Consider the following 56,194-nt stretch of genomic DNA (forward strand, 5'->3'; position numbering starts at 1 on the left):
TCCATGCCGAGATCCCGGCGGAACCGGGAAGCTCCATCCGGGTCTCGGGCGAGACCCGGATAATGAGCGAAGGTTAGCTATTCAGGACCGCCATTCCGGGGGCTGTACCCTCCAGGCTTGGATCGGGTGTAACGACGAACAGCGTCACGTCGATATTGTTTCGGGTCGCGTTGGAGTAGGGGCAGACCAGGTGAGCCTCGCCGACGAGGTCCTCCAGCGCTTCCTTGTCGGCACCCGGCATCGAGATTGCCAGCGAAACCTCGAGACCGAACCCGCCTTCGGCGCGCGGACCGATGCCGACTTCTGCGCAGACGGTCGTGTCCTCGCCGATCTTCAGGCCTGTCTGCTTTTGGGCGGAGACGAACTTCATCGCTCCTAGGAAGCATGCCGCATAACCGGCCGCGAAAAGCTGCTCCGGATTATTGCCGGTTCCGCCGGCCCCGCCGAGTTCCCTCGGTGTCGAAAGTGTCACTTCGAAAGCGCCGTCGTGGGTTTTGGCCTTGCCGTCACGACCACCGTTCGCGAAGGCGATGGTCCTGTAGAGAACATCAACGGACATTGTTAAACTCCTTAATAAGCGATTAAATCGTGCACGATATAAATAACAATCAAACCTCATGAGTCAAGGCTTGCGATTTAATCGTGCGCGCTTAAATTTGGGGGGGAGATCAGAAATGGAGAGAATCATGTCCGCAATATCCGCCGACCAGGCTGCTTGTCCGGCCCTGAAGGACATGCTCTGCTTCGCCCTCTACAAGGCGCATCATGCGATGAACCGGGTCTACAAGCCGCTTCTCGGCGAGTTGGGGCTTACCTATCCGCAATATCTCGTGCTGATCGCGCTCTGGGAGCGGGACGGACAAAAAGTGGGTCAGCTCGGCGAGACCCTGCATCTGGAATCGAACACGCTGACCCCGCTCTTGAAGCGGCTGGAAGGGGCGGGGCTTGTCGTACGGCGGCGGGCGGCCAATGACGAACGTCAGGTGATGGTATCCCTGACCCCGGCCGGCAAGGACATGCGAAAGAAGTCGGAGGGCGTGGCCCAGTGCATCTTCGACGCGCTGCACATGGCGCCGGAAGAGTTCCGGCCGCTGGTCTCCGGCGTGAACGCGGTTGCCGACACGCTTGTCGCCGGCCGTGAAGATTGAACGGCGCCGCCTTTTTCTTGGCCCAATCCTCGGTATCATGAGGCGTCCTGACGAAGGAGCCGACCCATGATGAAGACGAAGCCGATCATCCTGCTACTTGCTCTGGGAATTGCCGTCGCCGCAGTCCCCGTACGCGCCGCTTCCGACGAGGCGCCCGCCGATACGATCGAGCGTGGCGCGCAACTGGTCATCGACGGTCTCCGCGCCTTCTTCTCTTCCATTCCACAGTACGAAGCACCGGAAGTGCTGCCGAACGGCGATATCATCATTCGCCGGGTGCAGCCGAAGGCGGACGACGGGGAACCGGAGGAGAAGGAAGATGACGGTCCGGGGCTGAAACTCTGAAACACCTTCTCCCGGAACGATGCCCGGCAAACCGCGGGGCTCGGACGGACGGGGAAAAACGGCCTGCTGACGACCGGGCCGGTAGCCAAAAATGTTCCGGATACAAGGCTTAAGCATTCGCTTACGCACGCTCCCGTAAGCGGAAGGCGCATTCGGAAGGGATGAGGACATCTCCATCTCTAGCTCACCGGCGCAGATCGGCGTCCGGGCGAATGCAACAAATGGAGCCTCTCATGAAAAAGACGATCCTCGGCCTCGCGGCCGCCGCACTGATTGCTCTTCCGCTGGCCGGACAGAGCCTCGCCAGTTCCCATTCGACATCAAAGGCCAAGATGCTAAGTGAGGAGCAGATCGGCGAGATGCTCGCGAAGAATGGCTACAAGGTGATCCGCATAGAACGTGAGCGTGACGAAGTTGAAGTCTACGCCACCCAAGGCGGCGAGAAATGGGAACTCAAGCTCGATCCGAAGACCGGGAATGTCCTGCGCAAGGAGCGTGAGGACTGATGACCGCGACAGGCCGGACGGACCGGCGGGTCTGGGATCCGCTGGTCCGGGTTACGCATTGGGTCATCGCGCTCGCGGTGCTTCTCAACTATGCGATCGTGGACGAGGAATCGGTTGTCCACGTCTGGGTTGGCTACACGGCGTTGGCGATGCTCGGCCTGCGTGTGATCTGGGGCTTTGTCGGCACCGAGCCGGCACGTTTCAGCTCTTTCCCGCCCGACCCGTCGGCCGCGCTCGCCCATTTGCGCGAGATGTTTTCGCGCCCGCGCCAGGCACACAGTTCGCACAACCCGCTCGGGGCGCTGATGGTCTACGCACTATGGGCCACGTTGTTCACGGTCGGGGGCACGGGTATGGTGCTCGACGTTGTCGGCGAACACGGCTTGCTCGGCGAGGCTGCGGAAGAAATTCATGAAGTCGCGGCGACGCTGCTCGTCGTTCTGGCGGCTTTCCATGTCGGCGGGGTGGTTCTCGAGTCGCGCCTCACCGGGACAAATCTGGTACGCCGAATGACGTGGCATCCTCGCGGCAGGCCGGGGGATGGCTGAAAGGGGAGCTTGTGAAAGATCGGGAAAAGGGCGGCGGCCCGCTCGGCGGGACATACGGCCTGGCAGCGCTTATCGTCATGCAGTCGCTTTGCGCGGTTTTTTTCATTGCCGACGCGGTCGAGGATATCCGCACGGAGCCGCTCAATTGGCATGACGGGTTCGAGGCGGTCGTCGCATTGGCGCTGATCATTGGCGTGGTGTTCGGAGCCAGGGAAATGCGCCGGGTTCTCGATCGAGCGGGCCGGGCCGAGGCTGCCGTGTCGGCCGCGTCCGGGGCGCTCGGCGAGATGATTGCCGGCCATTTCGATCGGTGGCAGCTGACGGACGCGGAGCGGGATGTGGCTCTGTTGGCGATCAAGGGTTTCGAGATATCCGAGATTGCGGGCCTCCGGAACACTGCGCCGAGCACCGTGCGAGCGCAATTGACCCGGGTCTATGCCAAGGCCGGGGTCGCAGGACGCTCCCAGCTGGTCAGCCTTTTCATCGACGATCTGCTCGGCGGGCCGCTCGCCGGTCTGGACATGCCGGAAGCGGAACGGTTGGACAGAAATGCTAGCTGAGGTCGGCGACGGTTGCCCCGGCAGCATCCCGCAAGGCCAGGGGCTCCGTTTCGAACACCGCGTTCGGCGCCCCCGCCGCGGCCCAGACGGTTTCGAAACCGAGCAGGGCTTCGTCCATCCAGGTCTCGACCGGAACCAGGTGGCCGATCGGTGCGACGCCGCCGATGGCGAAGCCTGTGACCTCGCGGACTTCCTTCGGGTCTGCCCGCTCCAACGGTTCGCCGGCTAGCGCGGTGGCCTTTGCGAGATCGACCTGATTGCTGCCGGAGACCAGGAGCAGTTTCAGTGCGCCGCTTTCCGCGCCTTTGAATATCAGCGATTTCACGATCTGTGCGACCTCGCAGCCACAGGCCGCGGCCGCTTCCTCGGCGGTGCGGGTCGAGTCAGGCATGCGCAGGATTTCAGTGGCCAAGCCGGCCGCTTCAGCGGCCGCCTTCACCCGGTTAACGCTCTTGCTCATATGGTTTCGTCTCTCAGAATAGACTTGCGGAGCCAGTGGAGCGCAGGTGTGGCCGGACCGTCAATCGTGGCAATGGACGCGGTCGGCAGCAGCGCACCGTACCCGGCGTGTTCGCCTGTCAGACGACAGCTTCTTTTTCCGGTTCGGTTCGGGTGGGATGGAAAACAAAAAAAGCGTCCCGCAATGTCCGTTGCGGGACGCTTTCTCTTGAGGCTGAAGTCAGATGATCGCGAAATCCGATGCGCTCAATTCGCTCGGAGCGACCCCGATAAGCGTTACGGTATTGTCCCCTCCGAGAGAGATGACCGCGTCGCCATTCTCGGTCGCGCTGATACGCGACAACAGCTCCTGAACGCTTTCCGGGCCGTCGTCCGCATCGCCTTCGACATCGATCGGGTCCCACGCGATCACGTCACCGCCGTCAGGGTCGAAATCGATGATCGTGTCCCGCCCAGACTGACCGGCAAAGACGAATGTATCGGCTCCGGCGCCACCGGTTAGCTGATCGTCGTGACGGCCACCGTTCAGGACGTCGTTCCCGTCACCGCCGTTGATCGTATCGCTGTCTTTTCCGCCGTGGATCCAGTCGTTGCCGGCGCCGCCGTCGAGACTGTCGTCGCCGAGATTGCCATAGATGCGGTCGTCGCCATTACCGCCGAGGGCGACATCGTCGTTCTGTCCTCCGTAGAGAATATCAAGGCCGTCATCCCCGTGGAGATGGTCCGCGCCGATATTTCCGTAGAGGATGTCGTCGTCGTCCTCGCCGTACAGATCGTCATCGCCATCGCGCCCATAGAGCAGGTCCGACCCGATTCCGCCGTACAAATCGTCGTCGCTGTCATGACCCTCCAGAAGGTCATCGTCGAGATCGCCGTAATCGTCGTCGTCGTGATCGCTGTCGTGATCATCGTCGTCGTCGTCGTCATCCTCGAGGTCGAGGTCTCCGAACAACTTTTCGACCCAATCGTCGTCAAGTTCGTCGAAGTCAGCCATTGGATTCTCCTCGGCTCAATTTGCGGCATTGGCCGCCCTATCGCGCCGATATTGGCATCCGAACCTGACGTGAACCTGACAGCTTGAAGTTTTAGGTGAAACGGATGATCGCCTCGAACCCGTCTTCCCGGCCGGTGGCCGGAGACCTGAGTTCGAGCTCGCCTCCGGCCTGGGCAACGATAGTCTTCACGATCGCGAGACCTAGGCCGCTACCTTCGGCACGAGAGGATCCGCGAGAGAACCTCTCGGCAAGGCGATGCAGTTTTTCCGGCGGTACGATCGCGCTTTCGTTGATGACGCGTACCGAGCGGTCCCGTCCGATCGATATCGTGACGATCCCCTCCTTCGCACCGTGTACCAGCGCATTTTCGATCAGATTCCTCAAGGCGATCGCAAGCGTATCGAGATCGGTCTCGACAACATCCAGGTTTTCGTCGGCGGTATCGTCGACAAGTTCGACCCGGTCCGCATACGAAGGTTTTCGATTGAACTCGTCTACGAGATAACGTGCTACGTAGCTGAGTTTCATCGGCTCGCGCTTCAGTGCCACCCCTGCCTCTGCCCGCGAGAGCTGCAGCAGTTTCTCGACCAGGCCGCCCAGTTCCTTAAGAATTTCTTCTATCCGGTTCGCCCGTTCGACGGCCGGCGCGTGCTGCAGGTCTGCTTTCAGACGTGAGACTTGCGCCAGCGCGGACGCGACCGGCGTCCGCAGTTCATGAGCGCTGTTGGCGGCGAACGCGCGTTCTGCCTCCAGAGACTTCTGGAGACGCTCCAGCAACCGGTTTACATCCCCCACGATCGGGCTCAGTTCCTGCGGGAGAGGTCCGTCGTCGATAGGCGCCATGTTGCCGCCTCCGCGAGACGCTATGTCCGCGCGGACGCTCGCGATCGGAAACAGGGTTCCCGAGACGAAGCAACGAACGATGAAGGCCGAGAGCGGCAGCAATACGAACAGCGGGACGGTCAGCGTCAGCACCAGATTGAAGAGCGCCTCGTTCCGGTGACCCGAGGATTCCGCGACCTGGATGAAGATATCCCCGTCGGCATTCACCTCGGTATAGACGCGCCAGCCATTTCGGTCGGCATAACCTGGGATCAGGGGAGCGAGGAAGCCCTGACGGGGGGCGTCGTGCGAGCGGATGAGCACCCGGCCGTCCGAAGCCCGGATCTGGTATATGAGATATTCTTCATGCTCGGCGACAACGACGCCCTCGCGGATCTCGCGCGACCAGTCCGTGGGAGCTCCCCGCTGCCTCAGATCGTCGGCGGCAAGCGGTAGCAAACGTTGTGCGGTTTCCTGAAGGGCGCTGTCGAACACTTCGTTGAATTCGTGTCGAACGACGAACGTGGAAACGACCGTCGCAGCGATCCAGAGGGCTGCGATGGCTGCGCTCAAGCGGACGGTCAGGCGTTGTGTCAGGCTCCAACTCGCCATGCTCAGATCACCAGCTTGTAGCCGACGCCACGTTGTGTGCCGATCGCCTCAGCGCCCAGCTTTTTCCTCAGGCGGCTGATATGCACCTCCACCGCATTGCTTTCGACCTCCTCGCCGAACTCGTAGAGCGCTTCTTCGAATTTCTCCTTCGATACGATGGCACCGGGGCGCCAGGAGAGGAGGTCGAGTATTGCCCATTCACGACGTGTGAGAGTGATCTCCTCGCCGGATCTCCAAACCAGTTTTGCCGTCAGGTCGATCGAAATGTCACCGATATCGGTTACGGGCTTCAGGTTTCCGGAATAGCGTCTGATCACCGCTTGTATGCGCGCTGACAGCTCTTCCAGGTCGAAAGGCTTTACGAGGTAATCGTCCGCGCCGGCATTGAGCCCCGCGATCCGATCGCTGATCTGGTCCTGCGCGGTAAGGATGAGGACCGGACAGTCATTGCCTCGTTCCCGGATGGACTTGAGCAGACTGACGCCTTCTCCGTCCGGCAAATTCAGATCCAGGAGCAAAAGCTCGTAATCTGTTGCCGCCGCCGCGGCGTCCCCGTCCGCGAGAGTTTGCGCCCAATCGACAGCATGGCTCTCGCTTCTAAGGTGTTCCTGGACAGCCGCTCCGAGATGTTGTTCGTCCTCAATCAGCAGTATGCGCACGCGTGATCTCTTTCAGTTGCTTGCAATAACAAGCCGATCCGCCCATGCGGCACACCTTCCGGCAATACCCTCTGAAATGCAAATATTCAAAAATCGAGATATGTCCCGGCACCGCACAGCGGTCTTCTTGGTCGGCCGCTGAAGAGATGACAGTGCCGAGACAGTTGCTCCTGGCCCTGTTACTCGGCCGCGTCCTGATAGGCCTCCACCGGCGGGCAGGAGCAGATCAGGTTCTTGTCGCCGTAGGCCTGGTCGATCCTGGCGACCGGCGGCCAGTATTTCCCCTCGCGCAGGGACTTTATCGGGAAGGCGCCGCGCTCGCGGGAATATTTCCGCTCCCAATTGTCCGCCATCAGGTCGCCGGCGGTATGCGGTGCATGGGCAAGCGGGCTGTCCTCATAAGCGTAAGTCCCGCCTTCAATTTCCGCTATCTCCGCGCGGATCGCGATCATCGCCTCGCAGAACCGGTCGAGCTCGGAGAGCGGCTCGCTCTCGGTCGGCTCGATCATCAGCGTGCCGGCGACCGGGAAGGACATCGTCGGGGCGTGGAACCCATAATCCATCAGCCGCTTGGCGACATCGTCGACGGTGACCCCGGTGGCGTCCTTCAGCGGGCGGAGATCGATGATGCATTCATGCGCCACCAGCCCGTTCTTGCCCTTGTAGAGCACCGGGAAATGCGCCTCGAGACGTTGCGCGATGTAGTTGGCCGAAAGGATCGCCACCTCGGTTGCCTTGCGGAGTCCGTTGGCGCCCATCAGCTCGATGTAGCTCCAGGAGATCGGCAGGATGCCGGCGCTGCCGTAGGGCGCCGCGCTGACGGGTCCGATCGCGCTTTCCGGCGCGCCGAGATTGCGGTGGCCGGGCAGGAAGGGGGCGAGATGTTCGCCGACGCCGATCGGGCCGACGCCGGGGCCGCCGCCGCCATGCGGGATGCAGAAGGTCTTGTGCAGATTCAGGTGGCTGACGTCGGAGCCGAACTGGCCCGGCTTGCAGATCCCGACCATGGCGTTGAGGTTCGCGCCGTCCATATAGACCTGTCCGCCATGTTCGTGGATCAGGTCGCAGATCTCGGTGATGGTTTCCTCGAAGACGCCGTGGGTCGAGGGATAAGTGACCATAAGCGCGGCGAGGCTGGAACTGTGCTGTTCCACTTTCGCCTTCAGGTCTTCCATGTCGACGTTGCCGTTCTGGTCGCATTTGACGACCACGACCTTCATGCCGGCCATTGCCGCCGATGCCGGATTGGTGCCGTGCGCCGAGCTCGGGATCAGGCAGATATCGCGGCCGCCCTCGCCGCGGCTCTCGTGATAGGCGCGGATCGCCAGCAGGCCGGCATATTCGCCCTGGGAGCCTGCGTTCGGCTGCAGCGAAACCGCGGCGTAGCCGGTGATTTCCGCCAGCATGCGCTCCAGTTCGGCGATCATCTGGTGATAACCCTCGACCTGGTCGCGCGGGGCGAAGGGATGGATGTCGGAAAAGGCGGCCCAGGTGACCGGGATCATCTCGGTGGTCGCATTGAGCTTCATGGTGCAGGAGCCGAGCGGGATCATCGAGCGGTCGAGCGCCACGTCCTTGTCCGCGAGACGGCGCAGGTAGCGCAGCATCTCGGTCTCGGAATGGTAGGTATTGAAGGCCGGATGGGTAAGGAAATCGCTTTTGCGCACGAGGCTTTCCGGCAGCGCGTCCGGCGTGCGGGCGGAGACGCCCTCGTAGGTCAGCTCCTTCATCGAGTCGAAGGCCATCATGGCCCAGAGCCGCTCGACCAGTTCCTTGGTGCAGGTCTCGTCGAGCGAGATGCCGACCCGGTCGTCGAAGATCCGCAGATTGACGCCTTCGATGCGGGCCGCCTCGATGACGGAACCGGTCCAGTCGTCGGTTTTGACGATGATGGTGTCGAAGAAATTGTCATGCGCGATGGTGTAGCCGAGTTCGCGCAGGCCCTGGGCGAGGATCGCGGTGCGGCGATGCACCCGGCGGCCGATTTTCCGTAGGCCGTCGGGCCCGTGATAGCAGGCATAGGCGGCGGACATGACGGCGAGCAGGACCTGGGCGGTGCAGATATTGCTGGTCGCCTTCTCGCGTCGGATGTGCTGTTCGCGGGTCTGCAGGGCAAGCCGATAGGCCTTGTCGCCGTTGCGATCGACCGAGACGCCGACGATGCGTCCCGGGATGGAGCGCTTGTACTCGTCCCTGGTTGCGAAATAGGCGGCGTGCGGCCCGCCGAAGCCAAGCGGCACTCCGAAGCGCTGGCTGGTGCCGATGGCGACATCGGCGCCGAACTCTCCGGGAGGGGTGAGCTGGGTCAGCGCGAGAAGGTCGGCCGCGACCACGGCAAGGGCTCCCTGCGCATGGGCTTTTTTGACGATGGCGGCATAGTCCCCGACCGCGCCGTTCGTGTCCGGATATTGCAGCAGGATGGCGAAGGCGTCTTCCGGCAGCACGTCGGTCTCGTCGCCGACGGTGACCGTCACGCCGATCGGTTCGGCGCGGGTCTTCAGCACGTCGATGGTCTGCGGATGGCAATTCTGTGAGACGAAGAAGACGTCGCCCTTGTTCTTCGCCGCCTTCTTGGCGAAGGCCATGGCTTCGGCCGCGGCGGTCGCCTCGTCGAGCAGGGAAGCGTTGGCGATCTCCAGGCCGGTCAGGTCGCCGATCATGGTCTGGAAGTTCAGCAGCATTTCCAGGCGGCCCTGGCTGATCTCCGGCTGGTAAGGTGTGTAGGCGGTATACCAGGCCGGATTCTCCAGAATGTTTCGCAGGATGACGGCCGGCACGCGGGTGCCGTAATAGCCCATCCCGATCAGCGTCCGGTTCACCGTGTTGTTGTTGGCATATTGCCGGAGCTTCTGCAGCACCGCGCTTTCCGTCTGGGCGGGCGGCAGGTCGAGCGGGTCCTTCGAGCGGATCTTCGCCGGCACCGCGGCATCGATCAGGGCGTCGAGGCTCTCGTAGCCGAGCGCGTCGAGCATCTCCGCCTGTTCCTCCGGGCTCGGCCCGATATGGCGGCGAATGAACTCTTCGCTTTCTTCCTGCTCGGCGAAAGCCAGCCTGTTATCCGTCATCGCGTTCATCGCGTCAGCTCCTTCCGGCCGCTCGGCCGTGCATCATTCTTCACTTTGTTGGGGTACGGCCTCATCCGTCGGACAAGGCCGTACCCGTAGGTCAGGCCTCGGTGTGGGCCTTGTAGGCGTCCGCATCCATCAGGGCGTCGAATTCGGCCTTGTCGGAGATCTTGATCTTGTAGAACCAGGCAGCGCCCTCGGGATCGCTGTTCACCATGTCGGGTGTGTCGGCGAGCGCGTCGTTGGCCTCGATCACCTCGCCGCCGACGGGTGCGTAGAGCTCGCTCGCGGCCTTCACGGATTCGACGACCGCGGTCTCGTCGCCCTTGGCGACCTGCTTGCCGACATCGGGCACTTCCACGAAGACCACCTCGCCGAGCTGTTCCTGGGCGAAGTCGGTAATGCCGACGGTGCCGATCTCGCCGTCGAGATCGATCCATTCATGGTCTTCGGTAAAGCGGCGTTCGCTCATATGTCTGATCCCCTCAGGTGCTTTGTTTTCAACGTTTGTAGCCATTCGGGACGAACGGCATCTTGGCAGTACGTGCGGGAAGCGCTTTCCCGCGAACGACAACATTTACGGCGCTTCCGGCGGCGGCATGCTCCGATGCCACGTATCCCATCGCGACCGGCGCCTCGAGGCTGGGCCCGAAACCGCCGCTGGTGATGGCGCCGATGGTGGTGCCGTCCGGCGCCTGGATCTCGGTGCCCTCGCGGGCCGGTGCGCGGCCTTCCGGCAGGATGCCGACGCGCCTGCGGCTCGTGCCCTCGGCGATCTGTTTCTGGATCACGTCGGCGCCGGGGAAGCCCCCTTCCTCGCGCCGGCGCTTGCCGATCGACCAGGTGAGCGCGGCCTCGACCGGGGTCGTGGTCTCGTCGATATCGTGCCCATAGAGGCAGAGCCCGGCCTCGAGCCGGAGCGAATCGCGCGCGCCGAGGCCGATTGCCTCGACATCGTCCTGCGCCAGCAGCTTGCGGGCGAGGGCTTCGGCCTGATCGGCGGGTGCCGAGATTTCATAGCCGTCCTCGCCGGTATAGCCGGAGCGGGTGACAAGGCATTTCGCTCCGTCCACGTCGATCCATTTGCCGGTCAAAAACTGGAGTGTTGCAACTTCTGGAGCTAGAGCGGAAAGGGCAAACTCAGCGCTAGGGCCCTGCAAAGCGAGCAATGCTCGGTCATCATGGGAGATAACAGGGCCTGTGAGGCTCTCGCTCATGTGCTTGATGTCGAGATTCTTGCAGGCGGCGTTCACGACAACCATCAAACCTCTTTCGAGGCGAAAAACCATTAGGTCGTCAAGAATGCCGCCGTTCTCGTTGGTGAACATCGTGTAGCGCATTTGGCCGACTTCAAGTGACTGAAGATCGCCAGGTACCAACTGTTCAAGATCGCGAGCGGCATTTGGATCAGGCAGTTCGACCTGTCCCATATGCGAGACGTCGAAGAGGCCCGCCTTGGCGCGGGTATGCAGGTGCTCGGCCTTTACGCCCATGGGGTACTGCACCGGCATCTCGTAGCCGGCGAACGGCACCATCTTGGCGCCGAGTTCCGCATGCAGATCGTGAAGGGGAGTCTTCAGAAGGTCGGTGTCGGCCATAAATCTCTCCGGTCAGCGTAAAGGCGCCCCGGCCAAAGACCGGAACCAACCCCCTCTGTCGCTAACCTGAGAGATTCACCCGGGGAACTCTGTCCCGGGCTTTCACCGTGGGTGAGGCGGTTTCCCGCCTGCTTTCCAGATTGTCCTCGCCTCGAAGTCCTTTTGCCTGAGAGTTTCCGGGGGCGGTTGCTCCTTCGGCGCCGGCCCAGTCGCAGATAGCGGGCCGGTCTCTCCCTCGAGGGTCGTCGGTATTTCCGCGGAGGATAATCGTGCACGCTGGAAAAGGAAAGGGCGATGCGAGCGTCGTTTATACCAACCCGCTGGACGCCAAGTTTTCCCTGGGCAACGGTCGCCCCAGGCGGCGTCAAGTATCGCCGTCAGCTGGCGGAGAGGGTGGAGAATGAACGGAGAATTCGTGGTTCGTCCGGCCGAGGAGGCAGACTCGAATGACATCAGCGATGTCATCGCCGCGACGGTCCGCGAGTCGAATGCGATGGATTATTCTCGCGAAACGATCGAGACGGTGGTCGCGAGCAGCGGCCCCGTGCGCATGAGGGAACTGATCCTCGAGGGCGCGTTTTTCGTCGCTGAGCAAGGCGGTCGAATCGTCGGCGTCGCGGGGCTGGTCGACGATACGGTGCGCCGCTTGTTCGTTCTTCCCGAGTTCCAAGGCTCCGGCATCGGCCGCGATCTTCTTACCGCCCTGGAGAATGCGGCCGTTCACAGGGGCGTCCGGGTTCTACGCGTGAATTCCTCGCTGACCGCGGTCCGCTTCTATCGAAAGCTCGGATTCGCTGACGGGGGAGAGGAGTGCCTTAACGGCACGCGCTTCGTCAGAATGAGCAAGGCTCTGGCGGGTGAGTGAGCGCTCTCGGTTGCACGGGCGGCGATTGACGACGCAACTCTGCCAGTTGGTGGTGATGCTGCCCCAGAACCATCGGTTCAGCCGTTATTGGAGTGATGCCGGCTCCACCAGTCGCGCATCGCATAGAAAACGTCCCTGAGGTCGAGAGCGAGCGGCGTCGCGGTGTATTCGACCCGCGGGGGAACTTCCGGATAGATCTTTCTGCTGACCAGTCCGTCCGCCTCGAGCGCGCGCAGCTGGTTCGTCAGCATGGTTTGCGTGATGCCGCTGACGGAGCGCTTCAGCTCTCCGAACCGCTGGGTCCCGTCGAAGATCAGAATCTGCAGGATGGTGAGCTTCCACTTGCCGCCGATCAGCTTGGCGATGTTCGGCATCGGACAGGGCAGACCTGGCGCGCAGGCACCTGGGTCGCTTGGGGCCGGGGCAGTCGTCAGGTCGAGGGAACCGGTCATTAGGCCAAGAAATCCGCATTAGTATGGTTTTCATGAGTATATAAAAAAATACTGCCTACTTGCATAGAAATACTGATCTCCGCAGCCTGCGCGCATCGAAACCTTGAGACGGAGGCAAGCGATGAGCGAAGACAATTACCAGCGCGAAATAAGGGTGAAAGCGACGCCCGGCGATGTCTATGAGGCCCTCACCACCGGCTACGCGGCCTGGTGGACGGAGCCGGACGGTGCTTTCGAGAAAGAAGGGGACGTGGTCCGGTTCGGTTTCTCGGAGCGGCACGGATACTGGACGTTCAAGGCCGTTACGCTTTCGGAGGATCGCATCGAGCTCCAATGCGTCGAGGCAAAGCATATCCATCCGGGCGGTCCGGCGGAGTTCGAACGGGAATGGCTCGGCACGCATGTGCGCTGGGAGTTCCAGGATGGTGCCGACGGAAAGACCGTCATCCGCTTCGAACACGACGGCCTCACACCTGAACTCCACTGCTACGAGGTTTGTTCCGAGGGGTGGGACATGTTTTTCGTCGACAGCCTGAAGAGCTATCTCGACACCGGCGACGGAAAGCCGTTCCGAGCCTAGCGCCGCTGGCTGCCGTTCCGGGCGAGCTTTTCCTGGGGCATCTGGAAGCCGAGCGATTTGTCGCTTGATGGAGCTCTTAGGCGCTCGCATATGGGTAAGTTGGAGCCTTCCCACACGAACGTGCCAATCGATATTCCGTAAACCTGTTTCTTCTTCCAGCCAGAGAGATGAGCCGCATGCCCCTTCGTCGCCTCTCGATTGTCGCCGCCGCGTTGCTGGTGCCGGCTCTTATCCTCGGATATCTGGTCGCTACGGGAGAAAGGGGGCTGTCTTCGAGACGTGCGTCGTCGCCCTTCCCGCCTCGGGACGTTCCGACCAACCGCATGGATCCCCAGGGAGCCCGGGAACTCGGCTGGTCCTCGGATGGGCTGGATCGTGTCCTGGATTACCTGGCCCGGCTTAGCGCCGACTCATTCGTCCTTATGACCGATGGACAGACCGTTGCGTCGCTCGGCGATCTCGCGGTTCCGTATAGCATCCACTCCGCTCGCAAAGCGCTCCTCAGCGCCGTCGTCGGACAGCATGTGGGCGACGGGCCGAACGAGATTCCTCTGGATGCGACCCTCGCGGAACTCGGGATTGACGACGATCCACCGCCGCTTACGCCGCTGCAACGGCAGGCGACAGTGCTGCATCTTCTGAAAAGCATGTCCGGGATCAATCATCCCGCCGCCGCCGAAGGCGGGTTGACTGCGGACAAGGAGCGCCGGCTCGGAGATGGGGAAAACCAGCCAGGTACGATCTGGGCGTACAACAATTGGGACTACAACGCTCTGACGACCATCTTCGAGCGACGGACAGGCGTTTCCGTCTCCGAGGGGTTCCGCGCGGGCATCGCCGAGCCAGTAGGCATGCAGGATTTTACTCCGGAGTCGGCCTCATACATCGTGGAGCCCGCCCGGTCCCGGCACCGGGCGGCCATGTTCCGGATGTCAGCGCGCGACCTTGCCCGATTTGGGCAGCTTTTTCTCGATCGGGGCGTTGTGGACGACCGCTCCATCATGCCGGTTTCTTGGGTGGATCGCATCGCAGCGGATTACGCGGAGACCGGCATCGAAGGCTTGCGAGCCGGGCATGGCTATCTCTGGTGGATCCCGTCGCGCGACACCGGCTTGCCCGAGGGAAGTTTCTGCGCTTGGGGGCTCGGCCAGCAGACAGTGTTCGTTATTCCCGCCTGGAGCACTGTGATCATCCATCAGTCCGATACGACGGAATTCCTGAAACGATGGCTGACGCTCCAGGAAGAGGGCATGGACGGTGACGCGGCACTGGAGCGAATTGTGATGGACTGCCGCATGGAGGCCGGTATGAACAGCGCGTTCTGCCGGGAACATCGGTTCACAACCAGGCGGGAGTTTAATCGGCTGATTGGCTTGATCGTTGACGCGCGCGGCTAGCCGCGCGTGAAAGACGCCATCTTTACGAGGGGGCGGCGAGAAGGTCCGGCCTGTGGCTAACGCCGCTGGCTTCGGTTATAGGCGAGCTGCTCCTGCGTCAGCTGGAAACCGATCATCACCCTGTAATTGTTCAGCGTCAGCCTGTTCGCCGGATAGGGGATCGTCGGCTCGAACTCGTCGGTGATGGCGACACGGCGCAGATTGCCCTTGAAAGGCAGGCTGGCCTCGAAGACCTCTTTGGCGATGACGGCGCCGGTTTCGTCCGCGATGGCGAGGAAGTAGGTCACGTCGGCCTTGTTGTCGCGGTTCGCCGGGCCGCGCGTGGCAACCACCTGGAAGCCTATATCCATGGCGAGCGCATCGCTGTCGAAGTTGCAGACCGCGCTGAGCGAACCGAATCGGGCATCGAACCGGACGTCCGTCAGGTCCCCGACGGCGCCGTCGGTGAACACGGTGACATGGTCGAGATCGGTCACGAAATCGGTCCTGGGGCAGCCCGGCGGCGGGCCGTCATCCGAAGAGCAGGCCGCGACGAGGGCCAGCAGTGCGAGGGATAGCGCGGCACGGGTCACGGAGCGAAGGCGCGGGCGACGGAACATGGATCAGCTCTGCTAGGGTCTGGATGCGGCTACACTAACCGGTCCGGGGCGGCCCGGCAAATGGCCCGGACGTGCACCGCCGCCGCTGCGCTCCGCTATGGACAAGTCCCGGCGGAGGGACTACATCGCGGGGCATGACCGGAGCCGATCTCACCATATTGCTGGCAACGCCGCGCGGTTTCTGCGCCGGTGTCGACCGTGCGATCCAGATCGTCGAGCGCAGCCTCGAGAAATACGGCGCGCCGGTCTATGTCCGGCACGAGATCGTGCATAACCGCTTCGTCGTCGAGGGGCTGGAGAAGAAAGGCGCCATCTTCGTCGAGGAGCTGGACCAGGTGCCGGTAGATGCGCCGGTGGTGTTCAGCGCGCACGGTGTGCCGAAATCTGTTCCGGCGGAGGCCGAGCGCCGCAAGATGGTCTATCTCGACGCCACCTGTCCGCTGGTCAGTAAGGTGCATCTCGAAGCCGAGCGGCACCTGAAGCAGGGCCGCCACATAATTCTGATAGGCCATGCCGGCCACCCGGAGGTGATCGGCACCATGGGGCAGGTCCCGGAAGGCACGATCACGCTGGTGGAAACCCGCGCCGATGCGGAGACGGTAAGCTTCGAGGGCGACCCGGAACTCGCCTTCATCACCCAGACGACGCTCTCGGTGGACGACACAGCCGAGATCGTCTCTGTGTTGCAGAGCCGTTTTCCGAAGATGGTCGCGCCGGCCAAGGAAGATATCTGCTACGCCACCACCAACCGCCAGGAGGCGGTGAAGGCGATCGCCGAGCGCTGCGACGGCATTGTCGTGATCGGAGCGCCGAATTCGTCCAACTCCAAGCGTCTGGTCGAGGTCGCCAAGGGGCGCGGCTGCGAGAAGGCGCTGCTGATCCAGCGCGCGACCGACATCGACTGGGACTGGATGGAAGGGGTGTCCGTGCTCGGCATCACCGCCGGGGCCTCGGCGCCGGAAGTGCTGGTCGACGAGGTGATCGACGCCTGCCGCGCGCACCGCAGCGTCACCATCGAGGAGGTGACCGTCGCGCGCGAGGACGTCCGTTTCAAACTGCCCCGCGAATTAGCGAGCTGAGTCCGTGGCCGTCTATACCTCCGTTTCCGACGACGATCTCGAAACCTTCCTGAAAGCATACGATATCGGCGATCCGCTCTCCTTCGCCGGCATCGCGGAAGGGGTAGAGAACTCGAACTTCATGGTCCGCACGACGACCGGCACCTACATCCTCACGCTCTACGAGAAGCGGGTCGATCCGGATGACCTGCCGTTCTTCCTCAATCTGATGAACCATCTCTCGGCGAAGGGGCTGTCCTGTCCTGAGCCCGTGCGGACTCGCTCCGGAGAGATGCTGGCCTCGCTGAACGACCGACCGGCGGCGGTGGTGACATTTCTCGACGGAGTCTGGCATCGCAAGGTCAGCCCCGCGCATTGTTACGCGCTCGGTGGCGAGCTGGCGCGGATGCACGATCTCGGCGGCGATTTTTCGATGGTGCGGGAGAACAATCTCTCCGTCGCTTCATGGCGCCCCCTCCTGGAGTCCTGCGGTCCGCAATCCGACGGCGTGAAGCCGGGGCTTTATGCCTTCCTTGAGCAGGAAATCACCTTCCTTGAGCAGAACTGGCCGAAGGACCTGCCGCGCGGCGTGGTTCATGCGGATCTCTTTCCGGACAATGTCTTCTTCCTCGGCGACAAGGTGTCCGGCTTCATCGATTTCTATTTCGCCTGCACCGACATGCTGGTCTACGACCTCGCGATCTGCTTGAACGCCTGGTGCTTCGAGACGGACGGCAGCTTCAACGTGACCAAGGCGCGGCAGATGATCTCCTCCTACGACGCGGTCCGCAAACTCTCTGACGCGGAAATGGCGGCGCTGCCGGTGCTGGCCCGGGGCTCCGCTACGCGGTTTCTGCTGACCCGGCTCTATGACTGGATCAACCATCCGGAGGGCGCCTTCGTGAAACCGAAGGACCCGATGGAGTACCACCGCAAGCTGAGCTTCCATCAGTCCGTCACTTCGAGCGCGGGCTACGGCATCTGATGTCCGGAAAAAAGGTCGAGATCTATACGGACGGCGCCTGCAGCGGCAATCCGGGGCCCGGTGGCTGGGGGGCGATCCTGCGCTATGGCGATGCCGAGAAGGAACTTTCCGGCGGCGATAAGGAAACGACCAACAACCGCATGGAGCTGATGGCGGCGATCACTGCGCTGGAGACGTTGAAGCGATCCATGCACGTGGATCTCTATACGGACAGCGTTTATGTCCGCGACGGCATCACCAAGTGGATCCACGGCTGGAAGAAGCGCGGCTGGCGCACGGCCGACAAGAAGCCGGTGAAGAATGTCGAACTTTGGCAGCGGTTGGACGAGGCGGCGGCACGGCACGAGATCGCCTGGCACTGGGTGAAGGGCCATGCCGGCCACCCGGAGAACGAACGCGCGGACGAGCTGGCCCGCAACGCGATTCCGTGACCGCCCCGGACGAGAGGACCCGCTGGGACATCGTCACGCTGGCCGTCGGCGCCGGAGTGATCGCGGCGCTGCAGGTCGGCAAGGTGCCGCCGGCGCTCCCCGAACTCCGTACCGATCTCGGCCTCACGCTGGTCGGCGGTGGCTGGCTTGCCTCTCTCCTGCATCTTTTCGCAGCGCTCTTCGCCATCGGCATGAGTATGGCGACCGACCGGGTGGGGCCTGCCCGTCTGCTGGTTGTCTCGATGCTGGTCATGGCCGCCGGCTCCGCGCTCGGCGCGCTCTCCGGTTCCACGGCTCTGCTGTTCGCCGGACGTGCTCTGGAGAGCCTCGGTTTCCTCGGCGCCTCGATCTCGGCGCCAACCTTGATCGTCGCCGCCGCCGTACCGCGCGACCGGTCGCTCGCGCTCGGCATCTGGTCGGCTTATTTCCCGGTGGGGGCCGCGATCGCGATGGTGGCCGCGCCGATCTTTCTCAATGGGCCCGGATGGCGCGGGCTCTGGCTGGCGGACGCGGCGATCTGCCTTGCCGTCGCGGTCCTGCTTGCCATTCTGGTCCGTCCGGCGCACTGGCCGGATGTTCCGGGCCCGCGCCGCGGTCGCGGTCTGAGGGATGTCGCGGAGACCCTGCGCCTGCCCGGCCCCTACCTGTTCGCGCTGTCCTTCTTTCTCTATGCCTGCGCGATCTTTGCGCTGATGACCTGGATGCCGACCTTCCTGCTGGAGCGGCTGGGATATTCGCTGGAAAGCGCGGCCCTGATCGGCGCGCTCGTCGTTCTGGTGAACGTGGTCGGAAATCTCGGCGCGGCCTGGCTCATGCACCGGAACGTGCCGCGCTGGAGCATCATCGCCATCAGTTTCCTCGGTGTCCTTGGCACCGCCTGGTTCGTCTTCGCGGGTACGGCGCCGGATGCGCTCCGGGTGCCGGCGGCGGTGGCCATGTCCTGCATCTGCGGAGTCCTGCCGGCGGCCTGTCTCTCCGGCGCGCCGGCCCATGCCCGATCCTCCGCCGAGGTCGCGACCTGCAGCGGCGTGGTGGTGCACGGCTCCAATCTCGGCAATCTGCTGGCGGCCCCGATCTTCGCGACCGTGGTGACCTATTTCGGCGGCTGGTCGAACGGCCACCTGCCGATGATCGGCCTCGGGATCGCGGGGCTTGCGGTGACGGTGTTGGTGCGCGCCGTGGACCGGGAGCGCTAACCGGCGCCGAATCGTTCCAGCAGCGCGTCGAAGCCGCTCTTGTAGATGAACTTCACGATGCCGGCGGCCTTCTCCTCGGCGCCTTCGTCCGGGGCGAAGGCGGAATGCCAGCGGACGATCGAGCCGCCATCGGAGTCCTCGACACTCATCCAGGCGGAATAGTTCTCCATCGGGAAGGGCTTGCCGACAATGGCGTAGCGCATCCGCCGGCCTTCGTCGTCCCGTTCGAGCTGGACCTCGTCGAAGACCGGTCCGCCGTTGCCGCTATGGACACGCCGGATCCCGCCGGCACCGATCGCCTCGATCCTGTCGACCGCCGGATGCCATTGGTGGATGTTAAGGAAATCCCCGACGACTGCCCACACATCGGCGGCCGGAGCCGCCAGTTTCACGCTCATATCGACTGTCGCCATCATGTCCTCCCGCGACTTTTCTGCCACCGAGGGTAGCGCCCGCCGCGGAACCCGCAAAGCCCCTAGGGCAAAAGGAGCAATGCTCCATATGCGACGCGGGGCACCGAAGCTTTGTCGCCGCCCGGCTCGCGTTGGCGGGCGGGACCTGATCGACTAGCCTCTGCAGTCATCTGCCGGGCGCGCCGGCGGAAAGGGGAGAGGCAAATGAAATCGCATGCGCAGGTCGTGGTCATCGGCGGGGGCGTCGTCGGCTGTTCGGTTCTCTATCATCTGACCAAGCTCGGCTGGAAAGACGTGGTGCTGGTGGAGCGCAGCGAGCTGACCTCCGGCTCGACCTGGCACGCGGCGGGCGGCATGCACACGCTGAACAGCGATCCGAACGTCACCAAGCTGCAGAAATACACCATCGACCTCTACAAGGAGATCGAGGAGATATCCGGCCAGGCGACCGGGGTTCATCTCTCCGGCGGGATCATGGCAGCGGGCACCCAGGAGCGCGTCGACTACCTGAAAACCATGGTCGCGAAGTCCAAATATATGGGCCTCGATATCGACTTCATCTCACTCGACGAGGTGCAGCGCCTGCATCCGCTCTGCGACGCGAAGCATTTCGTCGGCGCGGTCTACGATCCGAACGAGGGCCATATCGACCCCTCCGGCGTGACCAACGCCTATGCCATTTCGGCGCGCAAGGGCGGGGCGGAGATCTATCGCCACACCAAGGTCGAGGAACTGGTCGCGGAGAAGGACGGCACCTGGTCCGTCGTCACCGACAAAGGCACAATCCGCTGCGAAAAAGTGGTGAATGCGGGCGGCCTCTGGGCCCGCGAGGTCGGCCGGATGGTCGGGCTGGAGCTGCCGGTGCTCGCGATGGAGCACCATTACCTGATCACCGAGCCGCTGGACGAGATCAAGGCGCTCGAGGCGGAGCTACCGCACCTGATCGATTTCGAGGCGGAGATCTATACCCGCCAGGAGGGCCAGGGCTTTCTGCTCGGGACTTACGAGAAGGCCTGCGTGCCCTGGTCGCCGCACCAGACGCCGTGGGATTTCGGCCATGAGCTTCTGCAGCCGGATCTCGACCGCATCGCGCCCTCGCTCGATGTCGCCTACCAGCATTTCCCGTTCCTCGCGAATGCCGGTGTGAAATCGATGATCAACGGGCCCTTCACCTTCGCGCCCGACGGCAATCCGCTGGTCGGCCCGGTGCCGGGGCTGAAGAACATGTATCTCGCCTGCGGCGTCATGGCCGGCTTCAGCCAGGGCGGCGGGGTCGGCCTCGCGCTCGCCCAGTGGATGATCGAGGGCGAGCCGGACATGGACGTTTTCGCCATGGATTGCGCCCGCTTCGGCAATTACGCGACCAAGGGCTACACCTACGAGAAGGTGAAGGAGAACTATTCCCGCCGCTTCTCGATCACCTTCCCGAACGAGGAACTGCCGGCGGGCCGTCCGCTCCGGATGACCGCGATCTATGACCGGCTGAAGGCGAAGAACGCGGTGTTCGGTGCTTCCTATGGGCTGGAGCACGCGCTCTGGTTCGCGCCGGAAGGCACCGAGCCGGTGGAGAACGTGACCTTCGGCCGCTCCAACGCCTTCGGACCGGTGGGCGCGGAATGCCGGGCGGTACGGGAGGGCGTGGGCCTGCTGGAGATCTCCAACTTCGCCAAATACGAGGTGACGGGCGAGGGGGCGGAGGCCTGGCTCTCCGAGCTGATGACCAACAAAATGCCCCACACTGGGCGCATCGTGCTGACGCCGATGCTGAATACACAAGGCAAGATCATCGGCGACTTCACCATCGCCAAGCTTGCCGAAAACCGCTTCATGATCTTTGGCTCCGGCGTCGCCGAGATGTTCCATATGCGCTGGTTCTGGGACCATCTGCCGGAGAGCGGCGTCGAGATCCGCAGCCGCTGCCAGGATCTGGTCGGCCTCTCCATCGCGGGGCCGAAGGCGGTGGACCTGCTGGCGAAGGTCACGCATGAGGACGTCTCCACGGCGGCGATGCCCTTCATGTCCTTCCGGGAAATGAATATCGGCCTGCTGCACGCGATGGTCGGAAGGCTCTCCTTCACCGGCGAGCGCGGCTACGAAATCTGGGTTCGGCAGGACAGCCTGATCGCTCTCTACGACATGCTGGTCGAGGCGGGAGCCGAATTCGGGCTGAAGCATTTCGGCGGACGGGCGTTGAATGCGCTCCGCCTGGAGAAAAGCTTCGCCGGGTTCCTGCGCGAATTCACGCCGGACTACTCGCCCTTCGAGGCCGGGCTGGAGCGGTTCGTCGACATGTCGAAGAACAGCTTCATCGGCCGCGACGCGCTGGCCGCCGAGCAGGCGGCGGGCGGCGGCAAGTACCGGCTGATCACGCTCACCATCGATGTCGAGGAGATCGACCCGATCGCCGACGAGCCGATCTTCCAGGACGGCAAGGCGGTGGGCTGGGTTACCTCCGGCGGCTACGGTCACTCGACAGGAAAGAGCATCGCGCTCGGCTATGTGCCGAAAGAATATGCCGAGAAGACCGACGGGTTCGAAGTCGAGATCCTCGGAAAGATCCTGAAAGCGCACCGGGTATCCGAGCCGCTGCACGACCCGAAAGGCGCGCTGATGCGGGGGTGAGGGTTATTTCCTCCATTTATCAGTTCGTCATTTCCACTTGCGTGGGGATGACGATTGTTGGGGTGTAAGAAAGAGAGCGGCGGTTACCCGAGTTCCCATCCCGTCGCGGCGGCGAGTTCGGCCTTCTGGACCCCGATCAGGGTTAGGGTCCCGCCGTCGGAGAAGGTGACAATGGTGTTGCCGCCGCTTTCGGCTCCTCCGGCAACCCCGAGCCCGGGCTCGAGCGCGAGGGTGTCGGAGCCGGCCTGGAAGTCGGTCACCGTGTCGTTGCCGCCCTCGAAGCTGAAGACGAAGACATCCGCGCCGTCGCCGCCGGAGAGCGTGTCGTCGCCCTTGTTGCCGGCGATCAGGTCGTCTCCGCTGTCGCCGGCAATCGCGTCGTTGCCCTTGCCGCCATAAAGCGTGTCGTTGCCGAGATTGCCGAACAGGGTGTCTTCGCCGGCATTGCCGAAGATGGCGTCGTCGCCCTGGCCACCATAGAGAGCGTCCTCGTTCTCGCCGCCGGAAAGCAGGTCGTTGCCGAGATTGCCGTAGAGCACGTCGTCGTCATTGTCGCCGAGCACGGTGTCCCCATCCTGGCCGCCATAGAGCGTATCCACGCCGCCGCCGCCGAAGACACTGTCGGCGCCCTGATTGCCGTAGAGGATGTCCTCGCCATAGCCGGAGCGGATCGTGTCGGCCCCGCCGCCGGCGGCGACCGTGTCGTTGCCGGCATCGAGGGAGATGAGCTGCACGGCATCGTCGCCAACGACATAGGCGGAGCCGTTGCCGCCGGTGACCGTTGCGTTGCCGAGGATGGCGGCGAAATCGATCCGGTCGAGATGAATGGTCGAGCCGGATGTCAGTCCGGACGTGTCGATCACGAAGGCCTCTCCGCCGCCTGAGACGGAGCCGGTGAACTGCACGGTCTGCTGCGTGCCGCTGGAGCCGGAGAAGGTGATGGTGCGGATGTCGAGCGGGGTGCCGCCGAGGCTGTCGATATAGCTCTGGCCGTGGCCGTCGAAGAGGGCCTGGTTCGCGGCCGAAGCTCCGGAGCCCTGGACCTGCCCGGTCAGGACGGATCCCGCCGCCGTGCCGCTCACCGCCGCTCCCGTACCGCTCTGGGTGAGCGACAGTCCAGCGGGCAGGGTGACGGTGATGGTGTTGCCGCTGCCCGTGTCGTAGACGAGCAGGCCGGTTGCGTCGGATCCGGTATTGTTGGTGAGGGTCTGGTTGGTCTCCGATCCGTCGCCGCCGCTCCGGTCCGTCGTGGTAAGGCCGGTGCTGGCGGGTGCCTCGTAGCGGGAAAAACTCAGGGTGGAATGCGTGCCGTCGAACGCGACGGAGATCTGCAGGCTGCCGGACGCGTTCGAGATATTCACCGCGTTCGAACCGCCGAGGCTGATGCTGCTGCCGACCTGGGTGCCGGCGAGGGAACTCAGGTCCGTGTTTCGGACATAGATACGGTCGCCGATCTCGAGGCCGAAGATCGTGTCGCCGTTCAGTTGATTTGCGACGCCGAGATCTCCCCCCAGAAAGAGGTCGGCCCCGGCGCCGCCGACGAGAATGTCTCCGGTCACGCCGCCGCCATGGAGCGTGTCGTCTCCCGTGCCGCCATAGACCGTGGAAGCGTCCGAGGCCGAGAGTCCACTCTGCCCGCCTGCATAGAGATCGTCGTTGCCCTCGTCGCCGTAGACAAGGCTCTTGCCGGAGTCGCCGCCGTCGCCACCGAGCAGCGTGTCGTTGCCGGTGCCGCCGTAGAGCGTGTCCGGCCCGTCGTCCGAGGAGATCACGTCGTCGCCGGCATCGCCGTAGAGCACCGCCCCGGTGGAGATGCCGGTGGGGGAGCCGCCCGGTCCCTTGACGGTGTCGTTCCCGTCGCCGCCATAGAAGACCGCACCGGTATTGAAGCGGAAGCCCTCGGTGAAATCGTCCCCGGCCCCGCCATAGTAGGTGTCGGCGGCGGTGTCGTTGCTGCTGACAAAAGTGTCGTTGCCGTCGCCGCCGAAAAGCACGTCGCTTCCGGTCCCGGCATGGAGATAGTCGTTGCCGGTGCCGCCATAGAGCGTGTCGTTTCCGCCTTCGCCGGAGAGGCTGTCGTTGCCTGTATTGCCGTAGACGATGTCGTTGCCGAGCCCGCCATTGAGACGGTCTGCGCCGTCGGCGCCGCTGATCAGGTCGGCGCCGTCTCCGCTGCTGATGGTGTTGGCGCCGCTGGTGCCGGTAATGGTGTCCGCCGCCGCCGAACCGGTGAAGAGATCGATGCCGGAAATGACCGCGTTGGAAAGATCGAACGTGCCGCCGCCATTAAGGAAGAACACATCGTTGCCGCCGGCTCCGCCGTCGATGGTTTCGGCGAGCCCCGAAACTTCGCTGGAGGTGGCATGGAAGACGTCGTCCCCGGTGCCGCCGATCAGGTTGTCGGTTCCGGCCCCGCCGGAAATGGTGTCGGCGCCGTCGCCGCCGGTGATGACGTCGTCGCCGCCATTGCCGTTGATGATGTCGTTGCCGGCAAGCGCATCGATCGTGTCCGCGTCGCCGTCGCTGGTCAGCGTGTCGTTGCCGGTGGTGGCCGGGCCGCCGGTCACGGCAAGACGCTCCGGGTAGGTGTGCAGCGCTTTGCCCGTGAACAGTATTGCCGCGGCGGGCAGGCCGGCCCAGCCCGCATCGCCGCCGAGCGGGAGCGAGGAGGCTCGAACGGTGACGCCGAGCGCTTTTTCCAGTGCCGCGACCAGATCCGCTCCGGCGCGTCCGGCTCCGATCTCGCAGGAGATCAGCGTGAGTTCGGCGCCGGGCGCCAGAGCGGACCCGATGCGGGCGAGGGCGGGGCCGTTCCGTCTCAGCGCCGCGCTGTCGATCCGCTGGCCGGAGAGCTCGATGGTACCCGGGGCGCCGTGCGCCAGGATCGAGATCTGCCGGATGCCCGATTTTCCGGTGAGCACCGCCGCGATCTCGGCGAATGGATCAGCCGCAACGGCCAGCCGGTGGATCCGGGTGTCGGCGCGAAGACCTGCGAGAAGAAGGTCCGCCTGACGGACCGAGGGGTCGATGAAGAGATAGCGTTTGCTGAAATTCATGCCGCGCACGGTTCGTCCTGTATTGGGGGTACGAAGGCTCAGGCTGCGCAATTTGTCGGCGAGCGTGCTGCTAAGCTATTGGAATTTTGGGAATTTTCGGAAAAATTGGAAAAGAATTGGAAAAATTGGAAATTCGGTCGCGGCGTCTGACGGACCGTTAAAGCGGTTCGCCTTGGCCCCTATCCGTCCCTATTCTGCGAGTTGCCGCAGTTCGGCCAGAGCCATCCGCTTATAGACCTCGACCAGCTCCCGGCCTTCCCCGGGACCCGCCGCGAGGGCGAGCCGCATGGTGGACTCGCCGAGATGCATGATCAGGAAACAGTTCACGGCGACGCGCTCGGGCTCGCATCCCGGCGCCACCCGGCACAGCGCCTCCGATAGAACGGCCCCGCTTTCCCGGCTCTTGGCGATTTCCATGTCTCTGAGGGTCTTGTCCGCCTCGGTGCCCGAACAGATATCCCGGATGACCGGTTCCGCCTGGAACAGCGCGAAATAAACGTCGATGAGTTCGCCCAGTGCGGTGCAAAGATCGTCCGGGGTGCCGGCCGTCGCCAAACCGTCCTGGATGCATTTGAGGCACTCCGCGCCGTAATGCTCCGCGAGCGCCCTGATGATCGCGCTCTTATCCGGGAAGTACTGGTAAAGCGAGCCGATCGAGACGTCCGCGAGCCGTGCCACTTCGCTCATCGTCATGGCCTCGCTGCCTTTCTCGGCGATCACCGAGATCGCGCAATTGAGCATCTGCTCGACCCTCGCTCGGCTACGCGCCTGGCTCGGCATGCGCCGGAGCGAGATGTTCTCCAGCGTTACTTTTGAGAAGTCCGGCAGTTCTTTCGACATGACCACTCCCTGAACGGCCAGCACATCAGAGCAAATTTCGTTGACTCGGTAAATGTGAGAGTTTATCAGATTTTAAAATATGAGGAATGCTCACATTATGGAGGTCGAGATGAAGACAGGCATCGATGAAGCGCCGGCGCTGATCATTGGCGGGACCGGGAAGACGGGGCACCGGGTGGTCAAGGGATTGATCGAAAGAGGATACCCGGTCCGGATCGGGTCGCGGAACGCGGCGCTGCCGTTTGACTGGAACGCGCCGGAAACCTGGGCGCCCGCGGTTGCCGGAACGGCGGCCGTGTACATCACCTATCAGCCCGACCTAGCGGTACCGGGCGCCGTCGACGTGATCCGGGATTTCGCGGCCGTCGCACTCGCGGAAGGGGTGACCCGACTGGTTCTGCTTTCCGGCCGCGGAGAGCCCGAGGCCGAAGAGGCGGAACAGGCCCTGATCGAATCCGGCGCCGATTGGACGATCATACGTGCAAGCTGGTTCATGCAGAATTTCTGCGAGACTTTCCTTTACGACGCGCTGAAGACGGGGGAACTGGCTCTGCCGGTAAACTCCGTCAAGGAGCCGTTCGTCGATGTGGAGGATATCGCCGCCGTTGCGGTCGCAGCCCTGACGATGCCGGGGCATTCGGGCAAGCTCTATGAAGTGACGGGCCCCGATCTTCTCAGTTTCGAGGAAGCGGTCTCGGCGATTTCGGAAGCAGCGGGACGGCGGATCGGTTTCAGGCGGGTATCTCCGGACGACTATGCGGGGATGCTTCGCGGTGCGGGCGTCTCGCCGGAAGAGATTTCGTTATTGCTCTATCTCTTCACCACCGTACTCGACGGGCGGAATGCCAATTCGACCGACGGTGTCCGTCAGGCCCTCGGGCGGGAACCGGGAAGCTTCGCGGGCTATGTGTCGCGAACAGCCATGAGAGGTGTCTGGTCGGAACCGCAGCAGGCGATCGCTTAGGCCGGGTCTCGGAAAGACCGGCGGATAGTTGCCGGCCGTCGCGGGTTTTTCATTTGCCGTGCGCCGGAATAGGCGCACATTTCATGGCATGATCATCCCGCGTCTTTTGAGCGTCGCGACCGCGGTGCCCCGTCACCGCCTGAGACAGGGCGAGGCTCTCGCCCACGCCCGCCGGATATTCGAGGAGCGCGCGCCGGCCTTCGCGCGGCTGGCGCCGGTCTATGGCAATGCCGGTGTCGAGACCCGCTATCTGTCCGTTCCTCTCGACTGGTTCGGGAAGCCGCGCAGCTGGAAAGAGGCGAACGCGATCTATCTCGGGACGGCGGAGAAACTCCTCGCCGAAGCGGCGGGGCGGGCGTTGGAACGCGCCGGTCTCGATCCGGGAGATGTCGACACGCTGGTGACCGTTTCCAGCACCGGGATCGCCACGCCGAGCCTGGATGCGAGGTTGCTCCGGCGGGTCGGGTTCCGTGACGACGTGAAGCGGGTGCCGCTCTTCGGTTTCGGATGCGCGGGTGGCGTCCTCGGGCTCGGGCGGGCGGCCCAGTTGGCGGCGGCCCGGGAGGGCGAGACCGTGCTTCTCGTCGTGGTCGAGCTCTGCAGCCTGACTTTCCGATGGCGCGATACCGGCAAGTCGAACCAGGTGGCGACCGCGCTGTTCGGCGACGGCGCGGCGGCGGCGGTGCTACGCGGCGGAGGGCGGGGGACCTGTGTTAAGGCATGGGGCGAGCACACTTGGCCGGACTCGCTCGACGTGATGGGCTGGTCGGTCGAGGAGGACGGTTTCGGCGTGATCTTCAGCCCGCAGATCCCGGAGATCGTCCGCACCGGCATGCGGGCGGAAACCGACCGGTTTCTCGCCTCCCACGGTCTCGGGCTTCCGGATATCACCCGCTTCGCCTGTCATCCGGGCGGCGCGAAGGTGGCGGCGGCACTGGAAGAGGCTTATGGATTGCCGGAAGGCGGTCTTGAGACCTCCAGAGCGGTGCTTCGCGACTACGGCAACATGTCGGCGGCGACGGTGCTGTTCGTTCTCGACCGCATGCTCGATGCGGGCGTGCAGGGAGAGACGGTCCTGCTGCAGGCGCTCGGTCCCGGTTTCACGACCGGATTTGTTGTTCTGGAAGGTTAGGCGGCTATCGTGGATATGGGCTGGGCGCAATGGACGGTTCTCGCGGTGGCCCTGCTCCGGGTGGCCGAACTTGCGCATGCGCGGCGCAACCTGAAACGCTTGCTCGGTGCCGGCGGCGAGGAACGGCATCCCGGCCATTATCCTTTCTTCGTTCTTCTGCATGGCTCCTGGCTTCTGGCCTTGTTTTTTCTCGTGCACCCGGCGCGCCCGCCGGAGCCGGTCCTGATGACGTTGTTCGTATCCCTGCAGTTTGTTCGGCTTTGGATCATCCGCTCGCTCGGGCGCTACTGGACGACGCGGATCGTCACCCTTCCCGGGACTCCGCTGATCCGCACGGGGCCCTATCGCTGGATCCGGCATCCGAACTACCTGTTGGTCGCCGTCGAAATTCCGCTTTTGCCGCTTACCTTCGGGGCGTGGGACCTGGCCCTGCTTTTCGCCTTCGCGAACCTCGTTCTGCTCGCCTACCGGATCCGCGCCGAGGAGAGCGTTCTGGCCGAGCGGCGCTGACCCGAAGAGGTCTCTTCAAGGCACTGTACCATTGAGTTTCCAGGGCTTTTCGAGGACCGCTCATTGGCGATATCGCGACATAAACGAGTGTGTCGCACATGCTATGGTGCCTTCTGTCAGCAAAGGAGACTCGGCATGTTAAACAAAATCGATACTGCGCGTTCCTACTACCGCGAGACCATGTCTCTCTTGGTCCGTTCCGGCTATCGTATCTCGATCGAGAACGACATGGGGGAGTGGAAACACATCATGCAGACCGCGCCGGCGACGACCGCGGTCTCAAGCATGTTCGACCCCGCAAAAGCGGAATTTCTGCCGGGAGACGCATTCTGGCTCCGGGTATCTAACAAGAACGCGCAAACTGTGGCGATCATCTGCGACCGCTTGATCGAAACGGAGGATTTCGTTGGTTTCGTCGAGGGGACCGGCATGTTCGCGGCACCTTACGAGCGGCACGAACTCGGCACCCGGTTGACGGGTAAGATTGGCCATGCGGGCGGCCTCTGGGTCCACCCGAAAGCCCGTAAAACCGGTCTTTCCTGGGTGCTCCCCAGGCTTGTGCGCGCCCTTTCCGTAATGCATTGGGGGGTCGACCGCCATTGCGGGATCATCCTGACCGGGCTTGCGAATGCGGGCTTCGCCAACCGGATTTATGGATTTTCCCGGTCCTGGCTCGCGCTGTCAGGTGCTTTCCGACCGACCGGACAGGCGGATGGGCTGTTCGTTATCGACATCAATGCCGACGAGATCGCTGGGCAGCAGGCCTTCGAACTCGAAAGTATTATGGATAACCGCGCACAGAATCTTGTCGACGTCGCGACCATTGGAAGAGAGCGGCATCACCAGCCTGCGGTACGCGAACCACTCGCCGCCGGCGCTGGCGTGAATTTCGGATAGGGAAGTGCGGCCGCGGAAGGCCGCATCCGCATAGAGACGGGCGAGGCTGCTCCAAAGTTTGGGTCCGAGATGTGGGACAGTCTCGCCGAAATACCGCGGTTGCCCGCCGCCATGGAAGCGCGTGCCGAAACCGAGGCGTTCGAATTCGAAGGTGGCGGGCTCGTCGGATGTCTTCAGGATATGGATGAAAGGCAACACGTCCGGTGCGCGTTTCGAGACCTCGTTGAAGGAGATGCCCTTCAGGCTCGGCATGCCGGGCTTGCCCGCGCGCGCGGACATGGTGAAGACTTCCGCGAGCTGGTTATCCGTTCCGAGGCGGAAATCCAGCTGGTCGTAGGAGATGACGACGGCCGGGTCTGTTCCTTGGATTATTTCGAGCTGGTAGGCGGCAGACATCAGATCACGACCGCCAGGCACAGCCCCGCGTTCTGGAACAGGGGGAGCAGCGTTGCGTCCCGCCGTTCCTCGGTTTCGATCTCGTAACGCCGTGCGCCGTCCTCGGTACCGAGAACATCGCGCTCGATAATATGGATCAGGGTCTCGACGATCTTGGAGCAGACATCCTTGCCATGCATGACGAGTTCCACGCCGTCTTCGACGGTTTGGAACATGGCGAACTGCGGTCCGAATAGGCTGGGCTCCGCGGCGATCCACTGTTCGACCACACTGCGATCGGGGCAGCGGGCGAGAGGATAGTAAGCGGCGAGCGCGGCCATCGCGGTTGCGGGAATATCATCCGCAAAATCCGTTTCGCGCCAGAGAACCTGGTGCGGTTGATTTTCGACGAGCCGCAATTGATGCATTCCAGAAGAGCCTTTTTGGTCAGGCAATGGTTGTTTGTGTGCGTACCTTATGGTGACTCGCGGATGTCTGTCCAGCAGGATTGAGCCTAATTTTTTCAGGGTTGCTGCAATGCGGCAGAAACCGGGCCGGAGGAGCTTCCGGTCCGGCTGTCATTGACGCAACCGGATGGCCCGTCGGGGCGTTGCCGAAGTCAGAATCCGGCGCTGCCATCCCAGTACTTGTCGTTCAGGATCTTCATCAGTTCGTCGTGACTGTTCTCGAGGCAGCCACGCAACCGCACCTTGTAGCCTTGGTCGCCGTAAGCCTTGCAGCGGTCATAGGCTTCGCGCGCCTTCTCGATGCCTGCGGGCGAGAAGGCTTTCAGGCTGGTTGGGCTCGCCGCCTTTCCCCAGACCCCGTCGCGCAATGGCTGTGCGGCGTACCCACCGGCCGGCAGCAGGTTGATCAGACGGGACATCATGGCGCCGGCATCGGCGCGGGGCGAGCCGTTCTCGAAATAACCCTCGGCCAGCACCCGCTGCTCGCCATTGGCCGCTTCCAGATCCTTGGCGCTCGGCCGGGCGGCAATGGAAGGCTCGGCGCGCGGCAGCAGGGAGACCCGGCGCGGCACGCGGAGCGAGACGGACGCGGCATCCAGCGAGGCGAGGCGGGCCGCGTCCATTGAGATCCGGACGGAGGTATAGGCGCCGGTGCTCTCGAAATGCAGAAGGCCGGCGGCGGAGAATTCGGCGATGCTGCCGTCGTTCTTGGCCACGACCATGGTGATGTCGCCCTGGCCGGCGGCGTCGTAGACATGGCCTTCACTCGGCTTCGGGCGCTGTTCCTGCAGGCAGAAGGCGGAGAAGAAACCGCTGCAGGCGCCGTCCGCGCAATCCAGCGGTACCGGGAGCTTGGTCGCGACGAGGCCGAGCACCTGCGGAAGTTCGGCCGTCTTCGCGGCCGCACGGGTTTCCGCCGTGCCGAATCCTGCCAGAAGGCCGGCGGTAAGGGTGAGGGACGCAATCTGACGGAACATGGGGCATTTCCTCCTGTTCGGGCCGGATTGGCGCGCCGGAGCGGCGCGGGTTTCCGGCTTTTGCGTTTGACCCAGCTTCTCACCGCCGGACCTTCGGTTCAATGGCGAAGCGCAGCCCCTCGCAGCTTGGTGAAGTGGCCGAATTTGCCTGATCTTGGTCAAAGTCCGACAGGGAGTGACGCGCATTAGAAAGTTCGTGCCTCCAATCGTGATCATATCGGCTGAACAAAGTGTCTTCTGGAGGAAGCCGAGATGGCCGCTGCACCGGATCTCGAAGTGACTGGAACCGAGGCCGCTCCGGCCGAGGGACGTGGACGCCGCGGGCGCGGCGGAGGCGGCGGACGCGAGGCGCGCCGGGCACTCCGCGCGAGGCCGAGCCAGGTCCAGGCGCCCTACATCACGCGCAACGTGCCGGTCTACGAGATCCTGAGCGAGGAAGCGCTTGAGATCATCGAGGCCAATGCCGACACCATCATGGAAGAGATCGGCATCGAGTTTCAGGATGACGAGGAGGCGCTCGCCCTCTGGCGCGACGCCGGCGCGGACGTCCGGGGCACGCGCGTCCATATCCCGCGCGGCCTCGCCCGCAAGCTGGCGGAGACCGCACCCTCGAGCTTCACCCAGCATGCCCGCAACCCGGCCCGTTCGGTCGAGGTCGGCGGCAAGAACACGATTTTCGCCCCGGTCTACGGCCCGCCCTTCGTCAGCGATGTCGATGGCGGCCGGCGCTATGCGACGATCGAGGACTTCCAGAATTTCGTGAAGCTGACCTACATGCTGCCGTCGCTGCACCATAGCGGCGGCACGGTGTGCGAGCCGGTCGATCTGCCCGTGAACAAGCGGCATTTCGACATGGTCTATGCCCACATGAAATACAGCGACAAGCCGTTCATGGGCTCCGTCACCGCGCCGGAGCGGGCGCAGGACACGGTGGACATGGCGAAGATCCTGTTCGGCGCCGAGTTCGTCGAGAACAACACGGTCTGCACCAGCCTGATCAATGCCAACTCGCCGATGGTCTGGGACGGCACCATGCTGGGGGCGCTGAAGACCTATGCCCGCAACAACCAGGCCTGCATCACCACGCCCTTCATTCTCGCCGGCGCGATGTCGCCGGTGACGGTGGCGGGCACGCTGGCGCAGACGCTGGCCGAGGCGATGGCCGGCATTGCCTTCACCCAGCTCGTGCGCCCCGGCGCGCCGGTGATCTTCGGCTCTTTCGCCAGCTCGATCTCCATGCAGTCCGGCGCGCCGACCTTCGGCACGCCGGAGCCGGCCATGGTGCTCTATGGCTGCGCTCAGCTCGCCCGCCGTCTCGGCGTTCCGTTCCGCTCCGGCGGCTCGCTCTGCGGCTCCAAGTCCCCGGATGCGCAGGCGGCCTACGAGTCGGCGCAAACCCTGAACCCGACGGTGATGGGCGGGGTCAATTTCGTGCTCCATGCGGCCGGCTGGCTCGAGGGCGGGCTCGTCGCCTCCTACGAGAAGCTGCTGATGGATGCCGACCAGCTCGCCATGATGCCGACCCTGCTCGGCGGCGTGGACATCACGGAGAACGGCCAGGCGATGGACGCGATCCGCGAGGTCGGCCCCGGCAAGCACTTCCTCGGCTGCGCCCATACCCAGGCGAATTTCGAGACCGCATTCTTCCGCTCCCAGGTGGCGGACAACAACACCTACGAACAGTGGGCAGCCGAAGGCTCCCGGGACGCCTACACGCGCATGGGCGACCGGGTGAAGACCATGCTGGCGGAATATCAGGCGCCGGAAATCGATCCGGCGATGGACGAGGCGCTGGTCGAGTTCATGGCGAAGCGCAAGGCGAGCTTCCCGGACTCGAATATTTGATCTGAGTGATGGCAGCGCGGCGGTTTACTGGCCGTTGCGCCTGCTTTTCAGCTGGATCTTGCGGGGGGCTGCTCCGGTTAGATGTAACGTCAGCTTTCGCCCGTTGGCATCGTGGCTGGTGCTTCTCTTCCTTTCGGATCATTTCCGTAAGGGTTCGGGCCAATCGTACCGTCCTGTATCGTCATGAAAAAGTACGCCACCCAACCGACTATCGGGACAAACAGGATCAGCAGCCAGTAGCCGCTTTGATTGATGTCGTGAAGCCGGCGAACGCTCACGGAGATTGACGGCAAGATCACAACCAACGTCAGTATGGCATCGAACGGCCCATACAATCCCACGCTCTTGAGGAAATGCGTATCGAGTGCGTCGGCAATGAGGCCTGCGATGAATAGCGCAAGAAAGAAGTACCAGTACTCTGATCGTCTCGCCCGGCCACGGAAGGTTGCGTACTTTTTGAAGCAGGTCGAAGTGGCTTCGATGAAATTCATGGCCGGCCCCCAATGTGTTATCATGTTCCCGAGCAGTATCGCCTTGTTCGGAAACATGTTTTGTGACGTGGCTCACCACCCATTTCGCCGCTTCCAATGCGCGACGATCTCGTCCGAGCCTTCCGCGAATACTTCGTATCCCTCATAGGCCGCGACCGTCATGCAGACATGGTTCGGCAGGACGCGCACCTTTGCGCCAATCGGCAGCTTGTCGTAGAGCGCCGGGTCGCCGACCGCGACCTCGCCATGCTCCTGGTGGGTGCCGCGGATGGTGAGGCCGTCCAGCGGGGTGCCGGTTTCGAGATCCGCAAGTAGACCGAAGCCCATGTCGCCGCTCTCGCCGAGCGCCTCGGTCGAGCGGTCCTTGGAGAGGGCGATGCCGCCCGCATCCAGCATCAGCGTGCCGCGCCCTCTGTTGTGCGAGATCACGCTGGCGACGACGGAGGACGCAATGTCCTCGATCCCGTGGGAGCCGATGCCGGCCTGGAAGAGATCGCCCAGCGTATAGACGCCCGGGCGCATCTCGGTCACGCCCTCCAGATGATCGGCATAGAGCGCCGTCGGGGTGGAGCCGACGCTGACGATGGGGCAGGCGAGTCCTTCGGCGCGCAGCGCTTCCGCCGCCGCGACTGCGCTGTCCCGTTCCGTCGCGGCGACGGCGCGCATGTCGTCCGGCGTTCGGCCGCGATAGGAATGGCCGGCATGGGTCATGACACCGGCAAGGGTGGCGCGTTCGGCGTCGGCGAGGATGAGGGCGATCTCCAGCAGCAGGGCCTTGTCATGATCGACGCCGGTGCGGTGCTCGCCGCAATCCACCTCGATCATTACCGAATGGCGGCCCGGATGGGCGGCGATCGCCTCGGCCGCCTCCAGGCTGTCGATCAGGATCTTCAGGTCGGCGCCTTTCGCGGTCAGGGCCGCCGCGCGGTCCAGCTTCGAGGGCGGGATGCATACCGCGTAGAGGATATCCGGGAAGCCATGCTCAAAGAGATATTCCGCCTCGGCCAGCGTCGAAACAGTGACGCCGCCGGGCTGGCCCGCCGTCGCGAGCTTCGCGATCTCCGCCGACTTGCCGGTCTTCATGTGCGGCCGGAGCGCGACGCCGAGTTCGGCCGCGCGTGCGGACATGCGGGAACAGTTCCGTGCCAGTCGCGTTTTGTCGAGGATCAGGCAGGGGGTCTGAAGGTCGGAGAGTTTCATCGCGGAGGCTCTTGAAGCGGGTGGCTCGGGAGGAGCGGCAGCCTAGGCCCGCCGGCAGGCACGGGGCAAGCCGCCTGATCAGCGCCCGGCGATTGCCGCGAAAGTCTCGTTGCTGATCCAGCCGGTGGCGAGGCCTTCCGCCCAGGACGGGCTGCCGCGCTCCATCGCGATCCGGGACATCTCCAGATGATCGTAGGGCACGTGCCGGTGCGTGACCGACCAGTCCTCGCCTTGTTGCTCCAGGATTGCGTAGCAGGCGTTCGGATTGCCGGCCTGAACCTTATGAGGCGCCGGCTCGATATCGATATAGGCGGGGCAGCCGACGCTGCCCGGATTGACGATCAGGCGTCCGTCCGCAAGCGCCACGGTGCGCGGCAGGTGCGTGTGGGCGCAGAGGATCAGTTTCTGCTCGATACCCTGTGCCCGCGCCTCGATATCCTTCAGCGCGGCGCTGCGTACCCGTCCGTCCTGCGTCACCTGTTCGAGCCAGTAGGTGTTGTCGTCTTCCGGCGTGCCGTGGCAGAGGAAGATTTCGTCGCGCCAGATCAGGGTCGCCGGGAGCTCGCGGATCCAGTCCAGCGTGTCCGAGCCAAGCTGATCGTGCGCGATGCGGTCCGACTTGCCCATCTCCTCGGGCGCCTGCTCGATAAGCCAACGGTCGTGATTGCCGCGGATCGAGACCGCGTCGATGCCGCGCAGGAGTTCGGCTGTGCCCTCCGCATCGAGCGGGCTGCTGAAGAAATCCCCGAGATTGACGATCTCGGAGATTCCCTGATTCCTGATATCGGCGAGGACCGCCTCAAGGGCGAGGCTGTTGCCGTGGATATCGGCGATGGCGGCGAACTTCATGGCGCGAGTGTAACGCACCGGATGTGGTTCAGCCCAGATTTTCTATTCGGACCCCGAATTCCAGCCCGGCATCTTCCAGATAGGTCCAGAGGTATTCGGCAAAGCTCGCGCGCACGAGAATGTCGTAGGTCGGTGTCTCGTCGATCTGGTCGAACAGCACGGTGATGCGGCCGATATGGCTCTGGGTACAGCGTCCGGCGCCGAATTCGCGCGGATGCAGGTCGATGGCGCAGCCCTTGGCCATGACGTCGCGGGCATGGCGGCCGGAGAGCCGGATCATGGTGTGGTGCTCGGTCACCTCGGTGACCGCGGCATGCTGGCCGTCGAGTGCCGTGGCGAGCTTGCCCGCGAGTTCCGTATCGTCGCCATAGACCATCCACTCGTCGGGGCCGGTCCAGAGGATGCGGACATCCTTCGTGGCGGCGACCGTGTTGGCCTCCGCCGGGGGGACGGCACCGAGGACGGATTTGATGGCCGAGACGAAAGCCTTTTCCGAGAGATGGCCGCGCAGCACCAGCTTGGAGCGGAACGGGATCTCGGTCAGCACGACGCCCGCATCGGCCGGGCCGCCATGGATGATGTCGAGCGGGGCGAGCGCGGAGCGCGTCTTCAGGTCTGCCAGATCAGCCATTGATCCGCTCTCCTTCCAGATCGAAGAACCGGGGTTCGGTCACCGTCACTTTCACGACCTTGTCCTCAAGCGGGACATGCAGGGTCTGGCCGTGCCGTTTGTGTCCGCCCTTGATCAGCGCCATGGCGATGGAACGGCCGCAATTCGGGCTGTAGTAGCTCGACGTCACGTGCCCCAGCATCTCCATCGGCGGTTCGGGTTTCAGGTTTTCCACCACGTGCCCGCCTTCCGGCAGCACCACGTTCGGATCCTCCGTCAGCAGGCCGACAAGCTGTTTCCTGTCCTCGGCCGCCATCGACTCGCGTTCGAGGGAGCGCTTGCCGATGAAGTCCGGCTTCTTCTTGGAGACGATCCAGTCCATGCCGAGATCGAGGGGCGTCACCGTGCCGTCGGTTTCCTGCCCGACGATGATGAAGCCCTTTTCGGCGCGCAGCACGTGCATGGTCTCGGTGCCGTAGGGCGTGATGTCGAATTCCTTGCCCGCCTCCATCAGCGCCTCCCAGAGGGCGAGGCCGTAGCGGGCCGGCACGTTCACCTCGAAGGACAATTCGCCGGTGAAGGAGATCCGGTAGATCTTCGCCGGAATGCCGGCGACCGTGCCTTCCTTCATCGACATGAAAGGGAAGGCCTCGGTGGAGAAGTCGATATCGGAGCAGAGCTTTTCCATCAGCGCACGGCTCTTCGGGCCGTTCACGGCGACGACCGACCATTGCTCGGTCACCGAGGAGAAGAAGACCTTCAGCTCCGGCCATTCCGTCTGATGCCATTCCTCCAGCCAGGAAAGCACGTTTGCCGCGCCGCCGGTGGTGGTGGTCATATGGAAATGGTTATCGCCGATGCGGGTGGTGACGCCGTCATCCATGACCATGCCGTCTTCCTTCAGCATCAGCCCGTAGCGGCAGCGCCCGACGCCGAGTTTCGCCCAAGCGTTGGTGTAGATGCGGTTGAGGAACTCGGCGGCGTCCGGACCCTGGATGTCGATCTTGCCGAGGGTCGAGGCGTCGAGGATGCCGACAGAGTCGCGCACCGCCTTCACCTCGCGGTCGATCGCCTGGCGGAAAGTCTCGCCCGCTTTCGGGAAGTACCAGGCGCGCATCCACTGGCCGACATGCTCGAATTTGGCGCCGTTCGACCGCGCCCACTCGTCGATCCGGGTCTTGCGCACCGGCTCGAAGAGCGGCCCGACATTGCGCCCGGTATAGGCGCCGATGGTGGCCGGTGTATAGGGCGGGCGGAAGGTCGTCGTGCCGGTCGCGGGGATCTCGGAGGCGAGTACGTCGGAGAGGATCGCCAGCGCGTTGACGTTCGAGGTCTTGCCCTGGTCGGTGCCCATGCCGGTCGTCGTGTAGCGCTTCAGGTGCTCGACCGAGCGGTATCCCTCGCGGGCGGCGAGCTGCACGTCCGCGGCGGTCACATCGTTCTGGAAGTCGACGAAATGCTTGCCCTTGCGGCCGAGTTTCGCCTTGCCCGGTGCGATCCAGAGCGGGCGGAGCGCGCCCTGTTCCGGCTCGCTCGATTTCGGCGCGGCGGGCGCGCGGCCCTTGAAACCGGCCTCGCGGGCCGCCTCGGCACCGAGCTTGAGCCCTTCCTTCAGGGCGTCGGCAAGGGCGAAGGTCCCGTTGCAGGCGCCGGCGCTGGCGAGCGCCTGGCTTGCCGTACCCGGCAGGAAGGCGGCCATCTCGTCATTCCAGGCGAGCTTGCCCTTGGCCTGCGAGAAAAGATGCACGGTCGGATTCCAGCCGCCGGACATGGCGACGAGATCGCAGTTCACCGACTTGGCCGAGCCGGTGACGCCGGCACCGGTCGCATCGAGCTGCATGACCTCGATGCCGCTCACCCTGTTCTTGCCCTGCACGGAGACGATGCCGTGGTTCTCGTAGATCGTGATCCCCTTGGCACGGGCCGCGTCGGCAAGCGCTCCGGAAACCTTGGTCCGTGCATCGACGATGGCCGCGACCTTGCCGTGCGCCTCCTCGATCGCGAGCGCGGTGCGGTAGGCGTCGTCGTTGTTGGTGAAGATCACCACCTTGCGGCCCGGCAGCACGCCATAGCGGTTCACATAGGTCCGCACGGCGGAGGAGAGCATAACGCCCGGACGGTCGTTATCGGAGAAGACCAGCGGCCGCTCGAGGGCGCCGGTCGCCAGCACCACGCGTTTCGCCCGGATCTTCCAGAGCCGCTGCCGCGGCGTATGCTCCGGTGCCGCGCCGAGATGGTCGCTCACCCGTTCCAGCGCCGTCAGGTAGTTGTGGTCGTAATAGCCGGTAACGGTGCAACGCTTGACCAGGGTCACGTCGGGCATGGCTTCCAGCTCGGCGACCGTCTCCGCCGCCCAGCGTGCCGGCGCCTTGCCGTCGATCTCGCTGTCGTTTTCCGAGAGCAGGGCGCCGCCCCAGTCCGCGGTCTCTTCCATCAGGATCACGCGGGCGCCGTTCCTGCCAGCCGCGAGCGCGGCGGCGAGACCGGCAGGGCCCCCGCCCACCACCAGCACGTCGGCATGGGCATGCATTTTCTCGTAGCGGTCCGGATCGCGGTCCTTTGGCGCCTTTCCGAGCCCGGCGGCATTCCGGATCACGTGCTCGTAGGTCATCCAGAGCGACGCCGGCCACATGAAGGTCTTGTAGTAGAAGCCGGACGGCAGCAGCCGGTGGAACACCGAGTTGATCGCCCCGACGTCATATTTCAGGCAGGGCCAGCGATTCTGACTCTCGGCCTGCAGCCCGTCGAAGATTTCGATCTGGGTCGCGCGCAGGTTCGGTTCGGTCTTGTTGCCGGCGCCGAGCTGGATCAGCGCGTTCGGTTCTTCAGAGCCGGCGCCGAGGATGCCGCGCGGACGGTGATACTTGAAGCTGCGGCCGACAAGATGCACGCCGTTGGCAAGCAGGGCGGAGGCGAGCGTGTCGCCCTCGTAGCCCTCGTAGCTCTTGCCGTCGAAGGAGAAGCGAACCGGCTTCGTCCGGTCGATGCGACCCTTGTCGCGGATACGGAAGGATTGCCCGCTCATTTGCCAGAGGCTCCCGCTTTCGCGTTCTGTTCGGCGGCGCTGTCGCGGCGCCAGTTCTCTTCATAGGCCTTGATGCCCTCCGGGCTCTTCGGCAGTTCGCCCATCGGATAGGTCTCGATGATCTCGTCGGTGGCGGTATTGCGCACCACGTTGAACCAGCGACGGCACCCGGCGCTGTGCGACCAGCGCTCGGTGAAGGGGCCCTTCGGGTTCTGCTTCAGAAACAGGTACTCGGCCCATTCCGCGTCGCTCAGTTTGCCGGCATCGAGCGGCCGGCTGATATGAGCCTCGCCGCCATAATGGAACTCGTTGTCGTCCCGCGGCCCGCACCAGGGACAGGTGATCTGCAACATGTCGTGTCTCCCTAGTGCGCGACGCCGGCGGCGCCGTGCTCGTCGATCAGATATCCGGTTTCGAACCGCTTCAGGCTGAACGGCGCCGCAATCTTGTTCGGCTCGTCCCGTGCGATCAGGTCGGCGAAGACGTGACCCGAGCCCGGCGTCGCCTTGAAGCCGCCGGTGCCCCAGCCGCAATTGAAATAGAGACCGTCGACCGATGTCTTCGAGATGATCGGCGAGGCGTCCGGGCAGGTGTCGACGATGCCGCCCCAGGTGCGCAGCACGCGTAGCCGGGAGATGATCGGGTAGAGCTCGACACCGGCGGCGAGCAGGCCCTCGACCGTCGGGACGCTGCCGCGCTGGCTGTAGGAATTGTAGCTGTCGACCCCGGCGCCGAACACCAGCTCGCCCTTGTCGGACTGGCTGATATACATGTGCACCGCGTTCGACATGATCACCGTGTCGAGGCAGGGCTTGATCGGCTCGGACACCAGCGCCTGCAACGGACGGGAGTCGATCGGCAGGTGCAGGCCCGCCATCTCGGCAACCACTCCTGAATGGCCCGCGGTCACGCAGCCCACTTTCTTCGCCTTGATGGTACCGCGGCTGGTCTCGATGCCGGTCACCTTGCCGCCTTCGCGCAGGATGCCGGTGACCTCGCAATTCTGGATGATGTCGACGCCGAGATCGTCGGCCGCGCGGGCATAGCCCCAGGCCACGGCGTCGTGCCGCGCGGTGCCGCCGCGTTTTTGGATGAAGCCGCCCATGACCGGATAGCGCAAGGTCGGCGAAGTATCGATGATCGGCACCAGCTTCTTGATCTGGGCCGGGGTCATCACCTCGCTGTCGATGCCGTTGAGGCGGATCGCCTCGACCCGTCGGCGCATTTCCTTCAGCTCGTGCTCTGAGTGGGCGAGGGTGAGAACTCCGCGCTGAGAAAACATGACGTTGAAGTTCAGCTCCTGCGTCAGCCCTTCCCAGAGCTTCAGCGCGTGCTCGTAGATGCCTGCGCTCTCGTCCCAGAGATAGTTGGAGCGGATGATGGTCGTGTTCCGGCCGGTATTGCCTCCGCCGATCCAGCCCTTCTCGATCACGGCAATGTTCCGGATGCCGTGGATCGAGGCGAGATAGTAAGCGGTCGCGAGACCGTGGCCGCCGCCGCCGACGATAATCACGTCATATTCCGGCTTTGGCTCCGGCGAGCGCCAGGCCTTCTGCCAGTTTTCGTGATAGCTGAGCGCATTGCGCGCCAGTGCGAAGATCGAATAGCGGGACGAGCCGCCCTTCAGTGCCCGCATGCCGCTCGCGGAACCCTTCATCGCCAATTGCCCCCGTCAGGACCCTGAAACGTCAGAATGATCCGGACCGTAGTCTCTGCTGTCTAGGGCAAGTTGTTCCGGCACGACCAGTGATGACGGTGTTGGAACAAGCTAGGCGTTCCCGTCGCGTCGCCGGCTTGGATGATAGACGGTGGCGCCGGCCAGCTGGCCGATCCGGTCGCCGTCGGTGAGGAAGGGAAACACCCCGGTTTCGAAGTCGAGAAACTCCTTGTCGATCCAGGAGACCGATCCGAATGTTCGTAGCGGACGACGACTGTCGACCGCGCTCACAAGACTCTGGATCACCTCGGGTGTAGTGGCGTGGATCTCTTCGAGCGAGATGCCGGTGGAGTCGCGCCCCAGTGTTTCGACGATCTGCGTGCCGACCAGACGATAAGTGAAGCGTGGTCTCGGCTCGTAGCTGACCCCAATAATGAATACGTGCGGCAGGATAGATTTCAGGTCGAGTGGATCGAGCTGCTTCCTGTCGGGCAACTCGCCGTTCTTCGAAAGCGACCGCCACAAACTGTGGAATTCCGTGATTTCCTTGCTTTGAAACGACAGGGTGAGATCAGTGTCGAACCGCCAAGTACGCGGTTTGGGAGCTTCCTCCGGATACGACAATTTTTCTTATCCTTGGGACGATGCCGTTTCGGGTGCGGGGATATTCTTCAGGACTATTTGGTTATTGTCTAGAATTATTGCGGTTTTTAAGGTTTTCGCCCGGTTGTCGCCGGCGGTCGGGGATACGGCATTGTGCCGGGGCAGGTCAGTTGAGGCGGAACTTTTGCTGCAGCCCTTCATGGAACAGGCGCTCAGCATGGTCGGAGGGGGTCGGCGTTCCGACCGGGTTTTCGGCATACCAGTCACGATAATCCGCCAGTCGTGCCGGGTTGAGGAAGTCCTGACAGTCGTCGCCGCGGTTGGCCGCTTTGAATCTGATCAGGTCGTCGAAGGTCACACCGGTGACCTGAACCCGTTTCACCTGGCCGCTTGTATCGAAGCCCAGCATGATCCGATTCAGATAGGGGTATTGCGCTTCGGCCAGCAGCATCGCAGAGCCACTGCCATCGGGTCCGGCGGAATAGATCCAGCAGCCGACATGAGACCATTGGCGATGGAGCATCCGGATAACCGCTTCGCGGGAGCCGGAGTTTGCCTCTCCGTCCCGCGCGAAACTCACGGCGACGGGATCGGCAATCGCCGCCTTCATGTCTTGCAGACGTGCGCCGCTTTTCGCCGTCGAGGCAAGGCTGAGGAGAAGCTTTCTGACGTTCTCCTCGCCACTGGGCGAAGTGGCCGCTTCCGGCTCCGGCGCGGGCTCGACCGGCGGAGGCGCGATTTCCACGAATGGCGCGTTGAGAGTGGCCCAATCAGCGGCAAGCTCGGCAGACAGCGCGGCCCGGCCTGCGTCCCTGCAACCGTGCGGGTCTTCCGGGGAGCGCGAAGTCAGCAGCCCGGTCGGGCGCGCCGCGGCATAGGCCGCAACGGCGGCGTCGTAGCGATTGAACTTACCGCGTAAGGCTTCATAGAATCCGACGCAGGCCCGGCCTGCGGCCTGCAAGACGGCCGCGTCTTCGTCCTGCTCGGGATGGCGGGAGACGGAAATCTGCCGCAAGGCGGCAAAAGCTGAACGGATATCACCGTGGCCAGCGGGCGCGAGGCTGTCGATCCGTTCGATGAGAGCCCCATCGGACGCCGCCGGCAGATCTGCGGACATCAGGATATCCTCGGCGGCGATACCTCCGGAGAGAAGATCCTCGAAGAGTAGGCTGGTTTTCGTCCGGGCCCGGACACTGATTTGCGTCTGCCCGCCGGAAGCTGAAGATATTCGCACGATGGTGCCGCCTTCGGTGAGCGGAACGTCTCGATCCATTTCCGACCGTGCGGCCGCCTTTGGAGAGAGCGTGGCGATCATCTTGCCTACATCGAACGGAACCGTCACACCCAGCGAGCCTTCAAGTATTTCGATCGCCGGAACAGTGAATTGCGGCGTGGCGGCCAGGTGGAGCCTACGCTGCAGGTCACTTCCGTCGTGCAGAACCGGGCGTCCGGTGCGGCGCGTGCCGTCGGCAAGCGGCAGCTCCGTGCCGTCCGCTTCGAGCGTGTTCGGTACCGCGCCGGAGCCGTCGCTGTAGTGGGCCGCTATGGGGATCTGCCGCTCGACGATGAAATCGCAGCAAAATTGCTCGAAGCCGGATTTCGGAGGTGCGTCCGGGGTGGAGACGGTGACTTCCTCGGAAAGATAACAATCGTTGAAATGCCCCGCGACCGGCGTGCAGGCGACAGGTGCGCCGGTCGGCGACAAGCTCGCCTCGATCGCGGTGTCGGACTGGGAGAGGCAGAGCAGGAAAAGCCCTGGACCGCCGACAAGAACAAAAGCAAGGAGTGCAGCAACTAGAGCCCAACGTCTTCGGCTGGCCGGTTTCGCTCCCTTGTTCGGGGGCGTGTCGGCGCCGGATTTCGTCTCGCCGGCGGGTTTTTTACCCGCAGTCAGTTCGGGTGGCTTGCGTGGAGATTTTTTGGAGGGCCGTTTTTTCTCTGTCGCGTCGGTTTCCTTCCCGGTGGGCGCCTTTTTCTCGGCGCCGGCCGCAACGGTCTCCTGACCTTCCTCATTCTCGGCTTCCGGTTTGGTCTTCGAGCCTTTCGTGCCGTCTGAATCGTCCGGTGCCGACATCTCGAAACTCCGCAAGCTGCACTTCCTTTGAAAAGATACGCGAATTTCGTGCGGAAACCAACTTGATGCCCGGTTACCGCATGAAAGCAAAAAAAATCGCACACGATTTAATCGAGTTATTGAAATTTATCTTCGAGCGATTAATTAAATCGTGCACGATAAAATCGTGCATTTTCGAGGCATCGAAAGGCTGTTTGAAATGCAACACCCCCAATCCGGTCCCCGTCTTTCGCGCCGCGCCGCGTTGATCGGCAGCGGTGCTCTCGGCCTCAGTCTCGCGACCTCGGCTCAGGCCGAAGCGATAATCACGCAAGAAAGAAATGGAGAATTCAAAATGGCGACTTTCACCACGACCGACGATGTCGAGATTTTTTACAAGGATTGGGGCAAAGGCCTGCCGATCGTGTTTTCCCATGGATGGCCGCTTTCGGCCGATGCCTGGGATGCGCAGATGCTGTTCTTCGGCCAGCAAGGCTATCGGGTCGTCGCCCACGACCGCCGAGGCCGCGGCCGGTCGGCGCAGCCCTGGGACAATAACAACATGGATCGGTATGCCGATGATCTGGCTGAACTGATCGAGCATCTCGGTCTGCGCGACGTGGTCTTAGTCGGCCACTCAACGGGCGGCGGGGAGGTCTCCCATTACATCGGCCGCCACGGAAACGACCGCGTCGCAAAGGTGGTTCTTGTCGGCGCCGTTCCGCCGCTCATGCTGAAAACCGCAGCTAATCCGAACGGGACTCCGCTCGAGGTATTCGACGGGATTCGCGAGGGAACGGCACTTAACCGCTCCCAGTTCTTCCGGGATCTGACGGTGCCGTTTTACGGATTCAACCGGGATGGCGTCGAGGAGGTGCCGGGATTCCGGGACAGTTTCTGGCTGCAGGGAATGGCTGGCAGCATCAAAGGGCAGTTCGACTGCATCCGGGAATTCTCCGAAGTCGACTACTCGGATGATCTGACGGCAATCCGGCGTCCGACCCTGATCGTTCACGGCGGCGACGATCAGATTGTCCCGATCGAGGCCTCCGCCCACCGCGCTGCGGAGTTGGTCGATGGTGCAGAGCTGAAAGTTTACGAGGGCAGCGGCCACGGATTGGCACAACTGGAGGCCGCACGCTTCAATGCCGATGTGCTGGAATTCATCCGGCGCTAAGCGGCCGTCCCGGAAAATACAAAAGGGCCGGCATGCCAGCCGGCCCTTCCCTCTGAAGCTGTCTGTCGAGATCAGGCGACGGCCTGGCCTTCCTTGCGCAGGTGATCGAGGGCGCGGTCGAGCCCGCGGCGGAAGCAGGCGAACATCTCCTCGATCTCCGACTCGGAGATGATCAGCGGCGGGCAGAAAGCGAGGCTGTCGCCGACAGCGCGCAGCATGACGCCTTCCTCGGTGGCGAGGTTGGCGATCATCGGGCCGACGCCGGCGCTGGCCTCGAACGGCTTCTTCGAGGCCTTGTCCTGCATCACCTGGATCGCGCCCATCAGACCGACGCCGCGCGCCTCGCCGACCAGCGGATGGTCGGAGAAGGACCGGAGCTGCTTTTGGAACACCGGCGCCATGTCGCGCGCCTTCTCTATGATGTTCTCCTCGTCATAGATCTTCAGCGTCTCCAGAGCGACGGCGGCGCAGACCGGGTGTCCGGAATAGGTGTAACCGTGGCCGAACGCGCCGAGCTCGGCACTGGCGTTCTTCACCGGCTCGTAGACCTTTTCGTTGATCAAGGTCGCGGAGATCGGCAGGTAGCTGGAAGAGAGGGCCTTCGCGCAGACCAGGATGTCCGGCTTCATGTCGAAGGTCTGGGAACCCCAGTAATTACCGGTCCGGCCGAAGCCGCAGATCACCTCGTCGGCGACGAACAGGATGTCGTATTTCTGCAGGACTTTCTGGACCTTATCGAAGTAGGTCTTCGGCGGAACGATCACGCCGCCGGCGCCCATAACCGGCTCGGCCCAGAAGGCGGCGACCGTGTCCGGACCTTCCTCGACGATCATCTTCTCGAGATTTTCCGCGAGCCGGGTGGCGTAATCCTCCTCGCTCTCACCCTCGAGCGCGTTGTTGTAGTGGTTCGGCTCTTCGGCGTGGATGAAGTTGGCGATCGGCGCATCGAAACCGCGATGGTTCATCGAGCGGCCGGTAAGGCTCGCGGAGGCCAGCGTAATGCCGTGATAGCCGTTCACCCGGCCGATGATCTTTTTCTTGTGATGCCGGCCGAGGGCATTGTTGTAATACCAGACGATCTTGATCGCGGTATCGTTGGCTTCCGAGCCGGAATTGTTGAAGAAGACCTTCGACATCGGCACCGGCGCAACGGAGATCAGCTTCTCGGCGAGGTCGATGCCGGGCAGGTGCGAGCGGTGCGCAAAGGTGTGGTAGTATGGCAGGATGTCGAACTGCTTCATCGCCGCCTGCTTGAGGCGGTCGTTGTGGAAGCCGAGCGACGTCGACCAGAGTCCGGCCATGCCTTCGATGTACTTCTTGCCGGCGTCGTCATAGACGTAGACGCCTTCGCCCCGGTCGATGATCAGCGGACCCTTTTCCTCGTGCGCCACGAAGTTCGTGTAGGGATGAAGCACATAGGCGACATCGCGTGCCGCCGGGGAATTCGGCTGGAAAGTCATTTCTGTTCTCCTTCGGGGACGGCACCGGGCGGGCCGTGGGGACAGAGCGCAGCATATCACGCCGAGGCCGCTTGAAAAGACCGCGTACCCGGAACCGGTCCCTCCATGTTGACGCGGCAATGTTGCGCTGCACCAATTCGCCGGAAGCATAGGTGTTTCAGGTGATGGGGTTCTTCGCGTTCTGCGTTGCATGCCGCAGTTTTCCTACATTTCAGAGTGTCCAAGGTCATTGACGGCGTTCCAGTGAAGGGGTTTTATGCTTCGATCCCGGCCGACCTGGTTTGCCGGGCCGCACCGTTTGCTCAATCCTCGTCTAGTTAGAGAAGGACCTGCGCGGTGCGTGACAGAGGCATCATTGGGGAGCATTTTATGCGCAAAGCATTCACCGCCCTTGCGGTCGCGGCAGCCGTTGTCGCTTCCGGAGGCGTAGCGGACGCGAAAACCTTTAAGTGGGGCTTTCAGACCGACACATCGTCGCTCGATCCGCACGCCCACAACGTGACGTTCACTCTCGGCTTCCTCGGTAACGTTTATGAGGGGCTCGTGCGTCGCGACGCCGACCTTCAGTTCGAACCGGGCTTGGCCACCAAGTGGGAAAACGTCGAGCCGACCCGCTGGCGCTTCTATCTGCGTCAGGGCGTGAAGTTCCACAACGGCAACGACTTCAACGCCGACGACGTCATCTTCTCCTACGAGCGGACTAAGAACGAGGACGCCAACCTGCGCGGCCGTGTCGTCGGGATCACCGACGTGGTCAAGGTCGACGACTACACCGTCGATTTCATCACGGAAAAGCCGAATCCCATCATCTACTACGAATGGGATACTTGGTTCATGATGGACAAGGAATGGTCCGAAGCCAACGGCGCGACCACTCCGACCAACCTGTCCAAGGGCGTTGAGAGCTTCGCGGCTCACAATTCCAACGGTACGGGCGCCTTCATGATCAAGGAGCGCCAGACCGACGTTAAGACCGTTCTGGTTCCGAACCCGAACTGGTGGGACAAGCCGCAGCACAACCTGACCGAAGTCATCATGACGCCGATCGGGCAGGACGCGACCCGCGTCGCCGCGCTGCTTTCCGGCGAAGTCGACATGGTCTATCCGGTTCCGGTGCAGGATATCGACCGGGTGAACAAGAACGACGGCACCAGCGTTCTGGTCGGTCCGGAACTGCGCACGATCTTCCTTTACATGGATATGTTCCGCGACGAGCTGCTCTATTCCAACGTGAAGGGCAAGAACCCGTTCAAGGACGTGCGCGTTCGCCAGGCGATGTATCACGCGATCGATATCGAGGCGATCAAGAAGAAGATCATGCGTGGTCTCTCCGATCCGTCCGCGATCATGATCTCGCCGAAGCTGTTCGATAAGTCCGAAGGCTTCGCCCGCCTCGGCTACGACCGCTCCAAGGCGAAGGAACTGCTGGCCGAAGCCGGTTATCCGGACGGGTTCGAGACCCGGATGGATTGCCCGAACGACCGCTACGTCAACGACGAGCAGATCTGCCAGGCGATCGTCTCCATGCTCGCCAAGGTCGGCATCAAGTCCACCCTGGTGGCCGAGCCGAAGGCGAAGTACTTCGCCCGCATCGCCCCGAAGGGCGGCAGCGACTACGCGTTCGGCCTGCTTGGCTGGACCCCGGGCAGCTTCGACTCCTGGAACGTGCTCTGGAACCTGCTCGCGACGCCGACTCCGGACATGGGCCGTGGCCTCTATAACTATTCCGGCTACAGCAACGCCAGGGTCGACGAACTCGCCGATCTGATTGGTGTCGAGACCGATAAGGCCAAGCGCGACGCGCTGATCGAAGAGGCCTTCAAGATCTCGACGGAAGAGGTCGCGACCATTCCGCTGCACCAGCAGGCACTCGCCTGGGGCAAGCGCGACAACATCGAGCTGAAGCAGCGTGCGGACAACCAGTTCCGCTTCTACTACGTCAACGTGAAGTAACTCACGGGCGACAAACAGCGGGCCGGTCCTTCGGGACCGGCCCCTGCCTTTTGAGAGATCTGCCAACCTGCCGGAAAGCGTGACCGTTTAATGGCCGCATTCATTCTTCGCCGGCTGGCCCAATCCATCCTTGTGATGCTCGTGGTCAGCCTCGTCGCCTTCTACATGTTCCAGTTCCTGGGCGATCCGATCAACCAGATGGTCGGCATCGACACGCCGCAGGCCGAGCGCGAGGCCCTGCGCGAACGGCTCGGGCTCAACGATCCGATGATCATCCGCTTCGGCAAGTTCGTGATGAACGCCGCGCAGCTGGATTTCGGTCTGTCCTACCAGCACAAGCAGCCGGTCGTGGACCTGCTCATGGAGCGGATGCCTGCGACGATCGAGTTGAGCCTCGTCTCCGCGATCATCGCTTTCTGCCTGGCGCTGCCGGCGGGTGTCTATACCGGTCTCTACAGACACCGGTGGAGCAGCAAGGCGCTGCTGACCCTGTCGCTGATCGGGATCTCGATCCCGACCTTCCTGATCGGCATTCTCTTCATCTACCTGTTCGCCGTCATTCTCGGCTGGCTGCCGTCATTCGGGCGCGGCGATGTGCTCACGCTGCCGGGCGGCTGGACCACCGGGCTGTTCACCGTCAGTGGCCTGAAAGCGATCATCCTGCCGGCGACCACGCTCGGCCTCTTTACCCTGACGCTGATCATGCGGCTGATCCGGGCGGAGATGCTGGAGGTTCTGCGGACGGATTACATCAAGTTCGCGCGCGCCCGCGGTCTGACCAACCGGGCGGTGAATTTCGGCCATGCCCTGAAAAACACGCTGGTTCCGGTCATCACCGTGACAGGTCTGCTGCTCGGCAACCTGATCGCGTTCGCGATCATCACCGAGAGCGTCTTTCAGTGGCCGGGCATGGGACGGCTCTTCCTGCAAGCGATCCAGGAGGTCGATCTGCCGGTGATGTCCGCCTATCTGGTGATGATTTCGTTCCTCTTCGTCGTGATCAACCTGATCGTCGATATTCTCTACTACGTCGTCGACCCGCGCCTTCGCGTCGAAGGTCACGGCGGCGGGCACTGAGGGCAGGGACATGACCGATACAACCACCACAAAATCCGCCGTCCGTCCCAGCCTGCTCTACCGGATCTGGGATCACGAGCTCTGCTACAGTTTCCGCAACTCCCCGCTGACCATCGGGGCGGCTGTCGTCACCCTGGTGCTGATTCTGGCGGCGGTTTTCGCGCCCGTCATTGCGCCGCATAACCCGTTCGATACCGCTTCCATCGATCTTATGGATTCCGAGCTGCCGCCGGTTTGGGTCGAGGACGGGGACATACGCTTCCTGCTCGGCACCGACAATCTCGGCCGTGACATTTACTCCACCATTCTCTACGGCATGCGGATCTCGCTGCTCGTGGGCTTTGCGAGCGTCGTGCTCTCGGCCGTGATCGGGATCGTTGCCGGCCTCGTCGCTGGTTATGTCGGCGGCAAGGTGGATGCGGTGATCATGCGGATCGCCGACATTCAGCTCTCGTTTCCGACGATCCTGATCGCGCTTCTGATCGACGGCATCTCGCGCGGCATTCTCGATCGCGAACTGCACGATGCCATGGTGATTCCGGTCCTCGTGCTCTCGATCGGGATTTCGAACTGGGTGCAGTATGCCCGTACCGTGCGCGGATCGACGCTGGTCGAGCGGAACAAGGAATATGTCCAGGCGGCCCGGGTGATCGGGCTGCATCCGGTGCTGATCATGCTGCGGCATGTCCTGCCGAACGTGATGGGACCGGTGCTGGTCATCGCCACGCTGGGCCTGGCCTTCGCCGTGCTGACGGAAGCGACCCTGTCCTTCCTCGGCGTGGGCATGCCGCCGACCGAACCGTCGCTCGGCACGCTGATCCAGATCGGCAACGACTTCCTGTTCTCGGGCCTTTGGTGGATCTCGATCTTCCCGGGTGCGACCCTCGCCATCCTCGTTCTCGCGGTCAATCTCCTCGGAGACTGGCTCCGCGACGCTCTCAATCCGAAGCTGCGCTAATGTCGAACCATCTTCTCGAAGTCAGAAACCTCCGGATCGAGTTCCCGACGCGGAAGGGGATTCTGACCGCCATCGACGATGTGTCCTTCCATATCGACGAAGGTGAAGTGCTCGGCGTGGTCGGTGAGTCCGGCGCGGGTAAGTCTCTCACAGGTGCGGCCATCATCGGCCTTCTGGAGCCGCCGGGCCATGTGGCCGGCGGCGAGATCCTGCTGGAAGGCAAGCGGATCGACAATCTGCCCTACGAGCAGATGCGCCGAATCCGGGGCCGCCAGATCGGCGCCATCTTCCAGGATCCGCTGACCAGCCTCAATCCGCTCTATACGGTCGGCCGGCAGCTGGTCGAGACCATCATGACCCATACGGACATGACGCCGACCAAGGCGCGCGAGCGGGCGATCGAGATGCTGACCGAGGTCGGCATCCCGGCGCCGGAGCGGCGTGTGGACCAGTATCCGCACCAGTTCTCCGGCGGTATGCGCCAGCGTGTCGTGATCGCGCTCGCGCTCTGCGTCAATCCGCGCCTCGTGGTGGCGGACGAGCCGACCACGGCACTCGACGTCTCGATCCAGGCGCAGATCATCTCGCTCCTGAAGAAGCTCTGCCGCGAGCACGGTACGGCCGTCATGCTGGTGACCCACGACATGGGCGTTATCGCGGAGACCGCCGACCGTGTGGCCGTCATGTATGCCGGCCGCATCGCCGAGATCGGCCCGGTGCGCCAGGTGGTGAAACAGGCCAAGCACCCCTACACGGAAGGCCTGATGGGCTCGATCCCCGTCATCGGGCACACCGAGGAGAAGCTGCGCCAGATCGAAGGCTCGATGCCGCGCCTGACCAGCATCCCGACCGGCTGCGCCTTCAATCCGCGCTGCCCGAAATCCTTCGACCGCTGCTTCAAGGAGCGCCCCGACCCGATGGAGGTCGACGGCACCAAGGTCGCCTGCTGGCTCTATGACAAGGAGACGGCCAATGTCTGAGCAAGCTGTCGCGACGCATGACACCGTGGATCACGAGCATCTGGAGAAAGGTGCGCCGATCCTCGCGGTGAAAAGCATGAAGCGTTATTTCGACGTTTCCGCGCCCTGGCTGAACCGCGTGCTGGAAGGCCAGCCGAAGCAGATCCTGAAAGCTGTCGACGGCATCGATTTCGAGATCAAGGCGGGCGAGACCTTCAGCCTCGTCGGCGAGTCCGGCTGCGGCAAGTCCACGGTCGCCAAGCTGATCGTCGGCCTGCACGGCCCGAGCAGCGGTTCGATCGAGTTCGAGGGCCGCGATATCGCCGGTCTCTCGCGAACCGAAATGGCACCGATCCGGCGCCGCCTGCAGATGATCTTCCAGGACCCCTATGCCAGTCTCAATCCGCGCTGGAAGGTCCGGGACATCATCGCCGAACCGATCAAGGCCTTCGGTCTCGCCAGCAGCGAGGACGCGGTGTCGGACCGGGTCGGCGAGTTGCTGACCCAGGTCGGCCTCTCCCCGGTCGACGGGGAGAAATACCCGCACGAATTCTCCGGCGGCCAGCGCCAGCGCATTTCCATCGCCCGCGCCCTTGCGAGCGAGCCGGACTTCTTGGTCTGCGACGAGCCGACCTCGGCGCTCGACGTCTCGGTGCAGGCGCAGATCCTGAACCTGATGCGCGACCTGCAGAAGGAACTGGGGCTGACCTACCTCTTCATCAGCCATAACCTCGCCGTGGTCTGCCATGTCTCCGACCGGGTCGGCGTGATGTATCTCGGCCGGCTCGCCGAGGTGGCACCGTCCGAGACCCTGTTCAGCCGACCGCGTCATCCCTATACGCGGATGCTGCTGGACACCATCCCCGATCTTGAGATGTCGGGTCGCGAGCGGATGCCGGTGGGCGGAGAGGTTCCGAACCCTATCACGCCGCCGCCGGGCTGCGCCTTCCATCCGCGCTGTCCTTTCGCGAACGACCGCTGCAAGACCGAGCGCCCCGAGCCGCGGGCGACCGGGGACGGGGCGCTCGTCGCCTGTCACGGCGTCGAGGAGGGCCGCGTGCCGGACGATCCGATCATGGGCAAGGTGCCGGTGCCGGAAGGGCTGAACGCCTAACTTCAACGCTGTCGTGATTCCTGTGAAAGCAGGGACCCAGTGGGCGCCGGGCCAAGTTCACGTTCCCTGGGTCCCCACTTACGTGGGGATAACAACTATCTTGGCGCTTACTCTAAGCAATTGAGTTCCGTACGCCGATTTGTTCAACTCCCCCGGTTCTGTTCTGGGGGAGTTCACGTGCGTAAGACCGCCATATCCATTCTCGTCCATCCGGCCACGCTCATCGTTTCCACATTGCTCGTCATGGCCATGGCGGGCGTGGTCGGCGGCGGGATCTTGCCGGCTTTTCTCGAAAGCCTGAAACCGGATGTTGTCGCTGGCGATCTCGAACTCACAGACGATATCGCGGTGATCCTTGTGACCTTTGGTGTGTTTCTCGAGGAACGGGAGCTGCTGGCCAAACGGATCTTCGGCGAGGAGATGCCGGAGGGCGAGCATATGATGAACGAGCATGCGGAGTTCTACGGCGCCGTCCTGCTGCTGGTCGGCCTCGTCATGGAAATCGTCGATCAGGCCTTCGAGCCGCTGCTGCTGAACAACGGCCTCGCGACCGCGGGGCTCAGCCTCATGGTGCTGTTCCACGCGACGACGATCCTCGTCGGCCTTGGTTACATCCTGACCTTCTTCCGGCGCGCGCCGGCACACTGAGCGCCGAAAATGGGGGCCGGCTACTTGGCGTAGCCGATCTCCTCAAGCGCCTCCTTGATCTCCGGCAGGATCGCGGGATCGTCGATCGTCGCCGGCATCGGATAGTCCTGGCCGTCGGCGATCTTCTGCATGGTGCCGCGGAGGATCTTGCCGGAGCGGGTCTTCGGCAGGCGCTGGACCACGGTGGCTTGCTTGAAGGCGGCGACCGGGCCGATCTCCTTGCGCACCATCTGCACCAGTTCCTGGACGATCTGCTCTTCCGGAGTGTTCACCCCGTCCTTCAGCACCACGAAGCCGAGCGGGACCTGACCTTTCAGCTGGTCTGCGACGCCGATCACGGCGCATTCGGCGACCGCCGGATGGTTCGCCAGAACTTCCTCCATGCCGCCGGTGGAGAGGCGGTGGCCGGCGACATTGATGATGTCGTCGGTCCGGGTCATCACGTAGATGTAGCCGTCCTCGTCCATGTATCCGGCATCGCCGGTCTTGTAGTAGCCGGGATAGTCGGCGAGGTAGCTTTCCACATAGCGCTCGTCGTTCTGCCAGAGCGTCGGCAGAGCGCCCGGCGGCAGCGGCAGCTTGATGGAGATCGCGCCGATATCGCCGCGCTTCACCTCGTTGCAGGCCTCGCCGAGGATCTGCACGTTCCAGCCGGGAACCGCCCGGGTCGGGGAGCCCGCCTTGACGGGAAGCTGCTCGATGCCGAGGCAGTTGGAGGCGATCGGCCAGCCGGTCTCGGTCTGCCACCAGTGATCCACTGCCGGTACCTTCAGCTTCTCCTCGCACCAGTGCAGGGTGTCGGGATCGCAGCGCTCGCCGGCGAGGAACTGGGCCTTGTAGTGGCTCATGTCGTAGTTCGCCAGCAGTTTGCCGTCCGGGTCTTCCTTCTTGATCGCGCGGATCGCGGTCGGCGCAGTAAACATGGTGGAGACCTTGTGCTCCGAGATCACCCGCCAGAAGGCGCCGGCATCCGGCGTCCCCACGGGTTTGCCCTCGTAGAGCATGGTCGTGCAGCCGTGAAAGAGCGGTGCGTAGACGATGTAGGAATGGCCGACCACCCAGCCGACATCAGAGGCGGCCCAGAAGACCTCGCCCGGATCGACGTTGTAGATGTTCTTCATCGACCATTTGAGCGCGACGATATGGCCGCCGGTGGCCCGCACCACGCCCTTAGGTACGCCGGTGGTGCCGGAGGTGTAGAGGATATAGGCGGGATCGGTCGCCTTCACCTCGGCACAGGCGGCGGGCGACGCGCCCTCGTGGGCCGCGTTCCACTCGACGTCGCGCCCCTCGGTCAGCTCCGCTTCGGCCATTGGCCGCTGATAGACGATGCAATGGTCGGGCTTGTGCTTCGCCATCTCGATGGCACCGTCGAGCAGCGGCATATAGGCAACGGTACGGCCGGGTTCGATGCCGCAGGAGGCGGTGACGATCAGTTTCGGCTTGCAGTCGTCGATCCGTTTCGCGAGCTCGTTCGACGCGAAGCCGCCGAAGACGACGGAATGGACCGCGCCGATCCGGGTCGTGGCAAGCATGGCAATCGCGGCCTCAGGGATCATCGGCATGTAGATGATCACCCGGTCGCCATAGCCGACGCCATATTTCTCAAGCGCGCCCGCGAAAGCGGCGACCTTGTCGGTCAGCTCACGGTAGGTGAAGCTCTGCTTGGTGTCCGTGACCGGGCTGTCATAGATCAGTGCCGCCTGTTCGCCGCGGCCTTCTTCGACATGACGGTCGAGCGCGTTATAGCAGGTGTTGGTCGTGCCGCCCTCGAACCAGCGGTAGAATGGAGGATTGCTGTCGTCGAGGACGCTGTCCCAGCGCTTGAACCAGAAAACATCGTCTGCGGCCTCGCCCCAGAATCCTTCCGGATCTTCCAGCGATCGCTTGTAGACCTCGTCAAACTGGCCCATTTCCCGGACCTCCCCTTCAGCATCTTCTTGTTCAGCTTGTTGCGACCCATCGTTGACGGCGCGGGGGTGCAAATCAAGTCCCAGATTGCCGCATGCCGAGGCGGAGAGGCGTCTTGCGGTCAGCCGAATAATTTGCCGAGAATACTTTCCTGCGGCTTACCGTTGCCGGTCTCGTCGGCGACGGCTTCCCGTGCCGGTTTCCGGTCGGCAGCAGGCGCTGTCTCCTTCCGGGCGTGGCGGACATAGGAGTTAACTGCATGCCCCTGGAAGCGGAAGAGACCGAGCTTTTTCAGTGCCTCGATGGCGCCTTCCTCGATGCAGTTGAAAACAATGCAGCGCTCCGGTCCGATAGCCTGAAGCGCGGTTTCGAGCGACGCCCATTCCTTTGCGTGCTCCGGCGTCAGGTGCCGGTCCCACATGAACTTGATGAAATCGAAGCGCGTGTGATCGACCTCCAGTTTCGGCAAAGAGTTCCAACGGATGCCGTCGAGCGCGACCGGAAACTGTTCCTGCTCCAGCGTCGACACCATGCGGTCGAAGGCAGGGCGCTCATGAAGCGCCTCGACATAGGGCACTTCGAGGATGACGCGGCTGCGGGCGCTGATCGGTATGGCCGCGAAGGACTCCTCGAATTCGCCCTCGTTGACCACCGTGCTGTTCACGTTGACGGTGAAGGTCTTGCCGGTTTTGAGCCGATCGTCGACCAGATGGTCGAGCATACGGACATCGATCACTTCGATGATCTTTTCGAACAGCCATGGGTTGGCCCGGATGTTCTGGGCGAACATGTCGTCCAGTGCGTCGATCGAAACGGTAAGGGCTCCCGCCATGGGCACCGGATGGTGTTGTTGGGAAAGATCCCAGATCGTCTGCTCCCGGACCAGGTTCGAAATGTCCGCGTTACGCAACGAGGTGAAGAGGCTCATGTAGCCGCCGAAGACATGATCGTCTTGATCCGAGACCGGTGGTGCGTCCGGCTGCTCTTCCATTAGCCGATGGCAAAGTTTGGCCAATCGGCCCCCGTCGTCGGCGAGACGGAATTGCTGCTGTCGCGCACCGCCGCGACCGGTGCGCTTTAGGAAAGCTCCCAATTGCTCGACGGCTGCGACGGTTTTCGGAGCTTTGCTGCTCGGGGTCACGAGCGCGACAAGGTTGTGCGGCAGGCGGTAGAGGTCGCCGGGGACGACATTGACCCGGGCAATCAGGGTGCGGAAGAAGATCGGGTCGCTGATGTGCGGAACTGCGGAGAAGTCGACGATCACCGCCGTCAGATCCTCGTGACCGGAAGCGGGTCTCTTCGTCAGGGACAGTAGTTCGGCCTCTTGAGTCCGCATTGGGTACCCGTAACGTTACGTCATCGCAAAGAGTCTGCCTGATCAGCCCCTTCCAATGCAATTGCCGAGCCTAAAAGAGCGCTCTCCCGACGGCGACGGCTGCAGTGCCGCACAGAACGGCAACAAGCGCATTCG

55 protein-coding genes and 2 riboswitches (2 of these 57 only partly in view) are annotated in these 56,194 nt (G+C 63.3%); of the genes, 27 read left to right on the forward strand and 28 right to left on the reverse strand.

What is annotated here, in order from left to right; translation table 11 throughout:
* Positions 1-77, forward strand: partial view of a PhzF family phenazine biosynthesis protein gene (locus tag NUH88_RS14950; protein ID WP_257767203.1) — the 3' end only. It extends 760 nt beyond the left edge of the window; only the last 77 of its 837 coding nucleotides appear in the window; its start codon lies off the left edge, out of view; it ends in the stop codon at positions 75-77.
* Here NUH88_RS14950 and NUH88_RS14955 read toward each other — a convergent pair.
* Entirely contained in the window at positions 74-559 is a 486-nt protein-coding gene (locus tag NUH88_RS14955; protein WP_257767204.1) for an organic hydroperoxide resistance protein, read from the reverse strand. The two genes, NUH88_RS14950 and NUH88_RS14955, sit on opposite strands and share 4 nt — an antisense overlap.
* Before the next feature lie 127 nt (positions 560-686).
* Here NUH88_RS14955 and NUH88_RS14960 point away from each other — a divergent pair, with 127 nt between their 5' ends.
* From NUH88_RS14960 to NUH88_RS14980, 5 genes are all read left to right on the forward strand, one after another.
* Positions 687-1,148: a MarR family winged helix-turn-helix transcriptional regulator gene (locus tag NUH88_RS14960; RefSeq protein ID WP_257767205.1), complete on the forward strand. Its 462-nt coding sequence runs from the start codon at positions 687-689 to the stop codon at positions 1,146-1,148.
* A gap of 66 nt (positions 1,149-1,214) precedes the next feature.
* Complete coding sequence (locus tag NUH88_RS14965) at positions 1,215-1,493, forward strand: hypothetical protein (RefSeq protein ID WP_257767206.1); 279 nt, start codon at positions 1,215-1,217, stop codon at positions 1,491-1,493.
* A gap of 233 nt (positions 1,494-1,726) precedes the next feature.
* On the forward strand, positions 1,727-1,999 hold the full coding sequence (locus tag NUH88_RS14970; RefSeq protein WP_257767207.1) for a PepSY domain-containing protein: 273 nt from the start codon (positions 1,727-1,729) through the stop codon (positions 1,997-1,999).
* Positions 1,999-2,547, forward strand: a complete 549-nt coding sequence (locus NUH88_RS14975; RefSeq protein ID WP_257767208.1) for a cytochrome b/b6 domain-containing protein — start codon at positions 1,999-2,001, stop codon at positions 2,545-2,547. The genes NUH88_RS14970 and NUH88_RS14975 overlap by 1 nt, the downstream gene beginning before the upstream one ends.
* 11 nt (positions 2,548-2,558) lie before the next feature.
* A complete protein-coding gene (locus tag NUH88_RS14980) occupies positions 2,559-3,107 on the forward strand; it encodes a helix-turn-helix transcriptional regulator (protein WP_257767209.1) in 549 nt (182 codons plus the stop codon).
* On the opposite strand, the gene NUH88_RS14985 is transcribed toward NUH88_RS14980, so the two are convergent.
* From NUH88_RS14985 to gcvT, 7 genes are all read right to left on the reverse strand, one after another.
* Positions 3,100-3,567: a YbaK/EbsC family protein gene (locus NUH88_RS14985; RefSeq protein ID WP_257767210.1), complete on the reverse strand. Its 468-nt coding sequence runs from the start codon at positions 3,565-3,567 to the stop codon at positions 3,100-3,102. The genes NUH88_RS14980 and NUH88_RS14985 overlap by 8 nt on opposite strands.
* Positions 3,568-3,786: 219 nt before the next feature.
* Complete coding sequence (locus NUH88_RS14990; RefSeq protein ID WP_257767211.1) at positions 3,787-4,560, reverse strand: calcium-binding protein; 774 nt, start codon at positions 4,558-4,560, stop codon at positions 3,787-3,789.
* A 91-nt stretch (positions 4,561-4,651) separates the two neighbouring features.
* Entirely contained in the window at positions 4,652-5,995 is a 1,344-nt protein-coding gene (locus tag NUH88_RS14995) for a sensor histidine kinase (protein ID WP_257767212.1), read from the reverse strand.
* A 2-nt stretch (positions 5,996-5,997) separates the two neighbouring features.
* The gene (locus NUH88_RS15000) at positions 5,998-6,654 is read right to left on the reverse strand and encodes a response regulator (protein ID WP_257767213.1); all 657 of its coding nucleotides are present in this window, start codon (positions 6,652-6,654) and stop codon (positions 5,998-6,000) included.
* Between the two features lie 179 nt (positions 6,655-6,833).
* A complete protein-coding gene (gcvP, locus tag NUH88_RS15005) occupies positions 6,834-9,728 on the reverse strand; it encodes an aminomethyl-transferring glycine dehydrogenase (RefSeq protein WP_444329677.1) in 2,895 nt (964 codons plus the stop codon).
* Between the two features lie 91 nt (positions 9,729-9,819).
* Positions 9,820-10,191: a glycine cleavage system protein GcvH gene (gene gcvH, locus NUH88_RS15010; protein ID WP_257767214.1), complete on the reverse strand. Its 372-nt coding sequence runs from the start codon at positions 10,189-10,191 to the stop codon at positions 9,820-9,822.
* A gap of 28 nt (positions 10,192-10,219) precedes the next feature.
* The gene (gene gcvT / locus NUH88_RS15015; RefSeq protein ID WP_257767215.1) at positions 10,220-11,317 is read right to left on the reverse strand and encodes a glycine cleavage system aminomethyltransferase GcvT; all 1,098 of its coding nucleotides are present in this window, start codon (positions 11,315-11,317) and stop codon (positions 10,220-10,222) included.
* A 54-nt stretch (positions 11,318-11,371) separates the two neighbouring features.
* A riboswitch (glycine riboswitch) is annotated at positions 11,372-11,457 on the reverse strand.
* 4 nt (positions 11,458-11,461) lie between these two features.
* Positions 11,462-11,563, reverse strand: a riboswitch (glycine riboswitch).
* Between the two features lie 154 nt (positions 11,564-11,717).
* Here gcvT and NUH88_RS15020 point away from each other — a divergent pair.
* A complete protein-coding gene (locus tag NUH88_RS15020; protein WP_257767216.1) occupies positions 11,718-12,182 on the forward strand; it encodes a GNAT family N-acetyltransferase in 465 nt (154 codons plus the stop codon).
* 77 nt (positions 12,183-12,259) lie between these two features.
* Here NUH88_RS15020 and NUH88_RS15025 read toward each other — a convergent pair whose 3' ends face one another.
* Complete coding sequence (locus tag NUH88_RS15025; RefSeq protein WP_257767217.1) at positions 12,260-12,634, reverse strand: winged helix-turn-helix transcriptional regulator; 375 nt, start codon at positions 12,632-12,634, stop codon at positions 12,260-12,262.
* A 121-nt stretch (positions 12,635-12,755) separates the two neighbouring features.
* Between NUH88_RS15025 and NUH88_RS15030 the strand changes: the two genes are divergently transcribed.
* Positions 12,756-13,214, forward strand: a complete 459-nt coding sequence (locus tag NUH88_RS15030) for an SRPBCC family protein (protein ID WP_257767218.1) — start codon at positions 12,756-12,758, stop codon at positions 13,212-13,214.
* A 176-nt stretch (positions 13,215-13,390) separates the two neighbouring features.
* The gene (locus tag NUH88_RS15035; protein ID WP_257767219.1) at positions 13,391-14,611 is read left to right on the forward strand and encodes a serine hydrolase domain-containing protein; all 1,221 of its coding nucleotides are present in this window, start codon (positions 13,391-13,393) and stop codon (positions 14,609-14,611) included.
* A gap of 56 nt (positions 14,612-14,667) precedes the next feature.
* Here NUH88_RS15035 and NUH88_RS15040 read toward each other — a convergent pair whose 3' ends face one another.
* Positions 14,668-15,210, reverse strand: a complete 543-nt coding sequence (locus tag NUH88_RS15040) for a hypothetical protein (protein WP_257767220.1) — start codon at positions 15,208-15,210, stop codon at positions 14,668-14,670.
* 134 nt (positions 15,211-15,344) lie between these two features.
* Here NUH88_RS15040 and ispH point away from each other — a divergent pair, with 134 nt between their 5' ends.
* The 4 genes from ispH to NUH88_RS15060 are packed head-to-tail and all read left to right on the forward strand — an operon-like array spanning position 15,345 to position 18,880.
* Positions 15,345-16,289, forward strand: coding sequence for a 4-hydroxy-3-methylbut-2-enyl diphosphate reductase (gene ispH, locus NUH88_RS15045; protein ID WP_257767221.1), 945 nt, complete (start codon positions 15,345-15,347; stop codon positions 16,287-16,289).
* A gap of 4 nt (positions 16,290-16,293) precedes the next feature.
* Complete coding sequence (locus tag NUH88_RS15050; RefSeq protein WP_257767222.1) at positions 16,294-17,253, forward strand: homoserine kinase; 960 nt, start codon at positions 16,294-16,296, stop codon at positions 17,251-17,253.
* The gene (rnhA, locus tag NUH88_RS15055) at positions 17,253-17,684 is read left to right on the forward strand and encodes a ribonuclease HI (RefSeq protein ID WP_257767223.1); all 432 of its coding nucleotides are present in this window, start codon (positions 17,253-17,255) and stop codon (positions 17,682-17,684) included. Before NUH88_RS15050 ends, rnhA begins: the two co-directional genes overlap by 1 nt.
* Positions 17,681-18,880 (forward strand): MFS transporter, encoded by a 1,200-nt coding sequence (locus tag NUH88_RS15060; protein ID WP_257767224.1) that lies wholly within the window; start codon positions 17,681-17,683, stop codon positions 18,878-18,880. The genes rnhA and NUH88_RS15060 overlap by 4 nt, the downstream gene beginning before the upstream one ends.
* Here the strand turns inward: NUH88_RS15060 and NUH88_RS15065 are convergent.
* Complete coding sequence (locus NUH88_RS15065; protein WP_257767225.1) at positions 18,877-19,293, reverse strand: SRPBCC family protein; 417 nt, start codon at positions 19,291-19,293, stop codon at positions 18,877-18,879. The two genes, NUH88_RS15060 and NUH88_RS15065, sit on opposite strands and share 4 nt — an antisense overlap.
* Positions 19,294-19,497: 204 nt before the next feature.
* Here NUH88_RS15065 and NUH88_RS15070 point away from each other — a divergent pair, with 204 nt between their 5' ends.
* Positions 19,498-21,915 (forward strand): GcvT family protein, encoded by a 2,418-nt coding sequence (locus tag NUH88_RS15070; protein ID WP_257767226.1) that lies wholly within the window; start codon positions 19,498-19,500, stop codon positions 21,913-21,915.
* Positions 21,916-21,998: 83 nt separating this feature from the next.
* Here the strand turns inward: NUH88_RS15070 and NUH88_RS15075 are convergent, their stop codons facing one another.
* Both NUH88_RS15075 and NUH88_RS15080 read right to left on the reverse strand, forming a co-directional pair.
* The gene (locus NUH88_RS15075) at positions 21,999-24,971 is read right to left on the reverse strand and encodes a DUF4347 domain-containing protein (protein ID WP_257767227.1); all 2,973 of its coding nucleotides are present in this window, start codon (positions 24,969-24,971) and stop codon (positions 21,999-22,001) included.
* A gap of 189 nt (positions 24,972-25,160) precedes the next feature.
* Positions 25,161-25,811, reverse strand: coding sequence for a TetR/AcrR family transcriptional regulator (locus NUH88_RS15080; RefSeq protein ID WP_257767228.1), 651 nt, complete (start codon positions 25,809-25,811; stop codon positions 25,161-25,163).
* Between the two features lie 109 nt (positions 25,812-25,920).
* Here NUH88_RS15080 and NUH88_RS15085 point away from each other — a divergent pair, with 109 nt between their 5' ends.
* From NUH88_RS15085 to NUH88_RS15105, 5 genes are all read left to right on the forward strand, one after another.
* Positions 25,921-26,775 (forward strand): NAD(P)H-binding protein, encoded by an 855-nt coding sequence (locus NUH88_RS15085; RefSeq protein ID WP_257767229.1) that lies wholly within the window; start codon positions 25,921-25,923, stop codon positions 26,773-26,775.
* Between the two features lie 88 nt (positions 26,776-26,863).
* Positions 26,864-27,907, forward strand: a complete 1,044-nt coding sequence (locus NUH88_RS15090) for a type III polyketide synthase (protein WP_257767230.1) — start codon at positions 26,864-26,866, stop codon at positions 27,905-27,907.
* Positions 27,908-27,922: 15 nt separating this feature from the next.
* A complete protein-coding gene (locus NUH88_RS15095; RefSeq protein WP_257772226.1) occupies positions 27,923-28,417 on the forward strand; it encodes an isoprenylcysteine carboxyl methyltransferase family protein in 495 nt (164 codons plus the stop codon).
* 135 nt (positions 28,418-28,552) lie between these two features.
* A complete protein-coding gene (locus NUH88_RS15100; RefSeq protein WP_257767231.1) occupies positions 28,553-29,314 on the forward strand; it encodes a hypothetical protein in 762 nt (253 codons plus the stop codon).
* 184 nt (positions 29,315-29,498) lie between these two features.
* Positions 29,499-29,651: a hypothetical protein gene (locus NUH88_RS15105; protein WP_257767232.1), complete on the forward strand. Its 153-nt coding sequence runs from the start codon at positions 29,499-29,501 to the stop codon at positions 29,649-29,651.
* A gap of 58 nt (positions 29,652-29,709) precedes the next feature.
* On the opposite strand, the gene NUH88_RS15110 is transcribed toward NUH88_RS15105, so the two are convergent.
* Positions 29,710-30,117, reverse strand: a complete 408-nt coding sequence (locus NUH88_RS15110; protein ID WP_257767233.1) for a hypothetical protein — start codon at positions 30,115-30,117, stop codon at positions 29,710-29,712.
* Between the two features lie 191 nt (positions 30,118-30,308).
* Positions 30,309-31,133: a hypothetical protein gene (locus NUH88_RS15115; protein WP_257767234.1), complete on the reverse strand. Its 825-nt coding sequence runs from the start codon at positions 31,131-31,133 to the stop codon at positions 30,309-30,311.
* A gap of 252 nt (positions 31,134-31,385) precedes the next feature.
* Between NUH88_RS15115 and NUH88_RS15120 the strand changes: the two genes are divergently transcribed.
* Positions 31,386-32,978 carry a trimethylamine methyltransferase family protein gene (locus NUH88_RS15120; protein ID WP_257767235.1) on the forward strand — a complete coding sequence of 531 codons (1,593 nt, stop codon included), beginning with the start codon at positions 31,386-31,388 and terminating at the stop codon, positions 32,976-32,978.
* A gap of 89 nt (positions 32,979-33,067) precedes the next feature.
* Here NUH88_RS15120 and NUH88_RS15125 read toward each other — a convergent pair whose 3' ends face one another.
* From NUH88_RS15125 to NUH88_RS15165, 9 genes are all read right to left on the reverse strand, one after another.
* On the reverse strand, positions 33,068-33,469 hold the full coding sequence (locus tag NUH88_RS15125; RefSeq protein ID WP_257767236.1) for a DUF805 domain-containing protein: 402 nt from the start codon (positions 33,467-33,469) through the stop codon (positions 33,068-33,070).
* A 72-nt stretch (positions 33,470-33,541) separates the two neighbouring features.
* Positions 33,542-34,669, reverse strand: a complete 1,128-nt coding sequence (locus NUH88_RS15130; RefSeq protein WP_257767237.1) for an alanine racemase — start codon at positions 34,667-34,669, stop codon at positions 33,542-33,544.
* 78 nt (positions 34,670-34,747) lie between these two features.
* Positions 34,748-35,536, reverse strand: coding sequence for a metallophosphoesterase family protein (locus NUH88_RS15135; protein ID WP_257767238.1), 789 nt, complete (start codon positions 35,534-35,536; stop codon positions 34,748-34,750).
* Positions 35,537-35,546: 10 nt separating this feature from the next.
* Positions 35,547-36,149: a sarcosine oxidase subunit gamma gene (locus tag NUH88_RS15140; RefSeq protein WP_257767239.1), complete on the reverse strand. Its 603-nt coding sequence runs from the start codon at positions 36,147-36,149 to the stop codon at positions 35,547-35,549.
* Positions 36,142-39,153 (reverse strand): sarcosine oxidase subunit alpha, encoded by a 3,012-nt coding sequence (locus tag NUH88_RS15145; protein ID WP_257767240.1) that lies wholly within the window; start codon positions 39,151-39,153, stop codon positions 36,142-36,144. The genes NUH88_RS15140 and NUH88_RS15145 overlap by 8 nt, the downstream gene beginning before the upstream one ends.
* Entirely contained in the window at positions 39,150-39,506 is a 357-nt protein-coding gene (locus NUH88_RS15150) for a sarcosine oxidase subunit delta (RefSeq protein ID WP_257767241.1), read from the reverse strand. Before NUH88_RS15150 ends, NUH88_RS15145 begins: the two co-directional genes overlap by 4 nt.
* Positions 39,507-39,517: 11 nt before the next feature.
* Positions 39,518-40,810: a sarcosine oxidase subunit beta family protein gene (locus NUH88_RS15155; protein ID WP_444329678.1), complete on the reverse strand. Its 1,293-nt coding sequence runs from the start codon at positions 40,808-40,810 to the stop codon at positions 39,518-39,520.
* A 111-nt stretch (positions 40,811-40,921) separates the two neighbouring features.
* Positions 40,922-41,434 (reverse strand): PAS domain-containing protein, encoded by a 513-nt coding sequence (locus tag NUH88_RS15160; RefSeq protein WP_257767242.1) that lies wholly within the window; start codon positions 41,432-41,434, stop codon positions 40,922-40,924.
* A 145-nt stretch (positions 41,435-41,579) separates the two neighbouring features.
* Entirely contained in the window at positions 41,580-43,487 is a 1,908-nt protein-coding gene (locus NUH88_RS15165; protein WP_257767243.1) for a hypothetical protein, read from the reverse strand.
* A gap of 451 nt (positions 43,488-43,938) precedes the next feature.
* Here NUH88_RS15165 and NUH88_RS15170 point away from each other — a divergent pair, with 451 nt between their 5' ends.
* Entirely contained in the window at positions 43,939-44,643 is a 705-nt protein-coding gene (locus NUH88_RS15170; RefSeq protein ID WP_308220100.1) for an alpha/beta fold hydrolase, read from the forward strand.
* A gap of 71 nt (positions 44,644-44,714) precedes the next feature.
* On the opposite strand, the gene NUH88_RS15175 is transcribed toward NUH88_RS15170, so the two are convergent.
* Positions 44,715-46,103, reverse strand: a complete 1,389-nt coding sequence (locus NUH88_RS15175) for an aspartate aminotransferase family protein (protein WP_257767245.1) — start codon at positions 46,101-46,103, stop codon at positions 44,715-44,717.
* A gap of 369 nt (positions 46,104-46,472) precedes the next feature.
* Between NUH88_RS15175 and NUH88_RS15180 the strand changes: the two genes are divergently transcribed.
* The 6 genes from NUH88_RS15180 (at position 46,473) to NUH88_RS15205 (ending at position 52,812) form a co-directional block, all read left to right on the forward strand.
* Entirely contained in the window at positions 46,473-48,056 is a 1,584-nt protein-coding gene (locus NUH88_RS15180; protein WP_257767246.1) for an ABC transporter substrate-binding protein, read from the forward strand.
* A gap of 90 nt (positions 48,057-48,146) precedes the next feature.
* Positions 48,147-49,133, forward strand: a complete 987-nt coding sequence (locus NUH88_RS15185; RefSeq protein ID WP_257767247.1) for an ABC transporter permease — start codon at positions 48,147-48,149, stop codon at positions 49,131-49,133.
* A gap of 10 nt (positions 49,134-49,143) precedes the next feature.
* Complete coding sequence (locus tag NUH88_RS15190) at positions 49,144-50,091, forward strand: ABC transporter permease (protein ID WP_257767248.1); 948 nt, start codon at positions 49,144-49,146, stop codon at positions 50,089-50,091.
* Positions 50,091-51,071 carry an ABC transporter ATP-binding protein gene (locus tag NUH88_RS15195; protein ID WP_257767249.1) on the forward strand — a complete coding sequence of 327 codons (981 nt, stop codon included), beginning with the start codon at positions 50,091-50,093 and terminating at the stop codon, positions 51,069-51,071. Before NUH88_RS15190 ends, NUH88_RS15195 begins: the two co-directional genes overlap by 1 nt.
* Entirely contained in the window at positions 51,064-52,164 is a 1,101-nt protein-coding gene (locus tag NUH88_RS15200; protein ID WP_257767250.1) for an ABC transporter ATP-binding protein, read from the forward strand. Before NUH88_RS15195 ends, NUH88_RS15200 begins: the two co-directional genes overlap by 8 nt.
* 177 nt (positions 52,165-52,341) lie before the next feature.
* The gene (locus tag NUH88_RS15205; RefSeq protein WP_257767251.1) at positions 52,342-52,812 is read left to right on the forward strand and encodes a hypothetical protein; all 471 of its coding nucleotides are present in this window, start codon (positions 52,342-52,344) and stop codon (positions 52,810-52,812) included.
* 20 nt (positions 52,813-52,832) lie between these two features.
* Here NUH88_RS15205 and NUH88_RS15210 read toward each other — a convergent pair whose 3' ends face one another.
* The 3 genes from NUH88_RS15210 to NUH88_RS15220 all read right to left on the reverse strand — a co-directional run.
* Complete coding sequence (locus tag NUH88_RS15210) at positions 52,833-54,725, reverse strand: propionyl-CoA synthetase (RefSeq protein ID WP_257767252.1); 1,893 nt, start codon at positions 54,723-54,725, stop codon at positions 52,833-52,835.
* A 119-nt stretch (positions 54,726-54,844) separates the two neighbouring features.
* On the reverse strand, positions 54,845-56,059 hold the full coding sequence (locus tag NUH88_RS15215; protein WP_257767253.1) for a hypothetical protein: 1,215 nt from the start codon (positions 56,057-56,059) through the stop codon (positions 54,845-54,847).
* A 70-nt stretch (positions 56,060-56,129) separates the two neighbouring features.
* Positions 56,130-56,194, reverse strand: partial view of an AzlD family protein gene (locus tag NUH88_RS15220; RefSeq protein WP_257767254.1) — the 3' end only. Its footprint extends 265 nt past the window's final position; 65 of the gene's 330 nt are visible here — the last part of the coding sequence; its start codon lies beyond the right edge, outside the window; its stop codon occupies positions 56,130-56,132.

Origin of the sequence: Nisaea acidiphila, assembly GCF_024662015.1 — a bacterium.
GTDB lineage: Bacteria > Pseudomonadota > Alphaproteobacteria > Thalassobaculales > Thalassobaculaceae > Nisaea > Nisaea acidiphila.

Coding starts and splice junctions, on each gene's coding strand:
- NUH88_RS15210 (WP_257767252.1), bottom strand. CDS start 54,725: ATGGGCCAGTTTGACGAGGTCTACAAGCGATCGCTGGAAGATCCGGAA.
- NUH88_RS15110 (WP_257767233.1), bottom strand. CDS start 30,117: ATGCATCAATTGCGGCTCGTCGAAAATCAACCGCACCAGGTTCTCTGG.
- NUH88_RS15175 (WP_257767245.1), bottom strand. CDS start 46,103: ATGACTTTCCAGCCGAATTCCCCGGCGGCACGCGATGTCGCCTATGTG.
- NUH88_RS15200 (WP_257767250.1), top strand. CDS start 51,064: ATGTCTGAGCAAGCTGTCGCGACGCATGACACCGTGGATCACGAGCAT.
- NUH88_RS15140 (WP_257767239.1), bottom strand. CDS start 36,149: ATGGCTGATCTGGCAGACCTGAAGACGCGCTCCGCGCTCGCCCCGCTC.
- NUH88_RS15145 (WP_257767240.1), bottom strand. CDS start 39,153: ATGAGCGGGCAATCCTTCCGTATCCGCGACAAGGGTCGCATCGACCGG.
- NUH88_RS15155 (WP_444329678.1), bottom strand. CDS start 40,810: ATGAAGGGTTCCGCGAGCGGCATGCGGGCACTGAAGGGCGGCTCGTCC.
- NUH88_RS15025 (WP_257767217.1), bottom strand. CDS start 12,634: ATGACCGGTTCCCTCGACCTGACGACTGCCCCGGCCCCAAGCGACCCA.
- NUH88_RS15120 (WP_257767235.1), top strand. CDS start 31,386: ATGGCCGCTGCACCGGATCTCGAAGTGACTGGAACCGAGGCCGCTCCG.
- NUH88_RS15035 (WP_257767219.1), top strand. CDS start 13,391: ATGCCCCTTCGTCGCCTCTCGATTGTCGCCGCCGCGTTGCTGGTGCCG.
- NUH88_RS14975 (WP_257767208.1), top strand. CDS start 1,999: ATGACCGCGACAGGCCGGACGGACCGGCGGGTCTGGGATCCGCTGGTC.
- NUH88_RS15150 (WP_257767241.1), bottom strand. CDS start 39,506: ATGTTGCAGATCACCTGTCCCTGGTGCGGGCCGCGGGACGACAACGAG.
- NUH88_RS15040 (WP_257767220.1), bottom strand. CDS start 15,210: ATGTTCCGTCGCCCGCGCCTTCGCTCCGTGACCCGTGCCGCGCTATCC.
- NUH88_RS15080 (WP_257767228.1), bottom strand. CDS start 25,811: ATGTCGAAAGAACTGCCGGACTTCTCAAAAGTAACGCTGGAGAACATC.
- rnhA (WP_257767223.1), top strand. CDS start 17,253: ATGTCCGGAAAAAAGGTCGAGATCTATACGGACGGCGCCTGCAGCGGC.
- NUH88_RS15070 (WP_257767226.1), top strand. CDS start 19,498: ATGAAATCGCATGCGCAGGTCGTGGTCATCGGCGGGGGCGTCGTCGGC.
- NUH88_RS15105 (WP_257767232.1), top strand. CDS start 29,499: ATGAAAGGCAACACGTCCGGTGCGCGTTTCGAGACCTCGTTGAAGGAG.
- NUH88_RS14960 (WP_257767205.1), top strand. CDS start 687: ATGTCCGCAATATCCGCCGACCAGGCTGCTTGTCCGGCCCTGAAGGAC.
- NUH88_RS14985 (WP_257767210.1), bottom strand. CDS start 3,567: ATGAGCAAGAGCGTTAACCGGGTGAAGGCGGCCGCTGAAGCGGCCGGC.
- NUH88_RS15130 (WP_257767237.1), bottom strand. CDS start 34,669: ATGAAACTCTCCGACCTTCAGACCCCCTGCCTGATCCTCGACAAAACG.
- gcvP (WP_444329677.1), bottom strand. CDS start 9,728: ATGAACGCGATGACGGATAACAGGCTGGCTTTCGCCGAGCAGGAAGAA.
- NUH88_RS14995 (WP_257767212.1), bottom strand. CDS start 5,995: ATGGCGAGTTGGAGCCTGACACAACGCCTGACCGTCCGCTTGAGCGCA.
- NUH88_RS15195 (WP_257767249.1), top strand. CDS start 50,091: ATGTCGAACCATCTTCTCGAAGTCAGAAACCTCCGGATCGAGTTCCCG.
- NUH88_RS15090 (WP_257767230.1), top strand. CDS start 26,864: ATGATCATCCCGCGTCTTTTGAGCGTCGCGACCGCGGTGCCCCGTCAC.
- NUH88_RS15085 (WP_257767229.1), top strand. CDS start 25,921: ATGAAGACAGGCATCGATGAAGCGCCGGCGCTGATCATTGGCGGGACC.
- ispH (WP_257767221.1), top strand. CDS start 15,345: ATGACCGGAGCCGATCTCACCATATTGCTGGCAACGCCGCGCGGTTTC.
- NUH88_RS15215 (WP_257767253.1), bottom strand. CDS start 56,059: ATGCGGACTCAAGAGGCCGAACTACTGTCCCTGACGAAGAGACCCGCT.
- NUH88_RS15190 (WP_257767248.1), top strand. CDS start 49,144: ATGACCGATACAACCACCACAAAATCCGCCGTCCGTCCCAGCCTGCTC.
- NUH88_RS15115 (WP_257767234.1), bottom strand. CDS start 31,133: ATGTTCCGTCAGATTGCGTCCCTCACCCTTACCGCCGGCCTTCTGGCA.
- NUH88_RS15165 (WP_257767243.1), bottom strand. CDS start 43,487: ATGTCGGCACCGGACGATTCAGACGGCACGAAAGGCTCGAAGACCAAA.
- gcvH (WP_257767214.1), bottom strand. CDS start 10,191: ATGAGCGAACGCCGCTTTACCGAAGACCATGAATGGATCGATCTCGAC.
- NUH88_RS14965 (WP_257767206.1), top strand. CDS start 1,215: ATGATGAAGACGAAGCCGATCATCCTGCTACTTGCTCTGGGAATTGCC.
- NUH88_RS15100 (WP_257767231.1), top strand. CDS start 28,553: ATGTTAAACAAAATCGATACTGCGCGTTCCTACTACCGCGAGACCATG.
- NUH88_RS15170 (WP_308220100.1), top strand. CDS start 43,939: ATGCTGTTCTTCGGCCAGCAAGGCTATCGGGTCGTCGCCCACGACCGC.
- NUH88_RS15030 (WP_257767218.1), top strand. CDS start 12,756: ATGAGCGAAGACAATTACCAGCGCGAAATAAGGGTGAAAGCGACGCCC.
- gcvT (WP_257767215.1), bottom strand. CDS start 11,317: ATGGCCGACACCGACCTTCTGAAGACTCCCCTTCACGATCTGCATGCG.
- NUH88_RS15065 (WP_257767225.1), bottom strand. CDS start 19,293: ATGGCGACAGTCGATATGAGCGTGAAACTGGCGGCTCCGGCCGCCGAT.
- NUH88_RS15075 (WP_257767227.1), bottom strand. CDS start 24,971: ATGAATTTCAGCAAACGCTATCTCTTCATCGACCCCTCGGTCCGTCAG.
- NUH88_RS14955 (WP_257767204.1), bottom strand. CDS start 559: ATGTCCGTTGATGTTCTCTACAGGACCATCGCCTTCGCGAACGGTGGT.
- NUH88_RS15095 (WP_257772226.1), top strand. CDS start 27,923: ATGGGCTGGGCGCAATGGACGGTTCTCGCGGTGGCCCTGCTCCGGGTG.
- NUH88_RS15185 (WP_257767247.1), top strand. CDS start 48,147: ATGGCCGCATTCATTCTTCGCCGGCTGGCCCAATCCATCCTTGTGATG.
- NUH88_RS15125 (WP_257767236.1), bottom strand. CDS start 33,469: ATGAATTTCATCGAAGCCACTTCGACCTGCTTCAAAAAGTACGCAACC.
- NUH88_RS14990 (WP_257767211.1), bottom strand. CDS start 4,560: ATGGCTGACTTCGACGAACTTGACGACGATTGGGTCGAAAAGTTGTTC.
- NUH88_RS15020 (WP_257767216.1), top strand. CDS start 11,718: ATGAACGGAGAATTCGTGGTTCGTCCGGCCGAGGAGGCAGACTCGAAT.
- NUH88_RS14970 (WP_257767207.1), top strand. CDS start 1,727: ATGAAAAAGACGATCCTCGGCCTCGCGGCCGCCGCACTGATTGCTCTT.
- NUH88_RS15180 (WP_257767246.1), top strand. CDS start 46,473: ATGCGCAAAGCATTCACCGCCCTTGCGGTCGCGGCAGCCGTTGTCGCT.